Here is a 57671-nt window from a genome sequence, read left to right as displayed (position 1 = left end):
TCCATTCTACCTAATTGATTTAAAATAAAATTTTATCGTCGTTCCTTTGTTTAGTTCACTTTCTGCCCAGATATCGCCACCGTGTCTAAACACCACCCTTTGCGCAATAGCCAGTCCTACACCTGTACCTTCGTACTCTTCTTTAACAAGACGTGTAAATACACCAAAAATCTTTTTACCATATTTAGGATCAAATCCAACACCATTATCAGTTACAACATAAACATCCTTTTCACCGTCGTTGTATTGCGATACGGTTACTTGTGGAGCTTCCTTTTTGGAACTGTATTTAAAAGCGTTTGATAGTAAATTAAAAAACAACTGGTACAACATTGCTCTATCTCCATATATTGAAGGTAATCCTTTTTGAATATTAAATTGAGTCTTTGGATAGCGCCTTTTCATATTACTATCTTTTACGATATCATTACAAAGTTTCTCAACATCGATATCATCATCAATTTTCCTGAGCTTACTAAGACCACTATAACTCAAAATAGAGTCCATTAAATCGTTCATTCTAGCGGCACTATTAATGATTATTTGAAGACTCTGCTTACCATCCTCATCTAATTGATCCATGTAATCCTCCATAAGTATTTGAGCAAAACCATCTATACCACGCAATGGACCTCTCAAATCATGCGATACACTGTAACTAAAACTTTCTAATTCTTGATTTAAAGACAAAAGCTGTCTATTTAGTTTAGATACTTCAGAAAATTTAGTTACGATTATATTTTTAACATCCTCAACAAAGGCTTTAATAGCTGCTATTTCGTGTGTTTGCCATGGTATGGAATGCTCTCTTACTTGTTCTGTGAATTTTTCAAATGATTTACGAGGAGTTAGATTTCCTTGGATTTGTTTTTTGTCTGGATTACCACCCCAATTAATTTCAGCAATCTGTTCTTTTCTTAGCCATACTATACAGTCACCTTTCTTCTTGCTTATTTTATATAAGACCACACCAGCGAATTGTAACTTTTCTAAACTAGGAATGGAAGTTTCTTTGCTAAAGGAATTAGAACTATAAAAACCGTTTTCATCACATAGAACTTCAAATTTCTTGATTATATTTTTAATATCTGTGACTTCCAATGACAGACCTATTGAGCTTAATTGAGTGTCATACTTAATGATAAAAGCATCTGATTTAACCAAATCTAGTGCGGTAACCTCATTGTTTGTAAGTCCGTGCACGAGATCCCATTTTTCACTCATATAGTGAACAAGTTTAGAACGTACATGACTGTTTTGATTCAAACGTGATATAAAGTCATTTGACGTTTTTATCGTAATTTGATTGCTTATTATGTCAGAAAGTAAAAAACAGGTTTGACGTTTTTGAAAGTCGATAAACTTTGGACTATAATGATGACAAGCAATTAATCCCCATAATTTATCCTCGATCACTATTGCACAACTTAAAGTTGCACAAACTCCCATATTCCCTAAATATTCTTTATGAATATCACTAGAACCTCTAAGAATAGAGTTACTTAAATTAGTTAAAAAACCTGACTGTGGATTTACCATAGGAAATAAAGGGTAATCTGGTTCTTTTAGATTTGATATAATTCTTACACCTTGTTCCTTAAAAAGGTCACGTGCGTTTTTTGGTATATCACCGGCAGGATAATGTAGACCTAACCAGGAGTGCAAATCATTATTAGCCGCTTCTGCTATGACTTCTCCGTTCCAATCTGCATCAAACTTGTAAACCATAACCCTATCATAATTAAGGAAATGTTTTATTTCATTTACTGCAGTATTTAAAACCTCCTGAACACTATTACACGAAGACATTTTATTGAGAGCGCTTATAATTAGTTGTTGCTCTTCTAGAAGATTTAATGTTGAATCATACTTTTCAATATCCAACAACAATCCCTCATTACTCAAAGAAAGTTTATAAGAAAATTCACCGTCTACTACTGTCTTGAAATCGTTATTTATAAGCTGTATTTTCAATTTATAAATTACCTCTTCCTGCAGTAACGTAGATAAGTTACTGTTTAAAAGATCAATCTGAACATTCAAAAAATCGGTTGCATTCTTAGAATATTGTAGGATGTTAAAATCATTATCTATGACTAATAGTACACCATGTGATTGAGTTCTATGTATAAAACGTATAGGCTCGTCTTCACATGTAGAAATTTCAATTTTTTTAGGGTAGGATTTTAACATCGTTAATTTTTTAACTTAGTAAAGATACTTGTTTAGTTTTATTTGATAAAATTTAAACAATAATTGAGTTCAGTTTTTTAGAGTCATTCAAAAAAAAACCCTGACAAAACTGTCAGGGTTTCCGTTGGTTATAGTTAAGAGTATATATTACTTTCTTAGTGCAGCTATAGTTGCAATATTTTTAGTTTCTTCAGCATAATCTAGTGCTGTTTTACCATCTATCTTTATTGATGCATCTGCACCAGCTTCTAACAATGTAGATATTAAAGAGCTATTCCCTGCTTTAGCGGCCATCATTAATGGAGTCATGTTGTTACAAGTGCCATTAACATCTGCTTTAGCCTGTTGTATTAAATAAACAGCTATATCATTACTTTTCATCATAGCACTGTATTGAAGAAGGTTGTATTCCTGACTTCCAGATACTAGACATGCATCCTTGTTAGAATCATTAACTAATGAAGAAATAGCTCTAACATCATCATTTTTGAGAGCTATAGTCATTTCCTTAGATAAATCTTGTGCAAAAACTCCCGAAGTTCCTGCAATAAATGCTATTAACAAAAGTGCTTTTTTCATTCTTTCTTTAATTTAAAAGATAAATATACTGATATCTTAAGAATATCTTTAAAATAATTAAACAAAATCGTTTTATACTACCTAATCAACCTTTACATTATGAATGAAATTTAATTATATCACCTGGCTTACAATCCAATACTTTGCAGATAGCCTCTAAAGTAGAAAATCTAACTGCCTTGGCTTTACCCGTTTTTAGAATAGAAAGGTTTGCCGTGGTAATTCCTATTGCTTGAGCAAGTTCATTACTTCTCATACCTCGCTCTGCGAGAATTTTATCTAATTCGATTACAATAGGCATAGGCTAAATAGTTAAGTCATTTTCTTGTTTCAATTTCACTCCTTCAGAAGCTAATTTGCTCAAGATGATTAAGAATAGACCAAAAGAAATAATAACTAAAGTAGCTCCAAAGCCAGACCCTACCCTAATTACTGAATGATCAAAAAATTTGATTTTCAAAGTAAGCGAGTAAATATGGTATGCCCATACTGGAATATTCGTTAATAAAACGCCTGTTATACAAAACCACCCAGCCTTTTTAAGCGACTCTCCTGTTTGAAGATTAAATAAATGTTTAGGTGTAATTGTAAACGCAGCAATTTTCAAATGATACAGCATTATTACGAAGAATACAAGACCAACATAGAAAAGTAGTAAAACTGGATAGAATGACCAATGGTGATTACTTATTAAGAATCCTGATAGTTCATATATTTCTATATTATTTACAGTAAGTAAAAACTCAATTGGAAGAAATACTATTTTCAATATGGCAAAAAAATAAAGCAATCTTAAAATAGCTCTTAGAACTTGAATAGCTTTCATAATTATCGTTTTTCGATAACAAATATATAATTAATTATCGAAAAACAATAATTTTTTAATTTTTAAGCTAATCTAATTGTTCTTCAAACTCTTTAACAGTCATAGCATTTTTTACGCGATAATCACCTATTGCAGTTCTACGCAAGGCACTTAAATGAGCTCCGTTATTTAATGCGATGCCTAAATCATGAGCTAGAGATCTTATGTAAGTTCCTTTACTACAACTCACTTTAAAATCCACTTCTGGCAAATCAATTCTAGTGATTGCAAAATCATGAATGGTCACCTCTCGACTTTTTATTTCGGTAGTTTCACCAGCTCTAGCTAGCTCATACAAACGTTTTCCACCTTTTTTAATGGCCGAAAATATCGGCGGCTTTTGAGCAATGGTGCCCACAAAACTGTTTGCCGCTTTTCTAATGTCGTCTTCAGTTAAATGATCGTAATCAAACCTTTTATCAATCTCCGTTTCTAAGTCGTAGCTAGGTGTAGTAGCTCCTAAAGTAATGGTCCCGGTATATTCTTTACGTTGCGCTTGATAGGTAGTAATATTTTTAGTCTCTTTACCAGTACACAATATAAGTAATCCGCTTGCTAGTGGATCTAGAGTACCTGCATGACCTACTTTGATCTTTTTAAGCTTAAACTTTCTTTTAATCAGCCAGCGCACTTTATTCACTACTTGAAATGAAGTCCATTCTAGCGGCTTATCAATTAATATCACTTTACCTTGTGAAAAAGGATTGTCAGCTTGTGTCATAGCTTGCAAAGGAAAGAAAATAAACTAATTTTAATGTATTTAAATTTTAAATTCATATTCGTGTTCTACCTTACAAATGCGAACCTTATAATAGGAATACCATTGGGTTTTACCCAATTTTTGCGCTTTCAAATGTTGCAAATTACGTTTCCACTTTTTAATGGAGCTCAAATCCTTCCAGTATGATATAGTAATTCCTAAATCATCACGGGCACTTTCAAGTTGTATAAATCCGTCATTGTTAGTAACAGCCTGTTCCATTAAACTGGCCATTGAATGATATTCAGGATCATCTTTTTTAAGAATTGAAGTGAAGATTACTGCATAATAAGGAGTTGTTATCATTTATCACCGCTTTACTGTAATCCATTTTCCCTGACTGCGCACAACATAATCACCATCGTACATAGCCTCAGCTTGTGAACCTGGCAAGTAGTAGTCTCCCAAATAACTTGCGTTAATAACCGTTTTTAAACTAATGGATTTTTTAGGCTGTAAGTCAAAATAGTAATGCACTCTATCATCTCTTATATCCTTATATTCTACCTGATTGTTTTCTTCGTCACCGTATTCAGTAAACCGAGTGTTTACCATTTCCCAACCAGACGGCACAATTTGTGAAAAAGCAACGTCTCTAATAGTGACACCTGTTGTATTTGTTATGGTAGCTATTGCGGAAACCTCGGTTCCTTGAGAAAGATTACTAACGTCTATTGGATTTCCATTTTTGTCTGTATAAGTAACAACCATTGACAATTTACTTTGGATTACTTTATCTTTTCCTACGGGTAATTTCCCAGTTAAAGCTGTAGTTAGAAACACGTCTACATTCCCTGTATTGGTCACTTGAATAGTTGTTGGATTATAAGCCACTTGTAAATCTCGCATCACTATACTTTTCTTGGACTCAATAACTTCCTTATTACCCTTATCAAGCAACTCGATACTAAATCCTGTACCGCCTAAACTCTCTACATATTTATTAATAGATACTAGACTGTAACTTATTGCCTGCGTATTCATATATCGATTATCAGCTAGTTGTTTGGCAATATTCTCAAGTAATTCTCTTGCTTTTTCTTTTTTACCCATAATGACATAAGTTTCCAATGCCATAGCACGATTTCTTTCTGGCGACCCATATGACCTGTAATCCCATTGATAGGGTTTAAAATCTATATTTGAATTGCTTAAAAGTTCATTTGCTACCTTTTGCTGTCCCACCATAGCATAGGCCGCTGCTAGTCGTAACTTAGAATTGTTTGATAAATTACCGCTTTCGCGAAAGCGATTCATAGCACTTAAATCTGCAACACCAGCCAGCGCTAGTGTGTACAATCGATACGCTTGATTAAAGTCATTGTGATCATTGTAACGCCATCTACTAGCAGCTTGTTTTTGATAAGCTATCCAATTTGATTTGAAAGTAACTGGGATGGCGTATCCTGCACGTTCTGCCTCTAACATAAAATGACCTGCATAACTTGTTCCCCAATCATTTGGACTTCCTGCGCCTGGCCAGTATGACAATCCACCATCAGGGCGTTGAAAACTCGTCAACCTATTGATAGCCATCTTTACATTATTTGAGAGTGTCGATTGCTCTTGAGAATTCAAGTTTGCAACAGTAGACAATCCTAATTGTGGAAACGCTGCACTAGTGGTTTGTTCCACACAACCATGTGGATACCTTATTAAATAATTCAATCGCTTACCAATATTCATTTCTGGCAAGGTTGAGGCTGTAATTTTTCCCGAATTTGTTCCTTTACTTCCAAAAGGCTCTATAGGAAGTGTTTTACTTTCTCCTGCCTTGAGTAATACCTGCTGACTACTTGTGGTAAAAGGGTTGGGATTGACAATATCTATTTCAGTTTTATAACTTGCTTTTTCACCAGATGAACTCGCAGAAAATTCCAATTGAGCAATTCCTACCTGATCTTTTACTTTAACATCAAAATAAGCTAATTGATCTCCTACTTCTTCAAATTTTAACTGTTGTTGCGTAGGTCCTACTATTTCAAAATGATTTGATGGTTTAAAGCCGACTGTTACATTTTTAATATTGTCTTCCATTGCAAACACTGTTACTGGTAATTTGACAGTTTCTCCAGGAGTAAGCTTTCGCGGAAGCGAAGCCAGCATCATCAATGGTTTTTTTACAGGTGTTGTTTTTTGAGCGTTTCCATAAGACTCGTCTTTAACATTTGAAGCAACAACCATAGTGCGCACTGATCCCACATAATTGGGAATATCAATGGTGTGTGTACGACTTTTACCAGCTGCTACCTCAAAAGGACCTATATGGCGCACCATAGGTTCAAAGCGATTGGCCTTTTTTGCTTTGGCCGCTTGTGCTGTACCATCACCACCTATTGCAAATGCCGCATCTATTCTACCACCATAAGCTCCAATCACATCATCATAAATATCCCAGGTTTTTACACCTAGGGCTTCTCTTGCAAAGAACTTATCCCAAGGATTTGGTGTTTTAAAATTTGTTAAGTCTAGTAGCCCTTCATCCACGACAGCCAGTGTATAGGTCATAGACTTGTTATTCTTTTCACTTACGGTTATAGAAACCTTACTTTCTGGTTGTAACGTTTCAGGCATTTTAATAACTGGTTGTAAATGCGTGTTTTTATTTTCTACCATTAAAGGTATTACTCCATACATTCTTAATGGTAAATCGTTTGCTGTTGATGCATGAGGCTGTAAGTATGTTATATGTACATATACATTAGGAACATACCTGCTATCTATTGTTAATGTGGTGGTCGTTTTATCCTTGTTGGTTTGAACCCATTTTGCGTCTAAAATCTCTGTTCCATTTTCAATGGTAATCAAAGCTCTTCCACCGGAACTGCTAGGAAATGTTATTTGCGCTTGTTCATTTACATTATAGGATTCTTTATCTGCATTAAAGACCAGCATACTTGCGGTTTCTGGATCAGCTTTTCGTGATTTTCCTGCCCAACCTGGCCAATCCACGTAAACTATTTTACCTGTGCTGTGACCACTTTCTGGATCATAAACTTTAACAAAATACCTACCCCATTCTGGGTACTTGATTTGCATTTTAAAACTACCTTTTCCAGAGCCGTTTGTGGATATTTTTTGAGAATTTACTAATTGCCTGGATTCCATTGACTCATATCTCGATAAGGAGTTTGAAGTGCTTTGCCACCACCATCTCCACGATACTTTATATACATTCACTTCAAGGTTTTGTCTAGCAGTTGCCTCTCCTTTTTCATTAACTGTGACCACGTCAAAGATGTGGTCTTTATCGGTAACTAACATCCCACGTCTTTTATCTCCTGGTGGTACTTTTAACCCGACATAATGTGTATATGGTGAGTAGGACGATGAAGTAACATTGGTGCTGAAATCACCACCGTTTTCATAAACCTTAGTGAGAAAGTTAGCTTTTAGCATTCCAGGCGCTTGACTATTTAGCTCAGGATTAATAGAAAAACTTGCCTTTCCATCATTATTTAATTTGCCATCAAAAACCTCGTTTTCTATCATTTCAAAATATCGAGATGGATCATCAAAATTATAGTTGTCATATTTAGGAAATTTTGTCGATGTTCTATAGTATTTTACAGTAGTATTTGCTTTTAGGTTTTTAGCCTTGGCACCATGTAGCCACATAGCAGATAAATCAATATCAACCTTTTTACCGCTTGTGATTAGATCATCTTCAAAATCTAACTGCACTTTAAGCCTATTAGGTTTTATCGTTTCAATCTTTAAAGTTTTATAAAAGCTTATTCCTCCTACTTGAACTTGTACATTCCAATTTCCAGTAGGTGCTGTTTCGTCCGTTTGTAAATCAAATTGATACACTTTATTCAAGCCATTTTTTTGAACCTCTTGATGTATCATTTTACCATTAGGATCTCTTAACTCTAGTTTGATAGGGTGATTAGCAGGCAGTTTATTATCACTATCATTTAAAACAAATGATAAATAAATATGATCTCCTGGTCTCCATACTCCACGTTCTGTGTAGATATATCCTTTAATTCCCTTTTGCAATTGTTCTCCAGACGTGTCGAACTTACTTACCGGTAATACTTGGCCGTTGTCTAATCTTACGTAAGCATATTGATCCTTGTATTTAACTTTTACAAAATAAGCGACTTGATCTAGTTTAATTTGCGAGAGTCCACTGGCACTCGTCCTAGTAGTTGCAATTTCTTGTTGCTGGTAGTTATAAAAGGTCACTAATGATCCAGCAAGAGGACTTGTTGAAAGTAAATTAGTCACAGCTACTAAAAAGCTATTATCCTGTCCTTTTTTAACGGTTACTCCTATATCACTAGCTAATATGTTTGTGCTTACTGTTTTATTCCTATAGAAACTATGTGTACATGGATCTTCCCTATCTCGCCAGTTATAGGAATAATCGTATTCATCGTAATAATAGTTTTGGTAACTATCCCAATTTGTTGTTTCAAAGGAATCGTTGTAATCTATTTCTTCGATTTCAGGTTGGTTTTCGGCAGTATAGTTGCAAGAGTAGGCGCTGTAAGCTAGTTTGTAATCCAACTCTACTCGATATATTGCGCCAGGTTCTGGTGTAATAAGTTCATTTAAATCAACTGAAAATACATTCCATGTACTTATATTTTTAACGGAAGATTTCAAATCAAGTACCTTACGTGCAATAGGCCTGCCAACCCTTCTCATATTCCCAGTAGATGCTATATTGTTAGATTGAAGAAATTGTAAAACATTATTTTCATAAATACGATAAACCATTACATCAACAGCGTTTAAGTTTACCGCTTTGAAACGAACGCTAGTATTTTGTGAACTAGGTAAAATTGCACCAGACTTAATCAATTTGACTTCTGGCTCTACTTGCTCAAAAGCGATATAGCTAGAAAATGGTTTTTTCAATTTGTATCCATCAGTACTTTCAACACCATTGAAAACCTCGACCATTTTGGAACCTGAGATAGCATTTAGTGTGTAGACTTTAACAGTATTAGATTCAATTTCTAGTTTGAGATCTTTTTGTCCTTCTATAGAAATTAAGCCATCTAAATTTTGTGTTTTTTTCAAAGGATCAGAAAAATGCACAGCAACATAAGAGGATTCTGAATTGACAAGTTGAATATCAGTGACTAAAAAATTATCCTTTCCTGGTAAGGTAATGGATACTTCATCTTTATCGTTTACTCCAATTGCAGCACCATTCCAAAAAACTTTAAGCTCCTGATCGTCGACGGTGCGTTTAATATTGTCAATCATAAAGCTAAAAGAACTGGCTTTTTCAATATCAGATTGAAAGCTAATATCTTGTTCTTTACTGTTAATCCTGGCTGTGACGATTTTTCTTGCATCTTCAAGTGTGAGAATATCGCTTGCTCGTATAAAGCCTATAACACGTTGCGTGTTTTTGTCAACGCTTATAACAGGCTCAATGTTTACTATAAAATCTTGCTTAATCGTCTTGAAAGAAAAATTAAACTCTTTTAAATCGTCTTCTACCTGTAATAATTTACCAACCTGAAGTTTGACCTGATAATTAGTATTGTTTTCTAAAGGTTCGTCCGGAACAAATGAAATTGTTTGATTATCAATAAAAATAGATTTTCCCTTAACCTCTGGAGATATTTTAAACACATCTTCTGGTACTGTTTGTCCAGAATTCCAATTAGTTTGTGGATTTGTAAATCTTACAGTTATATTTTCATGAGCACTTACAACATTATCGGTTACTTGATCGATTATAGTTCGGAATTTAAAAAACTCGGCAGCTTGTTCTTCTTGAAGTTCTTTAGGGTTTTTCTCAGAACATGAAAAAAGTAATAATAAACAAGACGACAATAAAAGAAGTTTTTTCATAATGGTATGGTTAGTAATCGGATAATGTCTTAAAGTTAATACAGTTATCACTGATTTATAGTAGAACGGCAATTATTTTACAATTATTTTATTTTACCATGCCTGTAAAGAGTGTTTTACAAAATGAATATCGTTCTCACTACTAAAATCGTAATAGGGATTAATACCAGAATGATTTTTAAAACTCTATTTGATGAAGAAGTAAAAATGTAGCTTAGAAAAAGAACAGCTGGTAAAAACAGTAATAGTTGACTGGCTGTCTGATTTTTATCTAACCATAAAAAAATTATTGCAGAAACTAGACTATAAAAGAATAACACTGAATACTTTGCTCTAGTCTTATGTATGACACTTATTATTGATCCTATATATAAAATTATACCTGCTACAATAAGTGATAGCAATAGGATAGAAACCCAGTGAAGTTGTAAAACATGTGATTCCGCAAACTCATAGGAAGAACTCAAAATTAATCTAGGTAATAAGTCAATATTAAAATATAATTGAATTACCCAGCTAATTATTAACACGGTTGTAATCCCTAAAAATGGAATAACCCAGAATCTATAATTATTGCGAGCCCACAAAAAGACTCCAACAAAAACTGGAAGAAAAAAAAGGCAAAATTTTGGTTCAATTAAGGAAGCTATAGTTATCCAGAAACTAGCATCAAAAATTTTGGCCAATATGGAATGCCTAGTACGCATACTAAGCAATCGCCTTAAAGACATAAATATTAAAATATTAGCTAACCACAACCAATCGGAAAAAACATCAGGAAACAACAAACACAATAATACAGACATGCTCATAAAAGCATAACTAGAGTTTTGAGTAAGTTCATTTTTTATTAGAATAAACTGAGTCAATAGCAATAAAAAGACTAATCCCAAAACGGTTATAACCGTCTGGAACGAGAGTTGCTCAAACCAAAATACAGATGTAAATCCAGCAACAATTACGAGCCCACTATAAAGTGCGTAATGAATAGGTTGAGTAGTTTCAAAAAATCTATGAAGCATCAGCTTTTTATATTACTTTTGCAGGATAACAAGCAATTTACTGCAATGAAAGAATTATTAGAAGGAATCGAATACTTATTTGTAGATCTTTTATTTGCTCCTTTAGATTTTTTAAGAGAGCTAGAAAATGAAAATTGGTGGGCTGCAAACTCTATTACTTGGATCGCCATCATTATACTTATCGTAGCATTAGGTTACTGGATGAAGCAATTGCGCATCTTTGACCAAAATGGTGAAGAAGATAAAACACAAACGTCTCACTCGTTTTTGAAGTAAGACGTTTGAATCATAAGTTTTATAGGTCAAATCCTATATCACTTCTATAATACATCTTATCAAATTGTAGCTGTTTTACATTTTGATAAGATTTTTTTAGTGCCTGTTTGAAATCTTCACCATAACTGGTTACAGCAATAACTCTACCTCCATTAGTGACAACAGCACCATCTTTAACAGTTGTACCTGCGTGAAACACAATGCTGTCTTCAATTTCATTAATCCCAGTAATCACTTTCCCTTTTTCATAGGCTTCTGGATATCCACCAGACACACACATTACTGTAGTAGCACTACGACTGTCTATTTCTAGTTGCTCGTTGTTTAATTCCGCTTTCGCGAAAGCAGACAAATGTCTCAATAAATCAGACTTAATTCTAGGTAGAACAACCTCTGTTTCAGGATCACCCATACGCACGTTGTATTCGATTACATAGGGCTCTTGATTTACTATCATAAGGCCAATAAATACAAAACCTTTATAAGTAATCGATTCCTTTTTAAATCCAGAAATGGTAGGCTGTATAATACGTTGCTCAACCTTTTCCATCAAGACATGATCTGCAAATGGTACTGGAGACACAGCACCCATTCCACCCGTATTTAAACCAGTATCGCCTTCACCTATTCGTTTATAGTCCTTAGCATTTGGTAATATTTTATAATGCTCTCCATCGGTCATTACAAATACACTCATTTCAATACCGTCAAGGAATTCTTCAATCACGACTTTATTGGACGCTTCACCAAATTTTCCTCCTACAAGCATTTCTTCTAGGCTATCTTGAGCTTCTTTAAGATCCTTGATTATAAGTACACCTTTTCCTCCTGCTAGACCATCGGCTTTAAGCACGTATGGAGCTTTTAGAGTTTCTAAAAATCTCTTTCCATCCTCTACGGTTTGGGCCGTAAAACTAGAATAGGCAGCCGTTGGAACACCGTTGCGTTGCATGAATCCCTTGGCAAACTCTTTAGAACCTTCCAAAACGGCACCTTTCTTTGAAGGACCTATAACATTAATATGTGATGTTTCTTCTTGTTGGAAATAATCATAAATCCCGGCAACTAGTGGTGCCTCTGGACCTACAACAATCATATTAATATCGTTTTTTAACGAGAACTCTTTGATAGCATCAAAATCAGTGACACCTAGATCAACATTTGTTGCTATTACTGCCGTACCTGCGTTACCAGGTGCAACATATAATTGGGTTAGTAATTCGCTTTTTTCAATAGCGTGGGCAAATGCGTGCTCACGACCACCGCTACCTAAAATAAGTACGTTCATGTGAAAAGTGATTTGCCTGCAAAAGTAATTTATCTCAAAGGAAAATTCACCAGGATAAGTATCTTAAAGGAAAGAGATTTAATTCATGCCGCGTTCTTTCCTAATACTCTCATAAGCCTCTTGCACCTTACGGAACTTTTCTTCGGCGCCTTTACGGTACGCCTCGTCCATGTGGACAAGTTTATCTGGGTGATACTTTTTGGCCATTGATCTGTAGGCCTTTTTCACCTCATTATCTGTGGCCGATTTTTCTATCTCAAGAATTTTATAAGCATTATCACGATCCTTTACAAACATGGCTTTAATAGATATAAAATCCCTACTGCTTAATCTACAGTAACTAGCTATGTTTTGCAGGACTCGCAATTCTGAGTCACTAACGTGACCATCGGCTTGTGCTATACCAAATAGAAAATGAAGAATTTGCAATCGTGTCTCGTAGGTGGTACGAGTATTAAGCATTTGACAAATGCGTTGTGCGTTTACTTGTCGCTTTTTTACCACATCGTTAAATACCCTAAAAACAGCATTGGCTCTTTCCTTACCATAAGAACTTACAAAGTAATTTCTCACATAATCCAGTTCTCGTTGACTTACATTACCATCTGCCTTAATGACTATACTAGTAAGCGAAAGTAAATTGAGTTCAAAATCTTGTGGACTTACTGTATTATTAGAATGGCTGCGATATCTAGGTTGGGTAGAGCTTTGTTGGGTATAACCACCCATAAAGCTCACATATAACCATCTTAAGATTAAGAAAACAGCAATATACCCTATAAAAGACATTGTTATTTTTTAGGCTTTTTAAAAATAGGAACGGCGCTACATGCCTCACCGTACATTATAGATCGGGCGATAGGTTGTAATTTTTCAGTAAGCATTAAGTAGGCGTTTACCGGTACTGGTTTGTTTGAACATCCTTTAATGATTACTGGTAGGTCTTGATATTCTGATAAATCAAGGTTATTAAGAACTTCTGTATACAACACGCTTTCAAGGTGTTGAAGATCTCCATAAACCACCTTTTTTGCTATTCCAGTAAGGTGACTTTGTAACAACATCCATATCCACTGTGGCACGATTGCATCGGTACTGCAATGAATGGCTACATAGTGGTCTTTATAAATAGAGAAATCAGTGTTTTTTACGCTTTCGCGAAAGCGAGATTCTACCACTACCAGACCTTCAAGTAACCATTGTGATATATCAATAACACTGCGTGTTCCTGGCAAATAAAAATCTTCAAGGTCAATGGTGCGCAGCTTGCTTTGCGCTACTCGATTCACGATTTCCTCCATACTACAACATGCCTAATTCTAGTTTTGCTTCTTCACTCATAAGATCCTTACTCCATGGTGGATCAAAGGTGATTTCTACCTCGGCATCGTTAACCTCTTTGAGAGTTTTTACTTTCTCTTCTACCTCAACTGGTAGAGTTTCTGCCACCGGACAATTAGGTGATGTTAAAGTCATGAGGATTTTCACATCGGCATCAGTGCTTACCATCACATCATATATAAGTCCTAGCTCGTATATATCTACTGGGATTTCTGGATCGTAGATAGTTTTAAGAACTCGTACTACTTTTTCTCCTATTTCCTGACCGTTTATTTCTTCCATGGTTTAATTTAATTGTGATTGGTATGCTACAGCATACATTTTAAGCTGTTTAATCATTGATACAAGACCGTTTGCTCTGGTAGGAGATAAATGCTCCTTGAGACCTATTTGATCTATAAAATCTGTATTTGCGGCAATAATATCTTGTGGTTTTTGACCTGACCAAGCTCTTATAAGTATAGCTATAATTCCTTTGGTAATGATAGCATCACTATCTGCCGTAAAATGTACTTTTTCGTTATCTAATTGCGCGTCAACCCAAACTTTGGATTGACAACCTTTAATAAGTTTGTCCTCGGTTTTTTGAGTTTCGTCAATCAATGGTAAGTTCTTACCTAGATCAATCATGTACTCGTACCTCTGCATCCAGTCATCAAACATTGCAAACTCATCAACTATCTCCTCTTGTATATCTTGTATAGTAGCCATTATTTAATCTTGATTGCTTTTATAGTAAGTGTACCTGATTCATCAAATAATTCTAGACCATCTTCAGTAGGTTTTACTTGCACTGATTTTGCCAAGTGTACGGTATAATCTCTTTCGATTTTGTCCAATTCCCTACAATACATTTTTGTGCCCATAAGTGGTCCAATCTCAATAGACGTTCCCTGGTATTTAAATTCACCCGAATACTGGTTACAAGCAGATTTTCCAGAGATTCTATTCACTGTTCCATCGGTTTCAATATTTAAAGTGATATCATACTCACCATAATTATTATCACCTACAGTAGTTACTTTATAATTACCATTCATGTCTTCTATCGTTTTACAACTTAAGGTTGTAAAAATGATCATTACAAAAATTGCTGCTTTTTTCATCATAACTTCACTTATTTAAGCTTACACTAAGCTAACATATTAACAGCTCGTTGCAAAGCTTGTACCATTATGTCTATTTCTTCTTTAGTATTATAAAAAGCAAAGCTTGCTCTTATAGTTCCTGGAATTTGAAATCTATCCATAACTGGCTGTGCACAGTGATGACCCGTGCGTACTGCAACACCTAATTTGTCTACAATGGTTCCTATATCGTATGGATGCAGCTTATCAACAACAAAACTAATTACCGCCGCTTTGTCAGTTACTTCACCTAAAATCGTAACACCTGGAATTGTTTTGAGCTGTGCTGTACCGTATTCTAATAACTCATTCTCGTATGTTGCAATATTGTCCATACCTATTTCATTTAGGTAATCGATAGCCGCTCCTAAGGCAATACCACCAGCAATATTTGGAGTTCCTGCTTCAAATTTATGAGGTAAACCTGCGTAGGTAGTGTGCTCAAAAGTTACTTGATCAATCATCTCGCCACCACCTTGATAAGGTGGTAATTGGTTTAACAAGTTTTCTTTACCGTATAAAACTCCTATACCAGTAGGACCGCACATTTTATGACCGGCCATTGTGTAAAAATCTGCATCAAGAGCCTGCACGTCGACAGTCATGTGTCCACAAGATTGAGCACCATCAACTAAAACTAAAGCATTAAACTCATGCGCTTGTTTAATTATTTCCTTAACAGGATTAGTAACACCTAGTGCATTTGAAATATGGTTTACAACTACAAATGCAGTCTTATTACTTAGTAGATTAGAATAGGTTTTCATGTCTAATGTACCGTCGTCTAAAACTGGAATAACTTTAAGTACAGCTCCTACTTTTTCACAAAGCATTTGCCAAGGAACTATGTTTGAATGATGTTCAACTGCACTTACAATCACCTCATCACCTTTTGAAACAAAAACATGTGCTCCACTAGCAACTGCATTTATCGAATGTGTATTACCCGATGTGAAGATTACTTGTTTAGCCTGTGGTATATTAAAAAATGCTCTTGTCTTTTCACGAGCTTGCTCAAATAAATCTGTCGCCTCCTGACTTAAAGCATGAACACCACGATGAATATTTGCATTGTAATGACTGTAATATTTTACAATAGCATCAATTACTGCTTGGGGTTTTTGTGAGGTTGCAGCATTGTCAAAATATATTAATGGCTTTCCATTGACTTCTCTTTGAAGTATTGGAAACTGTTGTCTTATTTTTTGTACATCAAACATATTACAAAGGTACGTTCTGTAAGTGAACACTACGATAAGAATAGTGTTTTCCTTAAGTTTAATTTTTTAAAACAAAAACCAGTCTCAAGGACTGGTTTTTAAAGTATTACTTCTAATAATCTTTATAATTCCAATCCTATTTCTACTCCTAATTTAAGAGCTATGATCTTGGTTATTCTAGACTTTACTTCTGGTATTTTAACACTTTCTAATACACTGTTTGCAAAGGCAAACATGAGTAAAGCTCTAGCTTCCTTTTTACCAATACCACGAGACTGCATATAAAACATAGCATCCTCATCTAATTGGCCAATAGTACAACCATGTGAACATCTTACATCGTCAGCAAAAATTTCTAATTGTGGTTTTGCATTTATGGTTGCTTTATCACTAATTAAAATATTATTGTTTTGCTGGAAGGCGTTAATTTTTTGGGCAATTTTATCTACATAAACTTTACCATTAAATACACCTACAGATCTATCATCAAAGATTTGCTTGTATTCCTGATAGCTTTCACAATTAGGTTGTGTGTGATGAACAAGTGTACTATGATCTACATGTTGTTTACCTTCTAATATAGTCACACCATTAAGTAAAGAATTACAGTGCTCTCCTTTTTGATAGAAATATAAATTGTTACGTGTTATAGAACCGCCAAATGAAAAAGTATGCAATCTTACCTCACTATTTGACTGTTGTTCAACGCTTGTGTGATCTATTAAAGAAGCTTCAACATTGTCGTTTTGTATTTTGTAATAATCCACCATAGCGCGTTGATCTGCATAAATCTCTGTAACCACATTTGTCAACACAGAGTTTGAGCTCAGGCTTTGATGGCGTTCTATAATTTGAACTTGAGAATTCTCACCTACGACAACTAGGTTTCTAGGTTGCATCATTGCAGCATTTTCATTTCCTGTTGAGAAATAAACAATCTCAATAGGTTTGCGTACTGCTACATTTTTACCAACATGTATGTAAGCACCTTCACGAGCAAATGCTGTATTGAGAGAAGTTAAGCTATCATTACCAGCAATTTTATTGTAGTGGTTCTCAATTACAGGAGCATATTTATCCTTGCTTAACGCACTTGACATCAAACAAATATCATACTTGTCGTGTGTAGTTTGTGACAACTGGGAATTGTAAACACCATCCACAAAAATCACCTTGTAAGTATCAATCTCGTGCATCAAATACTTTTTGATGTCACGATATTCGATATGAGAATCTGTTTTTGGGAATAAAGAATAGTCTTTATTAAAAAGAGATTTTAAACTCGTGTATTTATAAGCTTCATCCTTGCGTTGCGGTATTCCTACTGTTTCAAATTGCTTTAAAGCATCGCTGCGCAATCCATGTACATAAGAATCTGTATCTACCTGAGATTCTAACGCTATAAAGGAGGAAATAATATTGTCTTTAAAACTCATAATTCTTTTTATTATGTTTTTACAGTATTATCGTAAATGTTTGATCAACTGCAAAAATCATTATTAGACTACTAGGCGTCAACCTCTTCTTTAATCCAGTCGTAACCTCTTTCTTCTAATTCATGAGCTAGTTCCTTACCACCTGACTTTACAATTCTACCTTTATATAGTACATGTACATAATCTGGAACTATATAATCAAGTAACCTTTGATAGTGAGTAATCACTACGGTTGCATTATCCTTGCTTTTAAGCTTATTCACACCATTTGCAACAATGCGCAATGCATCAATATCTAATCCTGAATCTGTTTCATCAAGAATAGATAGTTTAGGCTCTAGCATCGCCATTTGAAAAATTTCATTACGCTTTTTCTCACCACCAGAAAAACCTTCATTTAGCGATCGAGACAAAAATTTACGATCAATTTCAAGTAGCTCTGATTTTTCACGAATCAATTTAAGCATGTCCTTTGCAGGCATTTCATCTTTACCTTGTGCCTTGCGAGTCTCGTTGATCGCAGTTTTCATGAAATTTGTTACTGATACACCTGGAATTTCTACTGGGTATTGAAACGAAAGAAAAACGCCGCGGTGTGCTCTTTCCTCTGGATCAAGTTCAGAAATTTCCTCACCATCTAATTCGATAGAACCATCTGTCATTTCATATTCCTCGCGACCTGCAATAACATTGGCAAATGTAGATTTACCAGAACCATTAGGTCCCATTATAGCATGCACTTCTCCAGGCTTAATTTCTAAATTTATTCCTTTTAAGATTTCTTTGTCCTCAATTGAGGCTTTAAGGTTTTTTATCTTTAACATATCGATCTACTTGATGTCTTTTAATTCTACTTTGGATCCTGTTGTGATCACGTTGCTCTCAAGAGCTGGGTTAATTTCTATTATTTTATGAATGGTAAAAACTTCTGGCCATCCTTCTTCACCTCGTTCTAGTTTTGGGTTTGGTTTAAGTTTACCTTGAAGAGTAACTATAGGCGCATCGTACTCATTCTTTTTAAGTGGATTTGTTCTATCAACTAGTTGTAACGCCACATCATTTCTTTCTACTTCATGAATTTTACTAGTTGTATTGAGAACGATGATATCCTCGTATACAATAAATTCTCCTCGCAATTCAACTTGACCTTCAGGAATACTACTTGTATTGTCCATTTCAACCACAGAAACACCTGTGTTTTCTTCATCCTTGGATTGTTGCTTACAAGCTAGTGAGATGATTGTTAAAAGTGTAATCGCTAGTATTTTTCTCATAGTGAATAAAATGATGATTGGTTTTTTTTAAGTACGCTTTCGCGAAAGCGATATCCTAAACAACTACGTTTTATTATTAATTTATCCTACAGATCCTTCTAAACTTATTTCAAGAAGTTTTTGAGCCTCTACAGCAAATTCCATAGGAAGCTTATTAAGTACTTCTTTTGAAAAACCATTTACAATAAGGGCGATTGCCTTCTCAGTATCTATTCCTCGTTGATTACAATAGAATATTTGATCTTCACCTATTTTACTAGTTGTGGCCTCGTGCTCAATGCGAGAGCTACTGTTCTTGTTCTCTATGTATGGGAAAGTGTGCGCTCCACATTCATTCCCCATAAGTAAACTATCACATTGAGAGAAATTACGAGCATTTGCAGCACGTGGACTTACGTGAACTAATCCTCTATATGAATTTTGAGATTTTCCAGCACTTATTCCTTTTGAAATAATCGTGGACTTAGTATTCTTTCCTAGGTGAACCATTTTGGTCCCTGTATCTGCCTGCTGAAAGTTGTTAGTAACTGCAATGGAGTAAAACTCACCTATTGAATTGTCACCTTTTAATACACAGCTAGGGTATTTCCATGTAACAGCACTACCGGTTTCAACTTGTGTCCATGAGATTTTTGCATTTTTCTCACACAAACCTCTTTTTGTTACAAAATTGAATACTCCACCTTTACCTTCTTTGTCACCTGGAAACCAGTTTTGAACGGTACTGTATTTAATCTCTGCATCATCAAGTGCAATAAGCTCTACAACTGCTGCATGTAATTGGTTTTCATCACGACTAGGAGCTGTACACCCTTCAAGGTAAGAAACATAACTACCTTCATCGGCAATTACAAGGGTGCGTTCAAATTGACCAGTTCCTGCTTGATTTATTCTAAAATAAGTAGACAACTCCATAGGACATCTCACACCTTTTGGGATGTAACAGAAAGATCCATCTGAGAACACAGCACTATTTAACGCTGCATAGTAGTTATCCTTTTGTGGTACAACAGTTCCTATATATTTTTTAACTAACTCTGGATGTTCTTGAATAGCTTCTGAAATTGAACAGAATATGATTCCCTTCTCTGCTAGGGTTTCTTTAAAGGTCGTTGCCACAGAAACTGAATCCATTACAATATCCACAGCTACTCCTGCTAATTTCTTTTGCTCATCAAGGGAAATTCCTAATTTATTAAAGGTCTCCAACAATTCTGGATCCACTTCATCTAGAGATTCGTACTTAGGCTTTTTATTAGGAGCACTGTAGTATGATATAGCTTGTAAATCTGGTTTTTTGTAATGTACGTTTGCCCATTCTGGCTCGACCATATCTTTAAAAGCCTTGTACGCTTCTAATCGCCAATCTGTCATCCATTGTGGCTCGTTCTTTTTTTGAGAAATTAGTTTTATCACATCCTCATTAAGACCTACGGGAATCGTATCAGATTCAATATCGGTATAAAAGCCGTACTCGTACTCTTTAGTCTCGAGTTCCTTTTTTAATTCTTCTTCTGTGTACTTAGACATCTTAAATGTGTTTAAAAATTAAAGCGAAAAGCTCTCACCACAACCGCATGTGCGTTGTGCATTTGGGTTATTGAACACAAACCCTTTTCCATTAAGTCCACCACTATATTCTAGAGTGGTTCCTACTAGGTAAAGAAAGCTTTTTTTATCGACCACTATACGCACGTCGTTTGCTTCAAAAATTTTATCTGTATCAGTTGTTGAGTCGTCAAAATTTAACTCGTATGACAAACCACTACAACCACCACTTTTTACTCCTACACGCACATAGTCCTTATCTATGGTAAATCCATCCTCGCTCATAAGTTGAGCTAGCTTAACCTTAGCTGTTTCTGAAACGTTTATCATAATATTATTTGATTAATCAAAATGTGTGCAAATATACGACAGCAAGGGCATACAAAGGGTTAATACACTTATAAATACTACCTATAACAAGATAGAGATTGTACACGGGTAAAACCGTAAGTAAATTGTAATTTTGCATCATGCTAGAGAATAAAAATCAAAGCCGTACAGGTATAGAGAATTTAGGTGAATTTGGTCTTATAGAGACTCTTACTAAACAAGTGGAAATTAATAATGACAGTACATTACTGGGAATAGGTGATGATGCTGCAATTATTCACACTAAACAACCTAATGTCATAACTACTGATATGCTGGTAGAAGGTATACACTTTGACCTTTCTTATGTTCCATTAAAACATCTAGGGTATAAGGCTATTATGGTTAATTTATCTGATGTTTATGCTATGAATGCCCAGGCTTCTCAAGTAACTGTTTCTATTGCTGTATCTAACCGTTTTCCCCTTGAGGCCCTTGAAGAACTCTATCAAGGAATTCACCTTGCTTGTAAAACTTACGGTGTTGATTTAATAGGTGGTGACACTACATCATCCACCAGCGGTCTAATAATTTCTGTAACCGCGATAGGTCATCAAGAGGAAAGTAAAATTGTAAAACGCAGCGGCGCACATGATGGTGATTTACTCGTAATCACTGGAGATATAGGTGCGGCTTATATGGGATTACAAATTCTTGAAAGAGAAAAAGCTGTTTTTAAGGCAAATCCAAATAATCAACCCGATATGGAGCCTTACAGTTATCTTCTGGAAAGACAATTAAAACCTGAAGCCCGAAAAGATATTCCGCTACTGTTAGAACAGTTAGACGTAGTTCCTACCTCAATGATTGATTTGAGTGATGGTTTAAGTTCAGAAATTTTACACCTTAGTAAAAATAGCGATGTTGGTATTAAACTTTATGAAGAAAAAATACCGTTAGATCCAACTGTAATTAATGTTTGTGAAGAGTTTAACGTAGACAGTACTACTATCGCCTTAAGTGGCGGCGAAGACTATGAATTGCTATTCACTATTAGTCAAGAAGATTATCCAAAGATCAAGGCAAACCCTAATCTAACGGTGATTGGACATGTAGTGGATAAAAGCTTTGGCAACCATCTAGTCACAAGAGGTGGAGAACAAATTGAGATCAAGGCAATGGGCTGGAACAGCTTTCAAGAATAGCTTTCTTTTAATACTTTGGCTTGTTGTAATGAGCTAAGCGCTCTATTCAATCTAGAGTACTGATCATTAAGAGGTAGTAGTTGACCATAAATGGTCGATGTCATTTTCTTGTTGCACTTACAACACGTATACTCCTTAACGTGCTCGGTTATTTCTTTACTCACTCGGTATTTATGTCCAGTGATGGAACAAAGCAAGGATTTAGAGGAAAACTTCTTACTCATAATTGACAAATGATTAATTACGAGGATGAATTTATGCTTTATTTAAGGAAAAAACCTATTAAATGATGTTTTTATTCGATGAAATGCATGTTTCTTGCAATTTCTTCAGGATGAGTTACCAGGCTCATATGTCCATACGCTATTACAAAAAGATCTCCTCGAGTTAATTTAATCTCTTTTTTAATCCTATTTAAAGGAACAACTTCATCCTCTTCACCTGCTATATAGATTAAATTTTTCACCTTACTTAGCTCATTTGAATAAGAAGGTCTATCACGCATTGCTACTATAGCATGACGTACGCTAGTAATATCCATTTCTTTTGCTTTATTGATCATATCACGGATAATTCCCTTATGAACCGACTTCTCTTGGACAGTGAATAAATTTCCAATAGCCATTTTCATATAGGTCTCTTGGTATTTATCAATAAAGTTTAATGAATGATTACGTACTTCTTTACGCTGATCGGTATCACGAGTACCCAAACTGTTAATTAATGTAAGCGACAATAGTTTGTTAGATTGCGCTTTCGCGAAAGCGGACCACACATAGCCACCCATACTATGACCTACCGCATGAAATTTAGATACTCCAATTGATTCAATAAGCGTGTTTATTTCATTTGCCAGATCTTCAATTGAATAGGGCTCATCTTGACTAGCACTGTTTCCATGACCAGGTAATTCTATAAAAATTAGATTAAACCCCTTTAGAAAGGGCAATAATCCATTCCACTGTTGTTTGTATCCTAAAAAACCGTGTAACAAAACGATGCTTTCTTTATTACCTGGCACTAATTCGTAACTTAAATTCATACTTGTATGTTATGATACCATTTGGTATTTTTGAGTATGCGCAATCCAGAAAAAACAAAATCACATATTCTCAATACAAGTGCAAATTTATTCAATAAGCATGGATATAAAGCCACTTCACTAAGTGATATTACTAACGCTACAGGCTTTACTAAAGGAGCCATTTACAAACATTTTAAGAATAAAGAAGACCTAGAACAACAGGCGTTACGCAGCTTAAATAAAAGAATGTTCTCCACTTTAACTACAAACATCAAACAAGCCACAGATTTTATATCTAGAATGAATGTAGTATTTGATTTTTTTGAGAATTATCTAGTAGATCCACCATTTGAAGGAGGATGCCCGTTGCTTAATAGCGCCATTGAAAGTGATGACGCAAATCTTGTTCTCAGACAGCAATCTTTTGGAATGCTTGTAAACTTAAAAAGCTCCATAAAACGAATTATTGAACAAGGAATAAAACATAAACAAATTAAAGCTGATATAAATACGGAGCAGTTAATAAACGTTTATATCGCAACATTGGAAGGCGCCGTAATGATGAGTAAATTAGAGAGAGATACGGTGGCAATTACCAATTGTATTGACTTTTTAAAAAAATACAATCTATCCATTTCCATATAAATTAAATTTTGTTGGATACTGTTTGGTATTTTAAACCACTACTTTGTAAAAACAAGGATCTTACTTTTAAAAATTAAATCAACAACACTATGTCAGCAGCGATACCTAGTCATGCTTTTGAACAATACACCATCGCGTTTTATAACCTCGAGAACTTTTTTGATGTAATAAACGACCCTAATATTTTAGATGATGATTTTACTGAGTTTGGAAGAAATGAATGGACTCCACATAGGTATCAAAAAAAACTGAATAGAATAAGTGATTGCATAAGTAAAATTGGTTTTGAAGAAACAGGAAAATTGCCAATAATAATAGGTATAGCTGAAGTTGAGAATAAAAAAGTTATTAAAGAGTTACTTAGTCAACCCAAACTTTCTCATCAAAACTATAACTTTATTCATTACAACAGTCCCGATGAACGAGGAATCGATGTTGCCCTTATTTACAACGAGGATCTATTTACGGTACATCATAGTTCTCCTATAAGCATAGAACTTATAGAAGAGAACGGAACTAAAGATTATACCAGAGATATTTTATATGTTAAAGGAAAGCTAGCTGGCATGCCTTTAGATATTTATGTAAATCACTGGCCGTCGAGAAGAGATGGCGCCGAAGAGACCAATCATAAAAGAGTCGAAGTTGCTAAAAAATTAATAGCTCATATCAACAACAATGATCCTGAAAAAAAGAGATATAGCAACACTCACGATACACATGACAGTCATAACATAATTATTCTAGGTGATTTTAATGACGATCCTGAGAATGATAGTATTAAAAATGTGATTATACCACAAGGCTTTAAAAATGTAACAGCTCCACTTAAAACTTTTTATAGAGGTACCCTAAACCATCAATTTAAGTGGAATTTATTTGATCAAATCATTATAAGTCAAAGTCTTGAAAATGATATCCCTAAGTCATTATACTTTTCAAAAGCCAATATTTTTGACGACATCATGTTAAGACAATGGAAAGGTAAATATAGAGGTCAACCTTCAAGAACTTTTGTAGGAAGAAGATACAAAGGTGGATATAGTGATCATTTTCCCGTTTATAGTGTTTTTAGACGAAACTAACATCCATTAGTCCTCAAAACGATGCTCTTAATCTATTAAGGAAATCTTATAGGCTTCCAGAAAATCAATTTTCATATATTCGAACATTATGGAGTGTTGTATTAAAACAATTATACTACATTTGATAATTAAACAAACGGAAAACTTAATTTACATAATTAAACCAACTTGTAAGAATGAGAAAATTACTTGCAATGGGGATACTCTTAACACTAGCCTGTACCAGCGTAGTGCAAGCGCAACAAGATCCTCAGTACACCCAGTACATGTACAACCAAAACATTATTAATCCAGCATATGCTGGTACTAAAGAAGGCTTATCAGTTACTTCACTTTACAGACAGCAATGGTCCGGTGTAGTAGGAGCCCCAGAAACCATCACCTTTTCAGGTAGCGCACCAATAGGTGATCGTGTAGGACTAGGATTATCCTTTATTAATGACGTTATTGGTCCAGTAAATGAAAAAAACATTTATGCTGATTTTAGTTATAAATTACAAGTAGGACAAAAAACTACTTTGGCACTAGGTCTTAAAGCTGGTGTTACCTTTCATAACGTAGACCTAGCAACGGTAGGCACTACACAACCAGGCGACCCTTTATTTAGTGAAAGATTAAATGAACTTTATCCAAATATTGGAGCTGGAGCTTTTCTATATGGGGAAAATTGGTATACTGGTTTCTCAGTACCTAATATGTTAAGTGCTACTCACCTTGATGAAAATGGCCTTGAATTTGGAAGTGAAACACAACACTTTTTCTTAACTGCAGGTTATGTATTTGATCTAAGCGACACAGTAAAGTTTAAACCTCATACCTTAATTAAAGGTGCCTTTGATGCTCCTATAAGTTTTGATGTGAATACTAATTTCTTATTTAATAATCGCTTTGAATTAGGTGTAGGTTACCGTTATGAGGATTCTTTTACAGGTCTTTTTGGTGTTAATCTTACAGACACTTTAAAAGTGGGTTATGCTTATGACCGAGTTGTCTCTGACATCTCTGTTGCTTCTGATAGTTCTCATGAAGTTTTTGTGACTTTCGACCTATCATTCCCACGTAGAGTAATGCAATCACCTCGTTTCTTCTAAAATAATCACCAAAGAATCATGAAAAAATTTACCTTCATATTTATTGTATTGTTTGCTGGAGTTTATGCTTTCGCGCAAAGCGATGCTACTAAAAAAGCAGACAAACTATATGACCAATTACGTTATGTGGATGCGGCCAAGGCTTATGAAAAAGTCCTTAAAAATGGTGAGCGTTCTGAGTATGTATACACTCAATTAGCTAATGCGTACTACTTTAACTCTGACTTTACTAATGCTGAGCGCAATTATGCTCGTGCGGTTAAAAAAGGAGGAGACGCAGAAACTCTTTATCGATACGCACAAACCTTAAAAGCAAATGGTAAGACTGATATGTCTAACACTATAATGAAACAATTTGCTAGTGCTGCTCCAAACGACGATAGAGCAAAAATGTTTAAAGCAAATCCTAATTACCTTAATGATATCATGGCGATGGAGCCTGGATTTACCAGTGAAGCTTTTAAAGCTAACGGTGAGTCTAGTGACTTTGCGGCCGTTCAGGTAGGTAATAAAGTTTATTTCTCAAGTTCACGTAATGAAAAAAGAGGTAATTACTCTTGGAATAAAGAACCTTACCTTGATATATACGAAGCAACTGTTGATGAAGCTGGTGTGGTAGGTGAAGCAAATCTTTTAAAAGGAGACGTTAACACTAAATATCACGAAGGTACACTAGCGGTTACTCCTGATGGAAAGTACATGTTCTTTACAAGAGTAGATTACTACAATGGTGATTATGAAAAAGCTGAAGATGGTGAAAGTAAACTTAACATTTATCGAGCTACAAATGTAGGCGGTGAGTGGAAAGATGTTCAAACTACTTCTTTAGAAGCAAGAGCCTATGGTGTAGGTCATCCTAGCATCACTGCAGATGGTAAAACTATTTATTTTGCAAGTGAAGCTCCAGGTGGACAAGGTGGATCTGATATTTACAAAGCCGATCTTAATAATGGTAAAATCTCTAACCCAGTAAACCTAGGTTCTAAGGTTAATACAGCTGGTGACGATTCGTTCCCGTACATTGCCGAGGATGGTACATTATATTTTTCAAGTAATGGACATCTAGGACTAGGTGCTCTTGATATCTTCAAATATAAAGATGGAGAAGTTTCTAACATGGGTGCTCCTATCAACTCATCATTAGACGATTTTGCTTTTTCATATTCTGAAAATACTGGAAAAGGATTCTACTCATCTAACCGCAAAGGCGGTAAAGGTGGTGATGATATTTATAGTGCTACAAGAATTGAAATTTGCGAAGTTGCTGTAACTGTTAAAGCAATTGATGAACAAACGAATCAACCTATTCCAGGTGCTATCGTTTCCTTACAAGATGCTGATGGTATGACTATGCCAGGCCAAACTACTGATAGTAATGGAGAAGCCGTGTTTATGGTTGAATGTAATAAAGAGCTTACTGCTCGTGGCGCAAAAGACAAGTATGAAAGTGGTGAAGCATCATTAACTATTGCAGAAGAGGAAACCGCAATGGTTGAAGTTACTATGATGCCAGAACCAGAAATAGTTGAAGAAAAGATTATTCTTAATAAAATATACTTTGATTTAGATAAGTCTAATATTAGACCTGATGCTGCGCTTGAGCTTGATCGCTTAGTTAACTTAATGAAGAAATATCCAACTCTAGAAGTACTAGCTGAAACTTATGCAGATATCAGAGGTTCTGACTCATACAACCTAGCTCTTACACAACGACGCGCTCAATCTATTGTTGATTATGTGGTATCACAAGGTATTGACTCATCAAGATTAGAAGCTAAAGGTCGTGGTGAAGAAAACCCTATCGTTGATTGTACAGCTAAAAAATGTACCAAAGATGAATACGAATTATCTCGTAGATCAGAATTCACGATCACGAAGAGATAAACTTTTAACAATCAAAAAACGAAAAGCCCATTCTTGAAAAAGAGTGGGTTTTTTAATTGATAAACATTACACTTCTTAGTACTTTTCACTTATGCAAACTTTCCTTGAACACATAATTGACGACCTTACAAGAAAAGGTGAAAACCTCCTAGAACTTACTTATATAGTGCCATCAAGAAGAGTTGGAGTTTTCCTTACCAGATATATAGCTAGCCGTTATGATCAACCTATTATTCAACCTGAAATTTTAAGTATTGAGGAATTCGTTTCTAGAAAATCAGGGCTTGAAATAAAGCCTGATCTTGAAATCATTCCTCATTTTTATAAAGCATATAAATCTGTAGAAGGTGTTCAGGCAGAAAGCTTTGAAAGCTTTTTATCTTGGGCGATGACGGTATTACAGGACTTCAATGAAATAGATCGCTATATCCTACCAACTGACAGATTCTTTACCTACTTAGGCAACATTAAAGAGTTGAGCGATCCACACTGGAGCTTAGAGGCAAATCCTACTAAAATGGTCTCTGATTATTTAAAATTTTGGAAGCGCTTACATTTATATTATCAAGCCCTTGTAGATGAGTGTAAAAAAATTGGTATATCCTATCAGGGATTAGCTTATCGACAAGCTCACGAGCTTATAATGAACAATGCTTCAAATCTAAAAGACAATTATGTATTTCTAGGTCTCAATGCTCTTAACACAGCAGAAGAAAATATTATAAAGGAATTATTAGATACTGGAAAGGCAAAAATTTATTGGGATACAGACCAATATTTTTTGTCTAGACCGTACCATGAAGCTGGTACCTTTTTAAATAAACATTTTAATACTTGGAAGTATTTTGAAAGGAACAGTCCACAGTTTATTGGTGACAATTACTCAAAAAACAAACAAATCCATATTACCGGCGCTAGTGGAAATCTTACTCAAGTTCAAATAGCTATAAAAAAATTACTTGAGCTACCACACAATGAACTCAGTGAGACTGCCATCATTTTAGCCGATGAAAAATTGCTTATACCCTTAATTAATGCTCTCCCTAGTGAAATAGAACACTATAATATTACCATGGGCTTACCTCTAGAAACGGTAGGATACAGTTCTTTTTTTAAACAGCTTGTGACCTTGTATACCAGCATGACAAACAATGGATTTTATTACAAAGATGTTCAAGCCTTGTGCAATACGCTGTTATTTAAAACAGTCCTTTCAAAATCTTCAAATACCCTACAAAATAAAATCCATCAAGAAAATTTAGTCGTTCTAAACAAACAAATCATTGCTGACGTCATAGACGAGCCATGGTCAAAATTATTTGAACCTTTAAATAAACCTACTGATTTAGTAAAGTATGCCTTAGAGTTTATTACTCATGCAAAAAACGTTTTGATTGATCAAAAAAACAAACGTTTTGAGCTTGAACAGTTGGTCGGTATTTATGAAGTAATCACACAAATACAGAATCTTTTAAGCGACTACCCAGAAATAAGTGACTATCGTACAATTGAATTTCTTTATGATAAACTAATAAGTTCAAAGACGCTCGATTTTATAGGCGAACCAGTACAAGGTCTACAGATTATGGGGCTTTTAGAAACTAGAGGTTTGGATTATAAGAATGTAATTATGTTATCGGTTAATGAAGGTACGTTACCAGCAGGAAAATCAACTAACTCCTACATTCCCTTTGATGTAAAAAAAGAATTTGAACTACCTACCTATTCTGATAAAGACAGTGTATACGCATACCACTTTTATAGACTATTACATAGAGTACAAAAAGCAAGTTTTATATTTAATTCAGACACTAAGTCTAGTATAGGTCAAAAAGAACAAAGTAGATTTCTAGTTCAACTGTTAAACGATCAAGAAAATGAGCATCAACTTGTGATTGAAAGCTATGAGGTGCCTAATGAAATTCACTCTAGGGAATTTATTTCTATTGATAAAAATGATCATTTGATCAACCGATTAAAAGAGATTGCTCAAAGCGGCTTCAGCCCTAGTGCATTAACTAGTTTTGTGCGCAATCCTCTAGACTTTTACCGTCAAAAAGTTTTGCGTGTAGATCAATTAGAAGAAGTAGAAGAGAATATTGAAGCAAATACGATGGGTACCATTATCCATTCTGCTCTAGAAGAATTATACAAACCCTATATCAATCAAGTACTCAAAAAAGAACACTTTAAATTATTATTTAAGCAGGTCGATGAACAACTACAAATAGCCTATTATAAAACTTATAATACCAACCAAATTCCTACAGGCAAAAACAAAATAATTTTTGAGGTATGCCGTAAATATATTAATAAACTATTGCAACTAGATTTAGAATCTATTGAAGCAGGTAGTGAGCTCATCATTAAATCTTTAGAAAAGGATATAAGAGCACATATTGACCATCCTGAATTAGGAATTATACACTTACGTGGAAATGTAGATCGTATTGATTTGTATAACAATCAAATACGCATTATTGATTATAAAACAGGACTAGTAAAGTCCAAACAACTCAAAATTAAGGATGCTAATTATCAAGATATCATACTAGATTATGAGTATAGTAAGGCCTTTCAAGTACTCATGTATGCATATTTATATGAAAAAGAATACGGCGTGCTTCCGGATCAAGCTGGTATAATTAGCTTTAAAAATTTTAAAGAGAAGTTCATTAAATTTTCTGATGAGCAAGTGGATAACAAACATCAAATCACCAAAGAAATTTTAGACCAATTTGAAAAACAACTTTTCCTACTGTTAAGTGACATCATGGATCCTAACCAACCTATAATTGAAAAAGCAGTTTAATATGAAAGTCACAAGAAATCTTTCCGTTTTAGGGGAAAATGATCGTCCTCTAGTATATGACGTTTTTGATCCACAAGTATCTGATAAACATCCGGTCATCTTGTTTTGTCATGGATTTAAAGGTTTTAAAGATTGGGGTGCGTGGGATTTGATGTGTTCCGCTTTCGCGAAAGCGGGATATCTCACAATTAAGTTCAACTATTCCCACAATGGCGGTACCTTAAAACAACCTATAGATTTTCCAGATTTAGAGGCCTTTGGCAATAATAATTACAGTATTGAACTACGTGATACAACCAGAATGCTAGATTTAATAACCTCTAGTAACTTACCTATTGATCATGATCACATAACAATTATGGGACACTCTAGGGCTGGTGGAATCACTACAATAACTGCTGCTAAAGATAAAAGAGTAAAAAAGCTAATCACACTTGCTGGTGTCGCAGACTATAAATCAAGGTTTCCTAGTGGAACAGAATTAAAAGATTGGGAGAATAAGGGCGTTATGCACATTAAAAATGGCCGCACCCAACAGGAAATGCCTCTTTATTATCAATTCTATCAAGACTTTATCGCTCATGAAAACGAGCTTACAATTTTAGACCAAGCCACACGGTTAAATTGTCCGCATCTTATTATTCATGGAACATTAGACCCAACAGTTTCTATCAACGAAGCATATAGATTAAAACAAGCTAATTCTCTCGCAGAAATGGCTTTTATAAATGGCGCAAATCATGTTTTTGGTGCCATGCATCCCTGGAATAGAAGTAATTTACCTAATGATCTACAACGTGTGGTACAATGTAGTTTAAACTTCTTAAATAAGTAAAGTGGAGAATACCGGGCTCGAACCGGTGACCTTTTGACTGCCAGTCAAACGCTCTAGCCAACTGAGCTAATTCCCCATCTTTGTCCTCACTTATGACTAAGTTTGCATCGTGCAAAATAAACCAAACATTACAACCTCTCAAATTTTGTCACTCGCTATTCCTGCAATTTTTGCAGGAATAGCAGAGCCGCTTATTAGCTTAACTGATCTCGCAATCATTGGACAAATACCAGAAAACTCTGCTACTGCGCTAGCTGCTGTGGGAACTGTAGGATCCTTTTTAAGTGCCATCATCTGGACAATCGCACAAACAAAAACAAGTATCTCTAGTATTGTATCAAGAGCGCTAGGTGCTGGTGAATTAACTAAAGCATCCGTTTTAATACCGCAAGCTATATGGTTGAATATAAGTTTGGGATTACTTATTTATGTGATTACTTATTTCCTTGCGCCAACTATTTTTCACTTTTATACCAATGAGAAACCGGTTTTGGACATTGCCGTTTCATATTATAAAATAAGAGCTTTTGGGTTTCCATTTACTCTATGTGCATTTGCAATTTTTGGAATCTTTAGAGGAATTCAAAATACGAGTTGGGCTATGATAGCTAGCTTAACAGGTGCAGCGGTAAACATTATTCTTACCTATATTTTAGTACTAGGAAGTCCTTTCTCTGAATCCTATGGGATAGAAGGAGCTGCAATTGCTAGTGTAATTGCACAAGCCACGTTGCTCCTAGTAGCTCTGTTTTTTCTTTATAAAAAAACTAGTTATAGGATCACCCTACCAGATTTTAAAAATCTATACTTACTTAAAAAGCACGTTCAACTTACTGCAAATTTCTTTTTACGCACTCTTGCCATCAATGTGGCAATTTACTTATCCTATCGATATGCAAACAATTACGGTATAGAACAAGCGGCCACACACGCCATTCTCATGAATATCTGGTTGTTTTTCTCCTTTTTAATTGATGGATTTGCTAATGCTGGAAACGCACTAGGTGGAAAACTTTTGGGCTCCAAAGATCCAGATTCATTACTGTACCTATCAAAAAAGACTAACGGTTATGGAATTGCGATTGCATTGATTTTAGCTATATTATGCGGTGTAGCCTATCCCTTTCTAGGACATTTGTTCACAGATAATAGTGAGGTTTTAAAGCTTTTATCCATTACATTTTGGCTTGTGCTTGTTATGCAACCTATCAACGCGGTAGCTTTTGTCTATGACGGCATTTTTAAAGGTTGGGGCGAGGCTAGTTACCTGCGTAATTTATTATGGATTCTTACTGGGTTTGTTTTCATACCTGTTTTACTAATTTTAGACTACTTTAATCTTGAGTTATTTGCTATCTGGCTCGCTTTTTTTGCATGGATGCTAGGACGATCGGTTTTACTTCATTTGAAGTTTAAACAAAAAATAAAAGAACTTCTATAAACACAAAGGATAGGTAGACAACCCAAGTAAAAACTTATCTTTGCGACAAAATTATACGAATCATGACGTGGTCAGATGCTTTAGGCTTTCTAGGTGGTAATGGACTTTTCCTAATTTTAGGAATCGTTCTTATTGTAGTGGTGTTATATAATAAATGGAAAAGAAAACGTCGATGAAAAAGGTACGTATTACTAAAGAATTTACATTTGAAACTGGTCATGCCTTATACGGTTATGACGGTAAATGTCGTAATGTACATGGACACAGTTATAAACTTGCGGTAACCGTAATTGGTACACCAAAAGATGAGCTAGGACATGTAAAGCATGGTATGGTAATCGACTTTGGAGACTTAAAGAAAATTGTTAAAGAGGAAATTGTAGACCCATTTGATCATGCAACTGTATTTAACAAAAACACACCTCACGTAGAATTGGCAAAAGAACTATCAGATCGTGGTCACGAGGTTATACTTGTAGATTACCAGCCTACCAGCGAGATGATGATCCTAGATTTTGCTGATAAAATTAAGGCACGATTACCACAGGAAATACAGCTACATTCTCTTAGATTAAGAGAAACTGAAACCAGTTACGCAGAGTGGCACGCTGCCGATCAATAGTAAAAAAATATCACGTTTAATCCTTACATTTATAACGTGTTACCAGATAAACTTTATCGTAAAATTGGACTCAGGCATTTTTCAGGAAGTCTAAGGAAATTAAGCGAGGTTCATGAGAAAATTGATTTTGCCTCAAATGACTATCTCGGCTTTTCCAACTCTCTTAAAATAGAACATAAACATTTTCCATCAGGATCGACAGGCTCCAGATTGATAACGGGTCACAGTCAATTCCACACACAAGTAGAACAACAAATTGCAGCCTTTCATGATGTTGAGGCAGCATTGCTTTTCAACTCAGGTTATGATGCAAATCTAGGAGTAATTTCATCACTTACAGATCGTATGGATCTTATTCTGTATGATGAAAAAGTTCATGCTAGTATAAGAGATGGAATACAGCTTTCTAAAGCCAAGGCACTTAAGTTCAAACATAACGATCTAGATCATCTTAAAATTTTACTTGAGAAGTTTCATGATGGACTAGATCGAGAGGTTTACATCCTTACCGAATCCGTGTTTTCTATGGATGGTAATTCACCCGATCTTGCTAGGTTAATAGAAATTACTGCCTCATTTAAAAATGCTCACCTCATCCTAGATGAGGCTCATAGTCTAGGAGTTCATGGAAATCAAGGAGAAGGACTTGCGCAGTCTTTAAACTTGCATAAAGCTATTTTTGCACGCATCATCACCTATGGAAAAGCTATGGGCGCACACGGCGCAGCAGTTCTAGGTAGTGAGGATCTCAAGGAATATTTAATAAACTATTCTCGACCTTTCATTTATACTACGGCTATTCCACCGCACGCAATTGCTTATATACAATCGGCTTATAAAAAATTACAATACCAACCTGAAATCGTTAAACAACTGCAAGAAAACATTGCGTTTTTCAACAAATGTATAGTTAGAATGGGATTGAGATTACGCTTTCGCGAAAGTGTAACACCTATACAAATATGTATTATACCAGATAACCATAAAGTAAAACAACTCTCTAGTGTATTACAATCAAAAGGTTTTGATGTAAGAGCTATACTATCACCTACAGTTCCTAAAGGAGAAGAGAGGTTGCGTATTTGCCTGCACTCCTTTAACACTAAAAACGAAATGCAAGACTTGTTACAACTACTTGCCAAAAACATTTGAGTAGATGAGTAAATTTAAAACAGTTGCTATCTTCTCATATCCAGCCGATGCCGCTGTGATCAAAAGCAAGCTGGAGAGTGAAGGCGTTACTGTAATTCTAAGAGATGAATTTACCATCGCCACCGATCCATTTGCTACAAATGCTATAGGAGGAATTAAAATGGATGTTTACCGCGAGGAATATCTTAAAGCCATTAATATAATTGAAACAGTAAATCCTGAAATTTTATCTACTGTAACGCAACTAATAAAGTGCCCAAACTGTAAAAAAAGACAAGTTAGGGAACAGCATGATGTGCACACCGCAACTAATTTTAAGGAAACAATAACAGCAATATACCTGAGCATTTTTCCCTTTACGAGCAGCGAGCACTATGTTTGCAGAAATTGCAATCATAAATTTGATATAAATGGGTAGCTATTTTATTACCGGAATAGGAACAGATGTAGGAAAGACAGTAGTTGCAGCTATAGTTACACAAGCCTTAAAAGCCGATTATTGGAAACCAGTACAAAGCGGTCTAGACACAACAGATAAAGGAACCGTTGCCTCGCTTGTAGACAACGACCAAAGTTATTTTCATGAAGAATCATACCGTTTAAATACACCTATGAGTCCTCATAAATCTGCCGAAATAGATAATGTACTTATAGATTTACAACAAATCAAACGACCACACACTAACAATCATTTAGTCATTGAAGGTGCTGGTGGATTACTAGTTCCTCTTAATCAAGATAAAACCATCGCCGACTTAATTTTGCCAGATGACAAAATCATAGTAGTAAGTTCAGGATATTTAGGAAGTATCAATCACACCTTGCTTACTATTGAAAGTTTAAAATCACGAGGATTAACATGTTCTGGAATCATATATAACCACGTGGATTTGGATGGTACAATCGAAGTTATTGAAAAAATGACTGGTGTGCCTACTTTGGGCCATTTGAAAAAAGAAAATGAGATTAATAAGCAAATTATTAATCAGTACGCACAAGAATTTAAAGAGACGTTACACTCTTTATGAGAGAAGAACAAATAAAAGCCCTCGATCAGGCACACGTTTGGCATCCACTTACACAGCACAAGACAGCAGGTAATCCACTTCCTATTGAACGGGCGCAAGGAAATTATTTGTATGATTTTGAGAACAAGGCTTATTTTGATGCTATTTCAAGTTGGTATACCTGTAGTTATGGACATGTAAGTCCAGTATTAACAAAGGCATTAAAAGACCAAGTTGATAAACTACACCATGTGGTCTTTGCAGGTATGACACATGAACCGGTTGCTAGATTAAGTAAAAGATTAATAAATATCTTACCTGATAATCAAGAGAAACTTTTTTTCTCAGAAAACGGATCGACCAGCGTTGAAATAGCTCTAAAAATGGCTTTTCAATTTCACTTCAACCAAGGAGAAAAACGCAATGTAGTCATCGCGCTAGAGAATGGTTTTCATGGAGACACCTTTGGTGCCATGAGCGCCTCGGGATTATCGGTATACAACGGACCATTTGAAGATTTTTTTATTGAGGTAATTCGCATTCCTGCTCCCACGAAAAACAATGTTGAACAAATTCTTAATTCATTAGAAAGCCTTATAGAGAATAACCGCATTTCAAGTTTCATTTATGAACCACTTGTCCAAGGTGCGGCTGCGATGCAACTTAACGATGCAGCTGCTTTGTCTCAGGTAATAGAATTGTGCAAGCAACAAGGAATCATTACAATAGCCGATGAAGTAATGACAGGTTTTGGTAAAACAGGAACTTATTTTGCAAGCGATCAAATAGATCAAAAGCCTGATATCATGTGTCTATCAAAAGCTTTAACTGGTGGAATCATGCCTATGGCAATTACAACATGCACGCAGCAAGTGTTTGACGCTTTTTATGATGATGAAATGGCTCGTGGCCTTTTTCACGGCCACACTTACAGTGGTAATCCATTAGGCTGTGCAGTTGCTGCGGCAGCAATCGATCAATTGACCAGTAATTCTATTCAAAAGAATATAGATTATATTACAAACAAAAACCTAGAGTTTAAACATGTTTTATCCAGCCATCCACGAGTGAGTAATGCGCGCAGTAAAGGAGTAATACTAGCAATGGACCTTGCAATTAAAATGGAGCGTTACGGAAATCAAAGGGATAAAATGTTTAAATGGTTTTGGGATCGCGGTGTGTTTTTAAGACCACTAGGCAATACTATTTATATTGTCCCGCCTTTTACGACATCGCCCGAGCAGTTAAAATCCTTACATGAAACTATGCTGCAATTCCTAAACGAATTCTAGAATCCAACAGCAATGTCGGGTTTATTACCGATTTTTGCCCTTAAACAAATTTACATTGTTGAAATCACCCATTTTCATACAGAAATCTGCATTTATTACTGCAGTTGATAGTTTTACTATACAACCGCAACACGCTCAATTTACTGTAGAGAATAACGCATTGGTAAGCCGTATTAATCCTAAAGATGAGGAGCGGTTACAAAGCCTTCTAGAAACTCATTCTTCTTACAAGAATTTAGATCGTAGTGTTCAATTAGCATTACTCTGCGCGCAGGATTTAGGAGTTAATAATACACAAACTGCTGTGAATATAGGCAGTAGTCGTGGCGCTACAGGACTATGGGAGAATTTTTATTCTCGCTTTCGCGAAAGCGGAACTGTTCCTACTCCTACCTCACCACTTACTACATTGGGTAATATTTCTAGTTGGGTGGCACAGGATTTAGATCTTAAGGGAATGGCAATGTCACACAGTATTACCTGCGCTACCGCATCGCATGCTATTGTCAATGGTATCGCATGGTTAGAAAGCGGAATGGCACAACAAGTTATTGCTGGTGGTAGCGAGGCTCCATTAACGGAGTTCACCATAGCACAAATGAAAGCTTTGCGCATCTATAGTGAAGCTATTAATGATGAATATCCATGTAAAGCACTGGACGTTGATAAAAAAGAAAATAGTATGATTTTAGGTGAAGCTGCTGCCCTATTACTACTTTCAAAAAAGCAAGAGAATACTAACATTGCAATCACTGGATATGGTACTGCTATAGAGCCCTTAACCAGCGCTACATCCGTATCAGATACAGGCACATGTTTGCAAGAATCAATGAAGCAGGCTATAGGAAAAACTCCATTAAGTGATATCGACGCAGTGATCACACATGCTCCTGGTACGATAAAAGGTGACCGTGCAGAACTTAATGCTATTAAAAAACTCTTTGGCAGCACGACTCCGATACTGTGTAACAATAAATGGCAAGTTGGACATTCGCTAGGAGCAAGCGGTGCATTAAGCGTGTGTATGGCAATTGAAATGCTAGAAAAGCAATGTATTGTATCACCACCATACTTGAACAATCATAAGATTAATACTGCACAAAAAATTCTGGTAAATGCAACTGGTTTTGGTGGTAATGCAGTAAGTTTATTAATTGAAAAACTAAAGTAAACAAGCCTGTCAAGGCTGTTCAACTGATAAAGTGTATTTTTACCCTTGATAAATGAAGACCATGAAACATAATTGGACTAAGGAAGAGATTCTAGAAATATATAACAAACCTATGATGGAGTTGCTTTATGAAGCAGCAAGTGTTCATAGGCAACATCACAACCCTAATCAAGTACAAGTATCTACATTACTATCCATCAAAACAGGTGGTTGCCCTGAAGATTGTGGATATTGTCCACAAGCAGCAAGATACCACACTGACATTGAAGGAAACGACCTTATGAGTGTGCAGCAAGTAAAGGCACAAGCCTTACGTGCAAAATCTGGAGGAAGTTCTCGAGTTTGTATGGGAGCTGCATGGCGTAATGTTAAGGATGGACCAGAATTTGATCAAGTTCTAGAGATGGTGCGCACCATCAATAAACTAGATATGGAAGTATGTTGTACTCTAGGAATGATTACGGAAAATCAGGCCAAACGTCTTGCTGAAGCTGGATTGTATGCCTATAACCACAATCTTGATAGTAGTGAAGAATATTATGAAGAGGTAATAAGTACAAGAGGCTACCAAGATCGACTGGACACTATTGATAACGTGCGTAAAACTAACGTAACTGTTTGTAGTGGTGGAATTATAGGAATGGGTGAATCCATAGAAGATCGAGCAGGAATGCTTGTAGCACTTGCAACGTTAAGTCCGCAACCAGAAAGTGTACCTATCAATGCCCTTGTAGCTGTTGAAGGAACACCTCTTGAAGAGCAGGAACCTGTTTCTATCTGGGAAATGATTAGAATGGTTGCTACTACTCGTATAGTTATGCCACAAACACAAGTAAGATTGAGTGCTGGTAGAACAAGTATGAGCCGTGAAGGACAGGCTATGTGTTTCTTTGCTGGTGCTAATTCAATTTTTGCTGGTGATAAACTGTTAACCACGCCTAATCCAGATGTGAATGAAGACATGAAAATGTTTGAAATGCTAGGATTACAACCTATGAAACCTTTTGTAAAAAAAGCACAACCTGAAACAGTTGAGGCTCAATATTCACAATATAAAGATTTAGGTGAAAAGCCTAAATGGTCTCGTCCTGGTCACAAGATCGACCGAAATGAACAAGCAAAAGCAGCTGCCAAGGTAGCCAAGTAAAACTTGAACATAATTATTTTAAAACCCCATGCAATTACTTTTAATAGTATGGGGTTTTTAATTATGTAAATAAAGAAAAGGCCTTACTGAAAAAGTAAGACCTTTTGAAAACACCTCATTCCCTGACGGTGCTCCATATAACGACTAGTTCTTACTTCCTAAAAGCAATACCTCGTTACAAACAACCTCAGTTGTATATCGTTTAATACCGTCTTTGTCTTCCCAAGCACGAGTAGTCAGCTTACCTTCTATTCCTATTCGATTTCCTTTTTTTACGTATTCATTAATAATTTTGGCAGTTCCGTTATAAGCTACAATGCGATGCCATTGTGTATCAGTTACTTTCTCGCCTATTTTGTTAGTGTAGCGATCTGTAGTTGCCAAAGAGAATTTTGCGATTTGCGAACCACTTTCTAAGTTAATGATTTCTGGATCTTGACCTAGGTTTCCGATAAGTTGTACTTTGTTTGATAAATTACTCATAATAAATTAGTTTGTATGGTTTAAAAAAAATCTTGTTGTCATTGCAGTAACCTTGTGAACTGTTGACGATGCAAATATGAGATGATAACCAAAAGCTATAAGTATTTTAAATGATTGCTTTCGTTTATTTGCGTTTGTAAACGTTTAATTAGAAGGTTTCACCTTGCAAAATCCACAGACCATTCAATCTTTTAATGAATTCTAAATGACTTTACAGCTGTAATTATCTAGCCTATCTTTGCAATGACTTTAAACGTTTTGTATGTACCCATTAAGAAGAAACAGGAGATTACGCTTTAATCATGCAGTACGATCCTTAGTTCGCGAGACTCTCATTTCACCTAACGATTTTATCGTTCCTCTTTTCGTTGTAGAAGGTAGCGGTGTTAAAGAAGAAATTGCATCAATGCCAGATTATTACCGTTATAGTCTTGATTTACTAGAACATGAAGTAAAATCTTTATGGGAAATGGGATTAAAATCGGTACTTCTTTTTGTAAAAGTACCCGACAATCTCAAAGACAATAAAGGTACCGAGGCCATAAATAAAGATGGATTAATGCAGCGAGCTATCAAAACCGTTAAAAACGCTGTTCCTGATATGTACGTAATGACAGATGTAGCTCTTGATCCTTATTCTAGTTACGGGCATGATGGTATTGTAAAGGATCAGTACGTGATAAATGATGAGACCTGTGATGTTCTTGCTCAAATGGCTATTTCACATGCCGCAGCTGGTGCCAATATGGTTGCTCCTAGCGACATGATGGATGGTCGTATTCTCTATTTGCGTGAAGCACTGGAAGAAGAAGGTTATAAAAACACAGGTATAATGAGCTATTCTGCAAAATATGCTAGTGCGTTTTATGGTCCTTTTAGAGATGCTCTTGATAGTGCTCCTGGTTTTGGTGATAAAAAAACCTATCAAATGGATCCAGCTAACAGAACCGAAGCGATTAGAGAAACACTAATGGATATTGATGAAGGAGCAGATATCGTTATGGTTAAACCAGGTTTGTGCTATTTAGATATCGTGCGTGACCTAAAAAATGAAATCGAAGTACCTATAAGTGTCTATCAAGTGAGTGGTGAATATTCAATGCTCAAAGCGGCTGCCGCACAAGGCTGGTTAGATCATGATGCTGTTATGATGGAACAAGTTACCGCAATTAAAAGAGCAGGTGCAGATTTAATCGCAAGTTACTTTGCAAAAGATGTAGTGCGTTTATTATCTTAACATCTAGAGTAAAACCAAATAAAAAAGCCGCTATCTGTTTAGATAGCGGCTTTCCTATTTTACGATTAAAGAATCTAGTTCTTTGACTTTAATACATCACGTATTTCAGCAAGTAATTCTTCTTGCGTAGGACCTGCTGGAGCAGCTGGAGCCTCTTCTTTCGGCTTTTTAGTTTTGTTATAAGCTTTTACGATTAGGAATAGAACAAAACCTACAGTGATCAAATTAATGATAGCGTTGATCCACTTTCCATAAAGGATAGCGTTTTCTGGTTTTTCAACAGTTCCATCGGCTGCTACAACAGCATCTGCAAGAACTACTTTGAACTCTGAAAAATCTTGACCACCAGCAAAGTGACCTACAACTGGCATCATAATATCACTTACGAAACCATTGATTACTAGTCCCATTGCACCAGCTAAAATTACCGCTACTGCAAGATCTATGACATTACCTGTCATAATAAAATCTCTAAACTCTTTAAGCATTGTTTTATATTTTTAAGGTTAACTACCGCAAAATTAGCATTAGTCTTAGAATTAAGGTTTTTTTAAGAAAAAAAAGTAACCGATGTTACATTTTATCGATAAAATACAATATTTATCGTTTAAACACCTTCCTCAATATAGACTCTTGGAACACGTGCCTGAATACCTGTTATTAATTCGTAAGAAATAATACCTACTTCTTCGGCCATTTCTTGGGCATTGTGTTCATTATCATAGATAATAACCTCATCACCTCGTTTACAAGGAATATCCGTTACATCTACCATGAACATGTCCATACAAATTATACCTAGAGTGCGTGCTGGCTTTCCATTTATGTAGACAAAAGCGCCACCATAGCCGTAAACTCTTTTCATACCATCACCGTGACCTAGAGGTATTACGGCGTATGTCATGTCCTTTGAAGCATGGTGGGATCTATTATAACTTATACTCTCGCCTTTTTTAATAGACCGCACCTGTGAGACCACCGATTTAAGGGTTCCTACAGGTTTAAAATTGTCTTGATACTTCTTATCGTTACCGTAACCATACAAACCTATTCCAGATCGCACCATGTCAAAATGGGCATTTGGAAAATTTAATATGCCACTAGTATTACATTGATGTTTTACACAATCATACCCCAATACCGATTCAGCCTTTTTAGCTAATTCAGTAAATGTATCTATTTGCTTTTGAGTGAAGGTAATTTCCTCTAAATCTTCACTAGCTGCTAGATGAGACATCAATCCTTTAACCTTTAAGTGATCCTGCTTATCAAGCATTTCTAGAATAGCGTCAAGTTCCTCACCATCAATTCCTATACGATTTAAACCCGTATTGAATTCTAGGTGAACAGGATAGTTGGTCTGGTGTTTCGCTTTCGCGAAAGCGTAAAAATCCTCCAACATTTCCTTACTGTAAATCACAGGTTCTATGCACCTATCTATACAATCTGGTAGGTTGTGTTGCTGTGCGTGTAATACTAAAATAGGTGTTGTGATTCCGTTGTTGCGCAATTCAACTGCCTCGTCAACATAGGCAACAGCAAAATAATCCACACCACATTCTTGTAATTTTTGAGCCACTGGGACTAGACCGTGACCATAGGCTTGTGCTTTTACAACAGCCATAAACAAGGTGCTGTCACTTATTTTACTACGTAAGAACTTGTAGTTGTGCTCAAGTGCAGCAAGGTTTACAACAAGTCTTGTTCCTCTATGAATCATTGGTTGATTTTGAGGAGATTGATTCTGGATCTTTGACCGGTATGCGTTTTACTTTATCCTCGAGCATTGCTTTATAATAAGCTGCGCGACTTAAAGGCTCATATTCTTGATGTTCCCCTAAAAGGACTACGTCATCATCGGCAGTTTTACGATAACTGTATTGAGCAAGATTACCCGTGCGAGTACAAACTGCGTGTACTTTAGTCACGTATTCGGCGGTTGCCATAAGAGCTGGCATGGGACCAAATGGATTGCCTTTGAAATCCATGTCTAATCCTGCAACGATAACTCTTATACCACTATTAGCTAAATCATTGCATACTTTTACAATCTCGTTATCAAAGAATTGCGCTTCATCGATCCCTACCACATCGCAATTCATAGCTAGTAAAGGAATATTTGCGGCAGCAGGAACCGGTGTGCTTTGAATTTCATTGGCATCATGTGAAACGACCATTTCTTCATCATAGCGTACATCAACTGCCGGTTTAAAAATTTCTACTTTCTGTTTAGCAAATTGAGCCCTTTTAAGTCTTCTAATAAGCTCTTCTGTTTTTCCAGAAAACATTGAGCCACAAATGACTTCAATCCAGCCAAACTGTTCTTTATGATTTACCGTATTTTCTAGAAACATTTTGTAATTTACAGGCGTTAAAAAAGTGAGCTTGTCAAGATACTTGCTCATGCCCAAAAATACAAATAAACTACAGGCAGACGATAGCATGGAAAAGAAAATAGTAGCACAACTTACAAGTATTGCGCACCGCATTTTACAAATGAAGAATAAAGAAGATGTGCTCCAGCTTAAAGGTGAAGCGAGAGAATTGTATGAAAAATTAAGTGTACTAGCATTTGTACAAGAGAATTTAGATGCTGGTTCTTTATCTGGTAATGATTCTTCTGAAAAAATCAAAGCTGCCTCAACTACAGATAGTGTTGCTACAGATGATGAGACTGTAAACCTGTCTAGTAATAGTGAAAATATTGTTGAAGAAAATACAGCCGCTGATATTAATGATCAGGATTCTACAGCTAACCTACAAAATGAAGTTGAAGATGATGCTGTTATTGATAACTATGCCGATGAGAATGAAGATCATGTATTTGCCAGTAATGATTTAAGTGATTTATTTGTTCCTGTTGATGAAGACACCCGTGAAGAGATGGATTTACCTGGTATTAAAACTATCCATAAAATGGTAGAAGAAATGCCCGATGAAGTTCCTGAAGTAGAAATAGAGCTGCCAGACACTCAAAAATACATGAAGAATGATTTTGTAGAAATCACTGCAGACTTTAAAGAAATGCCAGTATTTGAGCGTAAGGTCAACGACACTAATGAAGATAAACCCAAGTCATTAAATGAGCGATTAAATGCTGGAATGAAAATAGGGATGAACGATAGGTTAGGATTTGTTAAACATTTATTTGGTGGTAGTGATCAAGATTTTAATCGTGTGGTCTCTCAATTGAATACGATTCCTAGTTATGATCAAGCCTTACAATTTATTAATACTATGGTTAAACCAGATTATAACAATTGGTCAGGTAAGGAACCGTATGAACAGCGTTTTCTTGAAATAGTAGAACGCAGTTTCTAAAAAATCATATTTTGCCGTTACCCTTATTCTCTAAAACCTTAAGCTTACAAGGATATGATATAGAACAAGCTAAGCTAGAGTATGCTCTATTATTAAAAAGTACAGTTCAAGAAATTGAGGATAGAAAAGCAGCAATAGTAGCGCACCATATTACACATAATCCATTTTATTCTTCTATAACTCAAAGTAATGAATGGGATTCATTACCTATTCTCACTAAAAGAGATCTACAACAACCGCTTGAAAAAAGAATAACACCAGGATACAAAAAACTATTTAAAGGAAAAACTAGCGGTAGCAGTGGTCATCCTTTTTATTTTGCCAAGGACAAATATGCCCATGCCATCACTTGGGCAGCTTTTTTTAATGCTTATAATGAACATGATATAAACCTAGATAAAGATTATCAAGCTAGGTTTTATGGGATACCTTTAAGTGGCAAGTCTAGGTATATTGAACTATTAAAAGACTATGTAAGCCAGCGCAAGCGATTTCCTATTTTCAATCTTAATGAAGAGGTCCTTGAGTATTTTATAGATAGATTCAAAAAATCTCCCTTTCAATACATCAATGGTTATACGAGTAGCATTTTATTACTTGCACAATATTGTATCAATAACAATCAGGTATTAAAAAATCTATGCCCTACTTTAAAAGCGTGTATTGTTACTAGTGAAATGTTGTTTCCTGATGATCGAATAACGCTAGAAAAGGGTTTAGGTATTCCTATTATTAATGAGTATGGCGCTAGTGAAGTTGGATTGATTGCTATGGAGAATTCAAACAACCTGTTTGTACTTAATAATAACAATCTATTTATTGAAGTAGTTGACGATAACAACAAATCAGTTCTACCAGGTCAAACTGGACGTATATTAATCACCGATTTATATAACAAGGCACATCCTATGATACGCTATGAAATAGGCGATATAGGTAGTATTGAAACCCATTCTAGTGGCAAGTTAATTTTAAAACAATTACAAGGTAGAACAAGCGACGTAGCTAGGTTACCAAGCGGCAAGGTTGTGCCAGGCCTTACCTTTTACTACGTTACAAAAAGTATTTTTAATACAGATTCTGATATTCTAGAATTTATTGTAATTCAAACAACTCCTAGTGAATTTGAGATCCAATATGTGAGTAAAAACGAATTGTCTGATTCATTGAAAAGTAAAATTCAGCGCTCTATGGATGAATATTTAGAACCTGGTTTATCTGTAATTTTCACAAAAAAAGAATTTCTAGATCGTAGCACACGAGGAAAATTAAAACAATTTATAAGCAACGTTCAAGGTATTTAGCCTGTCCTTTTTATTCAATGTTATTTCTTACTTTTGTCCGTTGCTATGGGACTTAATCTAGAACAAATACCGAGAGTAAAAACACTTAGTAAAGCAGATTTTATAAAGTATTATTTAAAACCTCAAAAACCAGTTGTAATTGAACAACTTACAGAGGACTGGCCTGCATATGAAAAGTGGAATCTAGAATACATACGTAAAATGGCTGGCGATCAGACTGTGCCACTTTACGATGACAGACCTGTACGACATGATGAAGGTTTTAATCAAGCTCATGCAGAAATGAAAATGACAGATTATATAGATCTGTTACTTGAAAAACCTACCAATTTCAGAATATTTCTTTATAACATTCTTAAAGAAGTACCTGCCTTACAAAAAGACTTTAAATTTCCAGACATTGGCTTAAAGTTGATTAAAGGTTTACCCATGATGTTCTTTGGTGGGACCGATTCAAAAGTGTTTATGCATTTTGATATAGACTTTACAAACATTTTACACTTTCATTTTCACGGTAAAAAACGTTGTATAATTCTACCACCTGATCAATCAAAGTATTTATATAGAGTTCCTCATTCTTTAATTTCTAGAGAAGATATCGATTTTACAAATCCTGATTTTGATAAGTGGCCAGCGCTTAAGCAAGCACAAGGGTATGTATGTGAGCTCAATCATGGTGAAATGTTATATATGCCAGAAGGTTACTGGCATTATATGCACTATTTAACACCAGGGTTTTCAATAAGCTTGCGCAGTTACCCTAGAAAAATTAAAAATCTAGGAAAAGCTCTTTATAATCTGCTTATCATGAGACACTATGACAACTTCATGCGCAGGCGTAAAGGTCAAGAATGGATAGATTATAAAAACGAGCAAGCTATCGTACGTACTCATAAAAAATTAGGGATCAAGGTATAAGTTCTTGAATTTTCTCATATACCAAATTACTTTCCCATCCTCGGTAAAGTAGGTAATCAGCAAGTTTTTTACGTCTTTTATACTTATCCTTCTCTTTAAGTTGGTTATTACGCTTTCGCGAAAGCGTATCAAACACATGGTAATAATCCTCTGGTTCAATCTCTTGGAGCCCAACCTTTATGGTTCTATCATTAAGACCTCGCATTTTGAGCTCTCTGATAATTCGTTGTTTTCCCCAACTTTTAATTCTGAACTTGCCTCTGGCAAAAGCACCTGCAAACCTAGTTTCATTCAAAAAGTCGTGTTCTATCAAATGACCAACCACCTCATCGATTGCGAGTTGAATCATGTTCATTTTTCTTAACTTTTCAACTACTTCCTTGTGACAACGTTCCTGATAAGCACAGTATCGTTCTAGGGTGCGTTTTGCCTCCTCAACAGTAAAAGAACCGTGTGTAGGGTTCATAAAACTATATTTCTTTTTTCACTATGGTACTGCTGGCCTGCGCTGTGCACATCATGGTAAGATCGGCAATATTTACATGTGGTGGTCTTGTGATTGCAAACAAAATAGCATCTGCCACGTCTTCTGGTTGTAAAGGCATGTAACCTTTATAGACCTGATCGGCTCGATTAGTATCTCCTTTAAACCTCACCTTGCTAAAATTTGTTTCTACTAATCCTGGGTTCACAGCTCCTACTCTAATACCGTAAGGATTTAAATCCAATCTCATTCCTGTTGTAATTGCATCAACCGCATGTTTACTACCACAGTAAACATTCCCTTTTGGATAAACCTCTTTACCAGCGGTAGATCCTATGTTTATTATATGACCACGACCTGCGTCTCTCATTTGTGGTATAATAGCCTTGCTTACATAGAGCAATCCCTTTACGTTAATATCCAGCATGGCATCCCAATCTTCAGTTGAACCTTGATCAATCGCATCAAGACCATGAGCGTTACCAGCGTTATTGATTAAAATATCAATAAAATCAAATGGCTCGTTTGTCAAACTAGCTATTGCCTTGTTGACAGCCACCTGATCTCGTACGTCAAAACTTAATGTTGTAACTGGAACGAGATCTCCTAATTCCTTCTCTAGTTCATTTAACTTTTGGGTGTTACGTCCACATAGAACAAGTGAAAAACCATTTTCTGCTAGCGTAATGGCGGTTGCTAGTCCTATTCCACTAGTGGCACCGGTAATTAAAGCTGTCTTCATTTAATTTGTTTTAAACTTCCTTTTTCAAATTCTTTATAATGGATAATTAAAGCTATTATCCTACTAAATAAGGATATGGTAAAGATAAAGTTTTGCCATTCCCGATAAAAAGGTTTAGAAAAGATCTTCCCTTTCATCTAGTTAAAATAGAAAATGACAGTTGAGGTATGTGATTTCACATTTCAGGTAACTCAATTCTTTGTACACATAAGGTAATCACACTTTTGTATGAGAATAAAAACTGAAAACCATGAAAATTCTTAATTACCTCATTTTCTTTATAAGTATATCATCAATAGCCCAAACCAGCATTACAGGAACAGTTGTAGAACCAGATGGCACACCAGTTCTAGGTGCCAATGTTTATTTAGAAGGCACCTATGATGGAACGACTACAAACATGGATGGAGTATTTAACTTTACCACTACCCAAACAGGTGCTCATACACTGGTAATTACTTTTATAGGATATGATGAGTTTAGGCATAATGCAAGCGTAGGCCAAATGCAAGAAATCAAAGTACGCTTACGCGAAAGCATGAATTCACTTAACACGGTTGTGATTAGTGCAGGCAGCTTTAGTGCTGGAGATAATTCAAAAACCAACGCTTTAAAACCCTTAGACATTGTTACTACTGCAGGTGCGCTAGGAGATGTTATAGGCGCTTTTCAAACACTTCCAGGAACCAGTGCAAATCCAGATGACGGACGCTTATTCATAAGAGGTGGCCAGGCTGATGAAACACAAATTTTCATCGATGGTAGTAGAGTTTTTCAACCTTTCTTACCCGTTACAGGTAACATTCCTACTCGTGGTAGATTTTCTCCCTTCTTATTTGATGGCATTTCTTTTTCCACTGGTGGTTACAGTGCGGAATTTGGGAATGCACTGAGCGGAGTTTTACTTCTAAACTCAACCGATCTACCGCTCGAGGAACGTACAGATTTATCTGTCATGACCGTAGGAGCATCAGCTAGTAGAACAGAAATTTGGAATAACGAAAGTATTACTGTAAACGCATCCTACTTTAATCTAGGCCCTTACAACGAGCTCATCCCTCAAAACAATCAATTTGAAGACCCATATCAATCTCTCGCAGGTGAAGCTGTGTATCGTAAAAAAACTAACAAAGGCCTGTTCAAAGCCTATGGAGCCTATTCCTATTCCGATTTTAGTCTCATTCAAGAAGACATTAATTTACCAGATGGAATTTTCTTTGGACTTAATAACCACAATCTTTATGGTAATTTAAATTACGAAGTCGAATTAGGTAACGAGTGGTCATTAGAATCAGGAGCAAGTTTATCCCATGACCGCAACCAATTAAAGATATCAGAAACTAGAATTAGAACACAGCAAAATGCTACCCATTTAAAAGTAAAAACAAATAAACGGTATAGCAATTATTTTAATATGAGTTACGGTATAGAGCAGTTCTCTATTAACACCAATCAAGACGTTGCATTAACAAATGAAAGCTTTAAATCAGGGATCACCTTTTCCAATACTGCTGCCTATGCTGAATCTGAAATATTTGCCAATAAAAGCCTGGCCTTTAAGATAGGCGTACGTGCCGATTATTATGACCACCTACAAAAAGTTAATATCTCACCTAGATTGAGCGCAGCACTCAGTTTAACTGATCACAGTCAGGTCTCTCTAGCTTATGGTGATTTTTACCAACCGCAAACAGATCAAGCTTTGCAATATGAGTCTAGGCTAGATAATCAAAGAGCAACCCATTTTATAGCTAATTATTTATATAAGAAAAATGGCCGCATGCTACGTATTGAGGCATATCGAAAAAACTATAACCAGTTATTACGATACGATACAAGCATGCCAGAGATCAATAGTTCATTTAATACAACTGGTGATGGATATGCGCAAGGGTTAGACGTATTTTGGAGAGATGACAAAAGCTTGAAAAACCTTGAATACTGGGTAAGTTATAGTTATTTAGATACTGAAAGACAATTTAGAAACTTTCCTGAACAGGCAACTCCCAATTTTGCTACCGATCATAATTTAAGTATCGTAACTAAATATTGGTTAGAAGATTGGAAGTCTCAATTAGGTCTTACTTACAATCTAGCAAGTGGTAGGCCTTATACCGATCCCAACAGTAGTGGATTTCAAAACAGCAAGGCAAAATCATTTCAATCTTTAGATATGAGCTGGGCTTACCTCATCGATGATCAAAAAATCTTATATCTATCTGTAAGCAACGTTTTAGGTCGTGATAATGTATTTGGTTATCAATATAGTAATACACAAAACTCAAATGCGCAATTTGACCGTAGAACTATAGGGCAAGCTGCGGATAGGTTTATTTTCCTTGGATTTTTCTGGACGATAGGTGGTAACGATAATCAATTGGATAATTTATAAGAGCAACAACTCAGTACTGTTAAATAACAGTTGGGTTTATTACGCTTTCGCGAAAGCGAACTCACACATAAACTTGTATCATATTTAAAAACAAAACATTATGAAAACTCTTTATTTACTACTAGTAATATGTATCAGTCAACAAGTCATTGCTCAATCACCTTATGAAAAAGCCATGAACAAAGCATTCACCTCGATGAAAACAGACTTGATTGAAGCCGCACCACAATTTGAACAAATCGCGAGAGTAGAAAAAGAAAATTGGTTGCCAACATATTATGCTGCATTTTGCTATTTAAATAGTTCTTGGGGACAAAACCCAAAAGATCAAACTGCACTGTACTTGAAAAAAGCGCAAGAACAAATTGATAATGCCTTATTAATTTCTCCAGATAATACAGAGGTCATGGTTTTACAAGCACTACTTTATACTGCTTATATAACCATGGATAGTAGCACTTATGGTATGAAGTTATCACCTAAAGTAACAGCGATCTATGAGAAAGCTATGAAGTTAACACCTAATAATCCACGAGTAGTGACTAGCAGGGCACAATGGTTAATAGGTAGTGCCAAGTTTTTTGGTAAAGACATAACACCTTACTGCAGTCAACTTGATACCGCACTTGAGTTATTTGAAAAAGAAACTCCAGATGGTTATGCACCTAGATGGGGAAAAGAAGGGACTATTGAACAGCTTAAAAATTGTCAATAATACTTATGTAGTATTTTTGAAAAAAACTTTTATGCTAGGTAAAATTGAACATTTAGGTATAGCCGTGAAGGATCTCGATAAAGCAAACGAAACCTATACCAAGTTATTAGGGAGAACACCTTATAAACAAGAAGAAGTAGCTAGTGAGCACGTTATGACTAGCTTTTTCATGAGCGGTGAGAATAAAATTGAGCTTTTGGCCGCTACGCATGAAGACAGCGCTATTTCAAAATACATTGCAAAACGAGGAGAAGGAATACATCATGTGGCTTTTGCTGTTGAAAACATCTATGAAGAACTAGAAAGGCTTAAAAAAGAAGGGTTCACTATTTTAAATGCAGAACCTAAGAAAGGTGCTGATAATAAGCTTATTGCGTTTGTGCATCCAAAAGACAGTAATGGTGTTCTAGTAGAATTATGTCAAGAAATAACAGAATAATTTGCTACAACCGACAAATAGATTAAATTTGCAGTCCTTTTAAAGGAAGAAAGAAATAAAACAACTTCTTTCGGGCCTATAACTCAGTTGGTTAGAGTATCTGACTCATAATCAGAAAGTCCCTGGTTCGAGCCCAGGTGGGCCCACAACTTGAAAAGCCATTCAGTTTACTGAGTGGCTTTTTTGCTTTACAATACTTTATGTAATTAGTTTATAACTCGTTACGTCTGTACTATTTAGTAAAAGACAAAAGGTGACTTAATGCATTACACAAAGAGAAAAACCATTCGTCGACACTTAACTGCCATCCGTCGACACTTAAAAGTGTAGTCATCGATAATAGAGCTGAGATTTTGAGCATACATGCTAATTTGCTGCACAATTTTACCGTTATGAAAGGTCGTTCCCTTAAAATTTTACTTTTAGAAGATGATACTATTGAAGTGATGAAGGTCAATCGTGTTATTAACTCTCAAGAAATAAAACATCAACTCATAGAAGCCAGTAATGGTGAAGAAGCTTTAGATATTCTAAATAAAAAAGATAGTTTACCAGATATTATTTTATTAGACCTAAATATGCCAAAAATTAATGGTATTGAGTTTTTAGAAAAGTTAAAGAACGATGACAGATTGCGCTACATTCCTGTAATTGTTCTTACAACATCGGGTAATCATCGTGACCTATTGGAATGTTATAAAATAGGTGTGGCAGGATATGTTCTTAAACCTTTAAAATATGAAGATTACGTTTTTAAAATGGAAAAACTCTTATCTTACTGGAGTATAAATGAACTAATCACCTTATAAGAATGAAAGGAATCATATTCACAGAATTTTTAGAACTAGTAGAAGAAAAATTCGGACTCTCGATGGTTGATACCATTATCAATGAATCTGAATTGGAATCTCAAGGTATATATACCTCGGTTGGGACCTATGAGTTTTCAGAAATGTTACAACTCATTACCCATTTAAGTAAAAACACTAATATTTCTGTAGATGATTTGCTACTTGTTTATGCAGAACATTTGTTTGCTGCCTTAATCAATATGCATCCCAATATCGTAGAGCACTATAAAGACCCCATGGATCTCGTAGCCTCTATCGAAAATCACATTCATGTTGAAGTAAAAAAAATATATCCCGAAGCTCAACTACCTACTTTTGAAATACAAGAGAAAAATTCTGATTCAATGAAGATAATTTACAAATCAGATAAGGCTCTCTATATGCTTTGTAAAGGATTGATGACAGAAACATTCAAGCTGTTTAAAACTCCTGTAAATATTGAGTTCTATAAACTCAATGAATTAGGAACTGAAGTAAGATTTGATATAAGCTATGCTTAAATGTCAAAAAACGAAATAGACATATTAAAAAGGGCTTTATCTAGAGAAAAAATGGCCCGTAAACAAGCTGAAAAAATTCTAGAAGAAAAGTCTGCAGATTTATATAAGTTAACTCAAGAACTTAAGAGTAGTAACCAACAGCTTGAAAAGCTTATTTATGAAAAAAACTCGCAGTTACAAGGCGTTTTTGAAAACATAGTAGATGCTTATGTTATTATGGACCTACAAGGTAAGGTCCTTAAAATGAATGATTCTGCGATAGAGTTATTGGAACAGAATAATGAAGAAAAAGAATTTAGTTTATTAGAGTTAGTAAAAGACAATGATCTTGACCATGTTGCTAATGGCTTTAACAAATTAATCACCAAAGGTTCTATTACTAATTTTCAAATTCACATCCACACTAAATCGGGAAAAACTAGGTTAGTCCATATCAATGCTAGTATTATCAAAAACGAAGAAGGTAAACCTGTTGCAGCACAAGGTATAGTACGAGATATTACGTTAGATGCGGCCTATCAAAAGGCTGTTGAGGCTGAAAGAATAAAGTATAGGTCTATCATTGATAATATGAATATCGGTCTAGTTGAAGTAAACTCAAACGACGAAATTCAACTAGTAAATAGGAGATTCATTGAAATGACTGGCTATCAAGAAGAAGAGCTTATCGGAAGAAATGGAAAAGACTTTCTTTTAATTGATGCAGAAAAGAAAATTTTTAATCCCGATGAAACAGAACTTTTTGATGACGGATCTTATACTTATGAACTAAAAATTAAAAACAAGAATCAAGAAACTAAATATTGGTTATCCAGTGGTATTAAAAACGTTGATGTAAAAGGAAATCAATTAGGATCAATAAGAATTCATCTTGATATTACAGATTTTAAGAACCTTCAATTACAAAAGGAAGATCTAGTTAAAAGTCTAGAAAAAAGTAATAATGAGTTAAAAGAATATGCTCATATAGTTTCTCATGACTTAAAATCACCATTGCGTAGTATTAACGCATTGGTTTCTTGGTTAAGAGAAGACAATAAAGGTATTTTAAATGATTCCAGCATTCAAAATATTGAGTTGATTGAGTCTACTCTAGAAAAAATGGAATCATTAATTAGTGGAATTCTCGAGTATAGCGTTTTAGACAAAAACGTAGAAGCTTTTAAAAAAGTGAATCTGGAAAGCTTAATAAGCGAGGTAATCGAAATGATCTACGTTCCAGATCATATTCAAATCAAGATAAATAATAAATTCCCTATTATAAATGGTGATAAAATTAAACTACAGCAATTATTCCAAAATTTAATTGCTAATGCCATTAAATACAATGATAAAGATCTTGGTACTATTACCCTTAACTGTAAAGATCAAGGTAGTTATTACGAGTTTGCGATTGAGGATAATGGGATAGGAATTGAAGAGCAATATCATCAAAAAATCTTTAAAATTTTTCATGCCCTTCATCACTCAAAAGACTCGTCAGGAATTGGTCTTTCAATTGTAAAAAAAATAGTCAATTTACATGGTGGCGAAGTATGGCTAGATAGTACTCCTAATCAAGGAACCACTTTTTATTTTACCTTAAAGAAATAACTATGTTAATCACGTCTAACACTAGCAAAGATATTGCTCTGGATATTAAAGATCACGTAGGTGCTCACGGTGCTTTAATTGCAGTTGCAGAACATACAGAATTGGATATTCCAGCATTAGTTGATGATCTCAATGAGATTGGAGTCACTTTTATGGGTGGGATTTTTCCAAAAGTCATTCATAACAATCAGGTTATTGAAAAAGGTATAGTAATCAACACCTTACAAAATTTAGAAAAGATTTGTTTGATAAAAGAATTAAGTTCAACCAATTACACTATTCCAAAATTTGAATTTCAAGATGGTTCCTACAGTATAATCACCTACGTTGACGGTTTGACTTCAAATATTTCTCATTACATGAGTAAATTGTATGAAAATTATGGAATGCAAACGAATTATTTTGGCGGTGGCGCAGGCAGTTTGTCACTTCAACAAAAACCATGTGTATTTACTAATGAAGGATTTTTTGAAGACGCAGCGGTCTATAGTATTGTTAAAATGTCATCCCATATTGGAGTAAAACATGGATGGAGTAAAGTTGACGGCCCTTATATCGTTACCAAAGCAGATGGTGATGTCATTCAAGAGATAAACTGGCAAAACCCTTTTGAAATCTATAAAACTGTTGTAGAAAAGCACTCTAACAAAAAATTCAGTGATGATAACTTTTTTGATATTGCAAAGGGCTACCCTTTTGGCATTGTTAAAAACGATGGTGAGTGCATTGTAAGAGATCCATTAATGACTAATGAGAAAGGAGAGATAATTTGTATCGCCGAATTAGAGGACAACGCACTGGTTGATATTTTGAACGGAGACAACAACTCACTAATAAAAGCAGCTGAACAAGCTGCTCAAGAAAGTCTGTTACACGCTAGCAAACCGAGAAAGGCAATAATAATTGACTGTATTTCTAGGGTACTGTTTCTAGAAACAGATTTTGATAAAGAACTTCGCTCAATAACAGGAACACTAAAAGAAAAATATCCACATATTTCAATAAGTGGGGCACTCACGTTGGGTGAAATATCGTCATACGGTGAAGGATTTCTTGAATTCTATAATAAAACAGTTGTAGTAGGATTATTTGAATAATGCAAATACAAAATCACATACTTGAGGTTTTACAGTTATATGAATACGCAATGGCTATTGGGAAATCTTTGGATTTTAAAGATAATTGTGAGTCATTTATAAAATTGCTGCTCAAGCGCCAAAATTTGAATGCAGCTTGGGTACTTAAAGAAAAAGAAAATTATTTTGAAACTGTTTATTCTTTACCAAAAGGAACAAGTTTAAGAATCAAAGGATCAGAACTGCCCTTGTCTATAATTGATAATGAATACATACTGCTCGATGTTGAAAAACATGAGATTTTAAATCAACTATCTCCGATTTCTTTAAAAGAAGGTCATGTTGCTGTTTATAATTTAAAAACTATTGGGTTTTTATTTCTGTACACCAAAAAAAATAATTTAAATCAAAAGGAATTAGTACAATTAAAACCGGTAATTGACAAGTTTACAACTAGCTTGCGTGCGAGTACAGCATTTGAAGAACAACAAAATTTATTAAATAATTTAGAAGCCAGAAATCAAGAGTTAAGTGATTATGCTCATATGGTTTCCCATGACTTAAAATCCCCTTTACGCAGTATTGACACATTATCTTCCTGGCTTCAAGAAGATTATAAAAACTCACTAGATGCTACTGGGCAACAACATCTTGATACAGTAAGGGAAAATGTTCTCAAAATGGATAACCTTATTGATGGTATTCTACAATATTCTAGTATCGATAAACACAATTCCGATTTTTATGATGTCCATCCTAACAAGATAATTTCTGAAATCATAAATTCCATAGTTGTTCCCGAAAATATAAAACTTGTAGTTAATGAATTACCCGTTATTAAAGGTGATACTTACAGAGTACGACAACTATTCCAAAACCTGATTACCAATGCTATAACCTATAATGACAAAGAACAAGGTTATATTGAAATAGGTTACAACAATAGTGAAAAAGGTATGTTTTACATAAAAGATAACGGTATAGGAATCGATAAAAAATACCATCAAAAAATATTCAAAACCTTTGAAAAGCTCGAGAATAAAAAAGGTTCTTCAGGAATAGGCCTTTCAATAGTAAATAAAATTATTGAGTATTATAACGGACAAATTTGGATAGAATCTGAGCCAGGAATAGGAACCACATTCTTTTTTACATTACCTAAAACATGACAGAACAACCCAACCGCTCCTATATAGATGCACTTTGTCGAGGCGATAAAGTATTTGAAGAAAAATTAATCAAGGTCATCAAATTGGAATTTCCCAATGAGGTAAAGGTCTATCATGAAGCCTTTAATGAAAAAAAACAAACCAAAACTGCAGAGGCTGTTCACAAACTCAAACATAAAATAAGTATCTTAGGGCTAGAAAACGGTTATCAAACAGCCGTTAAATATGAGGATGAAATAAGAGAAGGTAACTACGACTTGCATAAAGAGTTTGAAGCTATTCTTAACAGCATGTCTACCTACTTAAAAACACTAGAATAGCCAGCAAAATGAAATGTATTATCATAGATGATGAAGCTACGGCAAGATTAATCATTGAAAATTACTGTAGTGATATAAAAGGTTTACAAATTATCGAGCAGTTTTCAAATGCTATCGACGCCATGAAATACCTTAATCAACACACTGTTGATTTAATCTTTCTAGATATTCACATGCCTAATTTTAATGGTATGGATTTTATTCAAACCATTAAAAATCCACCTAATGTAATACTCACCACGTCAGATTCTAATTTTGCTATTGAAGCTTTTGAATATGAGTGTATTGTAGGCTATCTAATTAAACCCATTGACCTTAATAAGTTTAATAAAGCTGTTCAAAAAGCCGTTACACAGTTTAAGTCTAAAAAAGTTGAAAATCAAAAAGCCGATGTAAGCCTTAACGAAGATGATATTCTATATGTAAACATTGACAGAAGACTCATTAAAATTGATATGCCTTCTATTTATTTAGTTGAAGCCAAAGGCGATTACATAATGATTAAAACTGAAACAAAAAACTATATCGTACACAGCACATTAAAGAAAATTGAGGAGAAATTACCTGATCATACCTTTCTTAAGGTACACCGTTCTTACATCATCAACGTTCAAAAGATCATTGATATTGAAGACAATTGTGTGTTGATTAAA

General features: G+C 35.2%; 59 protein-coding genes and 2 tRNA genes (2 of these 61 running past the window's edge). 31 read left to right on the top strand and 30 right to left on the bottom strand.

Going from position 1 to position 57671, the window contains the following annotated elements:
* From HCN53_RS09865 to HCN53_RS09825, 9 genes are all read right to left on the bottom strand, one after another.
* Positions 1 to 5, bottom strand: the beginning of a protein-coding gene (locus tag HCN53_RS09865; RefSeq protein WP_105017773.1) for a response regulator. The gene continues 415 nt to the left of window position 1, outside the view; the window shows 5 of its 420 coding nt (coding positions 1-5); it begins with the start codon at positions 3 to 5; its stop codon lies off the left edge, out of view.
* 1 nt (position 6) lies between these two features.
* Positions 7 to 2193: an ATP-binding protein gene (locus tag HCN53_RS09860; protein ID WP_167342838.1), complete on the bottom strand. Its 2187-nt coding sequence runs from the start codon at positions 2191 to 2193 to the stop codon at positions 7 to 9.
* Positions 2194 to 2340: 147 nt separating this feature from the next.
* Positions 2341 to 2772 carry an ankyrin repeat domain-containing protein gene (locus HCN53_RS09855; protein WP_052510257.1) on the bottom strand — a complete coding sequence of 144 codons (432 nt, stop codon included), beginning with the start codon at positions 2770 to 2772 and terminating at the stop codon, positions 2341 to 2343.
* Between the two features lie 97 nt (positions 2773 to 2869).
* On the bottom strand, positions 2870 to 3073 hold the full coding sequence (locus tag HCN53_RS09850) for a helix-turn-helix domain-containing protein (protein WP_060523406.1): 204 nt from the start codon (positions 3071 to 3073) through the stop codon (positions 2870 to 2872).
* A gap of 3 nt (positions 3074 to 3076) precedes the next feature.
* Positions 3077 to 3598, bottom strand: a complete 522-nt coding sequence (locus HCN53_RS09845; protein ID WP_105017775.1) for a DUF2975 domain-containing protein — start codon at positions 3596 to 3598, stop codon at positions 3077 to 3079.
* A gap of 67 nt (positions 3599 to 3665) precedes the next feature.
* Positions 3666 to 4358 (bottom strand): tRNA pseudouridine(55) synthase TruB, encoded by a 693-nt coding sequence (gene truB / locus HCN53_RS09840; RefSeq protein WP_105017776.1) that lies wholly within the window; start codon positions 4356 to 4358, stop codon positions 3666 to 3668.
* Positions 4359 to 4397: 39 nt separating this feature from the next.
* Positions 4398 to 4703 carry an antibiotic biosynthesis monooxygenase family protein gene (locus HCN53_RS09835; RefSeq protein ID WP_167342837.1) on the bottom strand — a complete coding sequence of 102 codons (306 nt, stop codon included), beginning with the start codon at positions 4701 to 4703 and terminating at the stop codon, positions 4398 to 4400.
* A 3-nt stretch (positions 4704 to 4706) separates the two neighbouring features.
* Entirely contained in the window at positions 4707 to 10220 is a 5514-nt protein-coding gene (locus tag HCN53_RS09830) for an alpha-2-macroglobulin family protein (protein WP_167342836.1), read from the bottom strand.
* A gap of 116 nt (positions 10221 to 10336) precedes the next feature.
* The gene (locus HCN53_RS09825; protein WP_167342835.1) at positions 10337 to 11242 is read right to left on the bottom strand and encodes a hypothetical protein; all 906 of its coding nucleotides are present in this window, start codon (positions 11240 to 11242) and stop codon (positions 10337 to 10339) included.
* Positions 11243 to 11287: 45 nt separating this feature from the next.
* Between HCN53_RS09825 and HCN53_RS09820 the strand changes: the two genes are divergently transcribed.
* Positions 11288 to 11518, top strand: coding sequence for a DUF6341 family protein (locus tag HCN53_RS09820; RefSeq protein WP_060523411.1), 231 nt, complete (start codon positions 11288 to 11290; stop codon positions 11516 to 11518).
* Positions 11519 to 11537: 19 nt separating this feature from the next.
* Here HCN53_RS09820 and purD read toward each other — a convergent pair whose 3' ends face one another.
* The 12 genes from purD to HCN53_RS09760 all read right to left on the bottom strand — a co-directional run bounded on the left by purD (position 11538) and on the right by HCN53_RS09760 (position 21082).
* Complete coding sequence (gene purD, locus HCN53_RS09815) at positions 11538 to 12806, bottom strand: phosphoribosylamine--glycine ligase (RefSeq protein ID WP_167342834.1); 1269 nt, start codon at positions 12804 to 12806, stop codon at positions 11538 to 11540.
* 78 nt (positions 12807 to 12884) lie between these two features.
* A complete protein-coding gene (locus tag HCN53_RS09810; RefSeq protein ID WP_167342833.1) occupies positions 12885 to 13595 on the bottom strand; it encodes a TerB family tellurite resistance protein in 711 nt (236 codons plus the stop codon).
* 2 nt (positions 13596 to 13597) lie between these two features.
* Positions 13598 to 14107 (bottom strand): DUF2480 family protein, encoded by a 510-nt coding sequence (locus HCN53_RS09805; protein WP_105017782.1) that lies wholly within the window; start codon positions 14105 to 14107, stop codon positions 13598 to 13600.
* Position 14108: 1 nt separating this feature from the next.
* Positions 14109 to 14429, bottom strand: a complete 321-nt coding sequence (locus HCN53_RS09800; RefSeq protein WP_042276546.1) for an iron-sulfur cluster assembly protein — start codon at positions 14427 to 14429, stop codon at positions 14109 to 14111.
* A gap of 3 nt (positions 14430 to 14432) precedes the next feature.
* Positions 14433 to 14858 (bottom strand): SufE family protein, encoded by a 426-nt coding sequence (locus HCN53_RS09795; protein WP_042276548.1) that lies wholly within the window; start codon positions 14856 to 14858, stop codon positions 14433 to 14435.
* On the bottom strand, positions 14858 to 15253 hold the full coding sequence (locus tag HCN53_RS09790) for an META domain-containing protein (RefSeq protein WP_167342832.1): 396 nt from the start codon (positions 15251 to 15253) through the stop codon (positions 14858 to 14860). The genes HCN53_RS09795 and HCN53_RS09790 overlap by 1 nt, the downstream gene beginning before the upstream one ends.
* 26 nt (positions 15254 to 15279) lie before the next feature.
* Entirely contained in the window at positions 15280 to 16494 is a 1215-nt protein-coding gene (locus HCN53_RS09785; RefSeq protein ID WP_085775504.1) for an aminotransferase class V-fold PLP-dependent enzyme, read from the bottom strand.
* 122 nt (positions 16495 to 16616) lie between these two features.
* Positions 16617 to 17930, bottom strand: a complete 1314-nt coding sequence (gene sufD / locus HCN53_RS09780; protein WP_105017784.1) for a Fe-S cluster assembly protein SufD — start codon at positions 17928 to 17930, stop codon at positions 16617 to 16619.
* Between the two features lie 71 nt (positions 17931 to 18001).
* Positions 18002 to 18754 carry a Fe-S cluster assembly ATPase SufC gene (gene sufC / locus HCN53_RS09775; RefSeq protein ID WP_042276558.1) on the bottom strand — a complete coding sequence of 251 codons (753 nt, stop codon included), beginning with the start codon at positions 18752 to 18754 and terminating at the stop codon, positions 18002 to 18004.
* A gap of 6 nt (positions 18755 to 18760) precedes the next feature.
* Complete coding sequence (locus HCN53_RS09770; protein ID WP_167342831.1) at positions 18761 to 19204, bottom strand: hypothetical protein; 444 nt, start codon at positions 19202 to 19204, stop codon at positions 18761 to 18763.
* 81 nt (positions 19205 to 19285) lie between these two features.
* Positions 19286 to 20734, bottom strand: coding sequence for a Fe-S cluster assembly protein SufB (gene sufB / locus HCN53_RS09765; protein WP_042276562.1), 1449 nt, complete (start codon positions 20732 to 20734; stop codon positions 19286 to 19288).
* A gap of 18 nt (positions 20735 to 20752) precedes the next feature.
* Positions 20753 to 21082, bottom strand: coding sequence for a HesB/IscA family protein (locus HCN53_RS09760; protein WP_042276565.1), 330 nt, complete (start codon positions 21080 to 21082; stop codon positions 20753 to 20755).
* Between the two features lie 140 nt (positions 21083 to 21222).
* On the opposite strand from HCN53_RS09760, the gene thiL reads away from it, so the two are divergent.
* Positions 21223 to 22266: a thiamine-phosphate kinase gene (gene thiL / locus HCN53_RS09755; RefSeq protein WP_167342830.1), complete on the top strand. Its 1044-nt coding sequence runs from the start codon at positions 21223 to 21225 to the stop codon at positions 22264 to 22266.
* On the opposite strand, the gene HCN53_RS09750 is transcribed toward thiL, so the two are convergent.
* Complete coding sequence (locus HCN53_RS09750) at positions 22257 to 22490, bottom strand: hypothetical protein (RefSeq protein ID WP_146104961.1); 234 nt, start codon at positions 22488 to 22490, stop codon at positions 22257 to 22259. The genes thiL and HCN53_RS09750 overlap by 10 nt on opposite strands.
* A gap of 71 nt (positions 22491 to 22561) precedes the next feature.
* Positions 22562 to 23308 carry an alpha/beta fold hydrolase gene (locus HCN53_RS09745; protein WP_167342829.1) on the bottom strand — a complete coding sequence of 249 codons (747 nt, stop codon included), beginning with the start codon at positions 23306 to 23308 and terminating at the stop codon, positions 22562 to 22564.
* A gap of 36 nt (positions 23309 to 23344) precedes the next feature.
* Here HCN53_RS09745 and HCN53_RS09740 point away from each other — a divergent pair, with 36 nt between their 5' ends.
* The 6 genes from HCN53_RS09740 (at position 23345) to HCN53_RS09715 (ending at position 31642) form a co-directional block, all read left to right on the top strand.
* Positions 23345 to 23935, top strand: coding sequence for a TetR/AcrR family transcriptional regulator (locus HCN53_RS09740; RefSeq protein WP_042276571.1), 591 nt, complete (start codon positions 23345 to 23347; stop codon positions 23933 to 23935).
* Positions 23936 to 24024: 89 nt separating this feature from the next.
* Positions 24025 to 25020 (top strand): endonuclease/exonuclease/phosphatase, encoded by a 996-nt coding sequence (locus HCN53_RS09735; protein ID WP_167342828.1) that lies wholly within the window; start codon positions 24025 to 24027, stop codon positions 25018 to 25020.
* A gap of 176 nt (positions 25021 to 25196) precedes the next feature.
* The gene (locus HCN53_RS09730) at positions 25197 to 26111 is read left to right on the top strand and encodes a type IX secretion system membrane protein PorP/SprF (RefSeq protein ID WP_167342827.1); all 915 of its coding nucleotides are present in this window, start codon (positions 25197 to 25199) and stop codon (positions 26109 to 26111) included.
* 18 nt (positions 26112 to 26129) lie between these two features.
* Positions 26130 to 27995 (top strand): OmpA family protein, encoded by a 1866-nt coding sequence (locus tag HCN53_RS09725; protein WP_167342826.1) that lies wholly within the window; start codon positions 26130 to 26132, stop codon positions 27993 to 27995.
* 91 nt (positions 27996 to 28086) lie between these two features.
* Positions 28087 to 30807 (top strand): PD-(D/E)XK nuclease family protein, encoded by a 2721-nt coding sequence (locus HCN53_RS09720; protein ID WP_167342825.1) that lies wholly within the window; start codon positions 28087 to 28089, stop codon positions 30805 to 30807.
* Between the two features lies 1 nt (position 30808).
* Positions 30809 to 31642, top strand: coding sequence for an alpha/beta hydrolase family protein (locus HCN53_RS09715; protein WP_167342824.1), 834 nt, complete (start codon positions 30809 to 30811; stop codon positions 31640 to 31642).
* Positions 31643 to 31644: 2 nt separating this feature from the next.
* Here HCN53_RS09715 and HCN53_RS09710 read toward each other — a convergent pair.
* Positions 31645 to 31718: transfer RNA gene (locus HCN53_RS09710), tRNA-Ala, on the bottom strand.
* Positions 31719 to 31751: 33 nt separating this feature from the next.
* Between HCN53_RS09710 and HCN53_RS09705 the strand changes: the two genes are divergently transcribed.
* From HCN53_RS09705 to bioB, 8 genes are all read left to right on the top strand, one after another.
* Positions 31752 to 33083, top strand: a complete 1332-nt coding sequence (locus tag HCN53_RS09705; RefSeq protein WP_206063921.1) for an MATE family efflux transporter — start codon at positions 31752 to 31754, stop codon at positions 33081 to 33083.
* Between the two features lie 172 nt (positions 33084 to 33255).
* Entirely contained in the window at positions 33256 to 33705 is a 450-nt protein-coding gene (locus HCN53_RS09700; RefSeq protein ID WP_042276583.1) for a 6-pyruvoyl trahydropterin synthase family protein, read from the top strand.
* Positions 33706 to 33741: 36 nt separating this feature from the next.
* Entirely contained in the window at positions 33742 to 34857 is a 1116-nt protein-coding gene (locus HCN53_RS09695; protein WP_167342823.1) for an aminotransferase class I/II-fold pyridoxal phosphate-dependent enzyme, read from the top strand.
* A gap of 4 nt (positions 34858 to 34861) precedes the next feature.
* Positions 34862 to 35275: a hypothetical protein gene (locus HCN53_RS09690; RefSeq protein WP_042276588.1), complete on the top strand. Its 414-nt coding sequence runs from the start codon at positions 34862 to 34864 to the stop codon at positions 35273 to 35275.
* Positions 35268 to 35885, top strand: a complete 618-nt coding sequence (gene bioD, locus HCN53_RS09685; protein WP_167342822.1) for a dethiobiotin synthase — start codon at positions 35268 to 35270, stop codon at positions 35883 to 35885. Before HCN53_RS09690 ends, bioD begins: the two co-directional genes overlap by 8 nt.
* Positions 35882 to 37156, top strand: coding sequence for an adenosylmethionine--8-amino-7-oxononanoate transaminase (gene bioA, locus HCN53_RS09680; protein WP_167342821.1), 1275 nt, complete (start codon positions 35882 to 35884; stop codon positions 37154 to 37156). The genes bioD and bioA overlap by 4 nt, the downstream gene beginning before the upstream one ends.
* A gap of 58 nt (positions 37157 to 37214) precedes the next feature.
* Positions 37215 to 38327 carry a beta-ketoacyl synthase N-terminal-like domain-containing protein gene (locus HCN53_RS09675; RefSeq protein WP_167342820.1) on the top strand — a complete coding sequence of 371 codons (1113 nt, stop codon included), beginning with the start codon at positions 37215 to 37217 and terminating at the stop codon, positions 38325 to 38327.
* Positions 38328 to 38379: 52 nt separating this feature from the next.
* Positions 38380 to 39474 carry a biotin synthase BioB gene (gene bioB / locus HCN53_RS09670; protein WP_060523437.1) on the top strand — a complete coding sequence of 365 codons (1095 nt, stop codon included), beginning with the start codon at positions 38380 to 38382 and terminating at the stop codon, positions 39472 to 39474.
* Positions 39475 to 39618: 144 nt separating this feature from the next.
* Here bioB and HCN53_RS09665 read toward each other — a convergent pair whose 3' ends face one another.
* Positions 39619 to 39957, bottom strand: a complete 339-nt coding sequence (locus HCN53_RS09665; RefSeq protein ID WP_042276599.1) for a single-stranded DNA-binding protein — start codon at positions 39955 to 39957, stop codon at positions 39619 to 39621.
* 262 nt (positions 39958 to 40219) lie between these two features.
* Between HCN53_RS09665 and hemB the strand changes: the two genes are divergently transcribed.
* On the top strand, positions 40220 to 41194 hold the full coding sequence (hemB, locus tag HCN53_RS09660) for a porphobilinogen synthase (RefSeq protein WP_167342819.1): 975 nt from the start codon (positions 40220 to 40222) through the stop codon (positions 41192 to 41194).
* A gap of 74 nt (positions 41195 to 41268) precedes the next feature.
* Here hemB and mscL read toward each other — a convergent pair whose 3' ends face one another.
* The 3 genes from mscL to HCN53_RS09645 form a co-directional block, all read right to left on the bottom strand.
* Positions 41269 to 41682, bottom strand: a complete 414-nt coding sequence (mscL, locus tag HCN53_RS09655) for a large conductance mechanosensitive channel protein MscL (protein WP_042276603.1) — start codon at positions 41680 to 41682, stop codon at positions 41269 to 41271.
* A 119-nt stretch (positions 41683 to 41801) separates the two neighbouring features.
* Entirely contained in the window at positions 41802 to 42914 is a 1113-nt protein-coding gene (alr, locus tag HCN53_RS09650; RefSeq protein ID WP_167342818.1) for an alanine racemase, read from the bottom strand.
* Positions 42904 to 43548 carry a thymidine kinase gene (locus HCN53_RS09645; RefSeq protein WP_060525037.1) on the bottom strand — a complete coding sequence of 215 codons (645 nt, stop codon included), beginning with the start codon at positions 43546 to 43548 and terminating at the stop codon, positions 42904 to 42906. The genes alr and HCN53_RS09645 overlap by 11 nt, the downstream gene beginning before the upstream one ends.
* A 49-nt stretch (positions 43549 to 43597) precedes the next feature.
* Here HCN53_RS09645 and HCN53_RS09640 point away from each other — a divergent pair, with 49 nt between their 5' ends.
* Genes HCN53_RS09640 through HCN53_RS09630 form a run of 3 tightly spaced genes read left to right on the top strand, consistent with a single transcriptional unit; the run spans position 43598 to position 46737 of the window.
* Complete coding sequence (locus HCN53_RS09640; protein ID WP_240919348.1) at positions 43598 to 44515, top strand: hypothetical protein; 918 nt, start codon at positions 43598 to 43600, stop codon at positions 44513 to 44515.
* 11 nt (positions 44516 to 44526) lie between these two features.
* Positions 44527 to 45819, top strand: coding sequence for a phenylacetate--CoA ligase family protein (locus HCN53_RS09635; RefSeq protein ID WP_167342817.1), 1293 nt, complete (start codon positions 44527 to 44529; stop codon positions 45817 to 45819).
* Between the two features lie 45 nt (positions 45820 to 45864).
* Positions 45865 to 46737, top strand: a complete 873-nt coding sequence (locus tag HCN53_RS09630) for a cupin-like domain-containing protein (protein WP_042276609.1) — start codon at positions 45865 to 45867, stop codon at positions 46735 to 46737.
* Here the strand turns inward: HCN53_RS09630 and HCN53_RS09625 are convergent.
* Positions 46727 to 47203 (bottom strand): regulatory protein RecX, encoded by a 477-nt coding sequence (locus HCN53_RS09625; RefSeq protein WP_085775486.1) that lies wholly within the window; start codon positions 47201 to 47203, stop codon positions 46727 to 46729. The two genes, HCN53_RS09630 and HCN53_RS09625, sit on opposite strands and share 11 nt — an antisense overlap.
* A 4-nt stretch (positions 47204 to 47207) precedes the next feature.
* Positions 47208 to 47963, bottom strand: coding sequence for an SDR family NAD(P)-dependent oxidoreductase (locus tag HCN53_RS09620; protein ID WP_042276612.1), 756 nt, complete (start codon positions 47961 to 47963; stop codon positions 47208 to 47210).
* A gap of 250 nt (positions 47964 to 48213) precedes the next feature.
* On the opposite strand from HCN53_RS09620, the gene HCN53_RS09615 reads away from it, so the two are divergent.
* The 11 genes from HCN53_RS09615 to HCN53_RS09565 form a co-directional block, all read left to right on the top strand.
* Positions 48214 to 50355, top strand: a complete 2142-nt coding sequence (locus HCN53_RS09615; RefSeq protein ID WP_167342816.1) for a TonB-dependent receptor — start codon at positions 48214 to 48216, stop codon at positions 50353 to 50355.
* A 100-nt stretch (positions 50356 to 50455) separates the two neighbouring features.
* Positions 50456 to 51070 (top strand): tetratricopeptide repeat protein, encoded by a 615-nt coding sequence (locus HCN53_RS09610; RefSeq protein ID WP_167342815.1) that lies wholly within the window; start codon positions 50456 to 50458, stop codon positions 51068 to 51070.
* A gap of 31 nt (positions 51071 to 51101) precedes the next feature.
* On the top strand, positions 51102 to 51509 hold the full coding sequence (gene mce, locus HCN53_RS09605; protein WP_167342814.1) for a methylmalonyl-CoA epimerase: 408 nt from the start codon (positions 51102 to 51104) through the stop codon (positions 51507 to 51509).
* 72 nt (positions 51510 to 51581) lie between these two features.
* Positions 51582 to 51655 (top strand) — tRNA-Ile (locus HCN53_RS09600).
* Between the two features lie 246 nt (positions 51656 to 51901).
* Complete coding sequence (locus HCN53_RS09595; protein ID WP_042276618.1) at positions 51902 to 52318, top strand: response regulator; 417 nt, start codon at positions 51902 to 51904, stop codon at positions 52316 to 52318.
* Positions 52319 to 52320: 2 nt separating this feature from the next.
* Positions 52321 to 52860, top strand: a complete 540-nt coding sequence (locus HCN53_RS09590) for a heme NO-binding domain-containing protein (protein WP_042276621.1) — start codon at positions 52321 to 52323, stop codon at positions 52858 to 52860.
* Positions 52861 to 54453, top strand: a complete 1593-nt coding sequence (locus HCN53_RS09585; RefSeq protein WP_167342813.1) for a PAS domain-containing sensor histidine kinase — start codon at positions 52861 to 52863, stop codon at positions 54451 to 54453.
* 2 nt (positions 54454 to 54455) lie between these two features.
* The gene (locus tag HCN53_RS09580) at positions 54456 to 55550 is read left to right on the top strand and encodes an FIST signal transduction protein (RefSeq protein WP_167342812.1); all 1095 of its coding nucleotides are present in this window, start codon (positions 54456 to 54458) and stop codon (positions 55548 to 55550) included.
* A complete protein-coding gene (locus HCN53_RS09575; RefSeq protein ID WP_240919347.1) occupies positions 55550 to 56698 on the top strand; it encodes a sensor histidine kinase in 1149 nt (382 codons plus the stop codon). The genes HCN53_RS09580 and HCN53_RS09575 overlap by 1 nt, the downstream gene beginning before the upstream one ends.
* Positions 56695 to 57018 (top strand): hypothetical protein, encoded by a 324-nt coding sequence (locus HCN53_RS09570; protein WP_042276627.1) that lies wholly within the window; start codon positions 56695 to 56697, stop codon positions 57016 to 57018. The genes HCN53_RS09575 and HCN53_RS09570 overlap by 4 nt, the downstream gene beginning before the upstream one ends.
* A gap of 8 nt (positions 57019 to 57026) precedes the next feature.
* Positions 57027 to 57671, top strand: the 5' portion of a protein-coding gene (locus HCN53_RS09565; RefSeq protein ID WP_167342811.1) for a LytR/AlgR family response regulator transcription factor. It continues 66 nt past the right edge of the window; the window shows 645 of its 711 coding nt (coding positions 1-645); its start codon is at positions 57027 to 57029; its stop codon lies off the right edge, out of view.

Source organism: Nonlabens sp. SY33080, from assembly GCF_011784885.1.
Taxonomy (GTDB): Bacteria; Bacteroidota; Bacteroidia; order Flavobacteriales; family Flavobacteriaceae; genus Nonlabens; species Nonlabens tegetincola.
This window is presented reverse-complemented; position numbering and strand designations above follow the sequence as displayed.

Excerpts from the sequence above, each read along its gene's own strand:
- HCN53_RS09860 (WP_167342838.1), bottom strand. The coding sequence starts at position 2,193 with ATGTTAAAATCCTACCCTAAAAAAATTGAAATTTCTACATGTGAAGAC.
- HCN53_RS09855 (WP_052510257.1), bottom strand. The coding sequence starts at position 2,772 with ATGAAAAAAGCACTTTTGTTAATAGCATTTATTGCAGGAACTTCGGGA.
- HCN53_RS09850 (WP_060523406.1), bottom strand. The coding sequence starts at position 3,073 with ATGCCTATTGTAATCGAATTAGATAAAATTCTCGCAGAGCGAGGTATG.
- HCN53_RS09845 (WP_105017775.1), bottom strand. The coding sequence starts at position 3,598 with ATGAAAGCTATTCAAGTTCTAAGAGCTATTTTAAGATTGCTTTATTTT.
- truB (WP_105017776.1), bottom strand. The coding sequence starts at position 4,358 with ATGACACAAGCTGACAATCCTTTTTCACAAGGTAAAGTGATATTAATT.
- HCN53_RS09835 (WP_167342837.1), bottom strand. The coding sequence starts at position 4,703 with ATGATAACAACTCCTTATTATGCAGTAATCTTCACTTCAATTCTTAAA.
- HCN53_RS09830 (WP_167342836.1), bottom strand. The coding sequence starts at position 10,220 with ATGAAAAAACTTCTTTTATTGTCGTCTTGTTTATTATTACTTTTTTCA.
- HCN53_RS09825 (WP_167342835.1), bottom strand. The coding sequence starts at position 11,242 with ATGCTTCATAGATTTTTTGAAACTACTCAACCTATTCATTACGCACTT.
- HCN53_RS09820 (WP_060523411.1), top strand. The coding sequence starts at position 11,288 with ATGAAAGAATTATTAGAAGGAATCGAATACTTATTTGTAGATCTTTTA.
- purD (WP_167342834.1), bottom strand. The coding sequence starts at position 12,806 with ATGAACGTACTTATTTTAGGTAGCGGTGGTCGTGAGCACGCATTTGCC.
- HCN53_RS09810 (WP_167342833.1), bottom strand. The coding sequence starts at position 13,595 with ATGTCTTTTATAGGGTATATTGCTGTTTTCTTAATCTTAAGATGGTTA.
- HCN53_RS09805 (WP_105017782.1), bottom strand. The coding sequence starts at position 14,107 with ATGGAGGAAATCGTGAATCGAGTAGCGCAAAGCAAGCTGCGCACCATT.
- HCN53_RS09800 (WP_042276546.1), bottom strand. The coding sequence starts at position 14,429 with ATGGAAGAAATAAACGGTCAGGAAATAGGAGAAAAAGTAGTACGAGTT.
- HCN53_RS09795 (WP_042276548.1), bottom strand. The coding sequence starts at position 14,858 with ATGGCTACTATACAAGATATACAAGAGGAGATAGTTGATGAGTTTGCA.
- HCN53_RS09790 (WP_167342832.1), bottom strand. The coding sequence starts at position 15,253 with ATGAAAAAAGCAGCAATTTTTGTAATGATCATTTTTACAACCTTAAGT.
- HCN53_RS09785 (WP_085775504.1), bottom strand. The coding sequence starts at position 16,494 with ATGTTTGATGTACAAAAAATAAGACAACAGTTTCCAATACTTCAAAGA.
- sufD (WP_105017784.1), bottom strand. The coding sequence starts at position 17,930 with ATGAGTTTTAAAGACAATATTATTTCCTCCTTTATAGCGTTAGAATCT.
- sufC (WP_042276558.1), bottom strand. The coding sequence starts at position 18,754 with ATGTTAAAGATAAAAAACCTTAAAGCCTCAATTGAGGACAAAGAAATC.
- HCN53_RS09770 (WP_167342831.1), bottom strand. The coding sequence starts at position 19,204 with ATGAGAAAAATACTAGCGATTACACTTTTAACAATCATCTCACTAGCT.
- sufB (WP_042276562.1), bottom strand. The coding sequence starts at position 20,734 with ATGTCTAAGTACACAGAAGAAGAATTAAAAAAGGAACTCGAGACTAAA.
- HCN53_RS09760 (WP_042276565.1), bottom strand. The coding sequence starts at position 21,082 with ATGATAAACGTTTCAGAAACAGCTAAGGTTAAGCTAGCTCAACTTATG.
- thiL (WP_167342830.1), top strand. The coding sequence starts at position 21,223 with ATGCTAGAGAATAAAAATCAAAGCCGTACAGGTATAGAGAATTTAGGT.
- HCN53_RS09750 (WP_146104961.1), bottom strand. The coding sequence starts at position 22,490 with ATGAGTAAGAAGTTTTCCTCTAAATCCTTGCTTTGTTCCATCACTGGA.
- HCN53_RS09745 (WP_167342829.1), bottom strand. The coding sequence starts at position 23,308 with ATGAATTTAAGTTACGAATTAGTGCCAGGTAATAAAGAAAGCATCGTT.
- HCN53_RS09740 (WP_042276571.1), top strand. The coding sequence starts at position 23,345 with ATGCGCAATCCAGAAAAAACAAAATCACATATTCTCAATACAAGTGCA.
- HCN53_RS09735 (WP_167342828.1), top strand. The coding sequence starts at position 24,025 with ATGTCAGCAGCGATACCTAGTCATGCTTTTGAACAATACACCATCGCG.
- HCN53_RS09730 (WP_167342827.1), top strand. The coding sequence starts at position 25,197 with ATGAGAAAATTACTTGCAATGGGGATACTCTTAACACTAGCCTGTACC.
- HCN53_RS09725 (WP_167342826.1), top strand. The coding sequence starts at position 26,130 with ATGAAAAAATTTACCTTCATATTTATTGTATTGTTTGCTGGAGTTTAT.
- HCN53_RS09720 (WP_167342825.1), top strand. The coding sequence starts at position 28,087 with ATGCAAACTTTCCTTGAACACATAATTGACGACCTTACAAGAAAAGGT.
- HCN53_RS09715 (WP_167342824.1), top strand. The coding sequence starts at position 30,809 with ATGAAAGTCACAAGAAATCTTTCCGTTTTAGGGGAAAATGATCGTCCT.
- HCN53_RS09700 (WP_042276583.1), top strand. The coding sequence starts at position 33,256 with ATGAAAAAGGTACGTATTACTAAAGAATTTACATTTGAAACTGGTCAT.
- HCN53_RS09690 (WP_042276588.1), top strand. The coding sequence starts at position 34,862 with ATGAGTAAATTTAAAACAGTTGCTATCTTCTCATATCCAGCCGATGCC.
- bioD (WP_167342822.1), top strand. The coding sequence starts at position 35,268 with ATGGGTAGCTATTTTATTACCGGAATAGGAACAGATGTAGGAAAGACA.
- bioA (WP_167342821.1), top strand. The coding sequence starts at position 35,882 with ATGAGAGAAGAACAAATAAAAGCCCTCGATCAGGCACACGTTTGGCAT.
- bioB (WP_060523437.1), top strand. The coding sequence starts at position 38,380 with ATGAAGACCATGAAACATAATTGGACTAAGGAAGAGATTCTAGAAATA.
- HCN53_RS09665 (WP_042276599.1), bottom strand. The coding sequence starts at position 39,957 with ATGAGTAATTTATCAAACAAAGTACAACTTATCGGAAACCTAGGTCAA.
- hemB (WP_167342819.1), top strand. The coding sequence starts at position 40,220 with ATGTACCCATTAAGAAGAAACAGGAGATTACGCTTTAATCATGCAGTA.
- mscL (WP_042276603.1), bottom strand. The coding sequence starts at position 41,682 with ATGCTTAAAGAGTTTAGAGATTTTATTATGACAGGTAATGTCATAGAT.
- alr (WP_167342818.1), bottom strand. The coding sequence starts at position 42,914 with ATGATTCATAGAGGAACAAGACTTGTTGTAAACCTTGCTGCACTTGAG.
- HCN53_RS09645 (WP_060525037.1), bottom strand. The coding sequence starts at position 43,548 with ATGTTTCTAGAAAATACGGTAAATCATAAAGAACAGTTTGGCTGGATT.
- HCN53_RS09640 (WP_240919348.1), top strand. The coding sequence starts at position 43,598 with ATGCCCAAAAATACAAATAAACTACAGGCAGACGATAGCATGGAAAAG.
- HCN53_RS09630 (WP_042276609.1), top strand. The coding sequence starts at position 45,865 with ATGGGACTTAATCTAGAACAAATACCGAGAGTAAAAACACTTAGTAAA.
- HCN53_RS09625 (WP_085775486.1), bottom strand. The coding sequence starts at position 47,203 with ATGAACCCTACACACGGTTCTTTTACTGTTGAGGAGGCAAAACGCACC.
- HCN53_RS09620 (WP_042276612.1), bottom strand. The coding sequence starts at position 47,963 with ATGAAGACAGCTTTAATTACCGGTGCCACTAGTGGAATAGGACTAGCA.
- HCN53_RS09615 (WP_167342816.1), top strand. The coding sequence starts at position 48,214 with ATGAAAATTCTTAATTACCTCATTTTCTTTATAAGTATATCATCAATA.
- HCN53_RS09610 (WP_167342815.1), top strand. The coding sequence starts at position 50,456 with ATGAAAACTCTTTATTTACTACTAGTAATATGTATCAGTCAACAAGTC.
- mce (WP_167342814.1), top strand. The coding sequence starts at position 51,102 with ATGCTAGGTAAAATTGAACATTTAGGTATAGCCGTGAAGGATCTCGAT.
- HCN53_RS09595 (WP_042276618.1), top strand. The coding sequence starts at position 51,902 with ATGAAAGGTCGTTCCCTTAAAATTTTACTTTTAGAAGATGATACTATT.
- HCN53_RS09590 (WP_042276621.1), top strand. The coding sequence starts at position 52,321 with ATGAAAGGAATCATATTCACAGAATTTTTAGAACTAGTAGAAGAAAAA.
- HCN53_RS09585 (WP_167342813.1), top strand. The coding sequence starts at position 52,861 with ATGTCAAAAAACGAAATAGACATATTAAAAAGGGCTTTATCTAGAGAA.
- HCN53_RS09580 (WP_167342812.1), top strand. The coding sequence starts at position 54,456 with ATGTTAATCACGTCTAACACTAGCAAAGATATTGCTCTGGATATTAAA.
- HCN53_RS09575 (WP_240919347.1), top strand. The coding sequence starts at position 55,550 with ATGCAAATACAAAATCACATACTTGAGGTTTTACAGTTATATGAATAC.
- HCN53_RS09570 (WP_042276627.1), top strand. The coding sequence starts at position 56,695 with ATGACAGAACAACCCAACCGCTCCTATATAGATGCACTTTGTCGAGGC.